Annotated in this window: 59 protein-coding genes and 1 pseudogene (1 of these 60 running past the window's edge); 29 read left to right on the forward strand and 31 right to left on the reverse strand. The window is 51.3% G+C overall.

The features are described 5' to 3' along the window. Positions 1–502: 502 nt before the first annotated feature. Together MV421_RS09665 and MV421_RS09670 are read right to left on the reverse strand one after the other, a co-directional pair. Entirely contained in the window at positions 503–1,588 is a 1,086-nt protein-coding gene (locus MV421_RS09665) for an ATP-binding protein (protein WP_297518295.1), read from the reverse strand. A 190-nt stretch (positions 1,589–1,778) separates the two neighbouring features. After that, on the reverse strand, positions 1,779–2,408 hold the full coding sequence (locus MV421_RS09670) for a hypothetical protein (RefSeq protein ID WP_297421174.1): 630 nt from the start codon (positions 2,406–2,408) through the stop codon (positions 1,779–1,781). 327 nt (positions 2,409–2,735) lie between these two features. Between MV421_RS09670 and MV421_RS09675 the strand changes: the two genes are divergently transcribed. From MV421_RS09675 to MV421_RS09690, 4 genes are read left to right on the forward strand one after another with little or no spacing between them, the layout of a single operon-like run. Next, positions 2,736–3,365 (forward strand): hypothetical protein, encoded by a 630-nt coding sequence (locus MV421_RS09675; protein WP_297421172.1) that lies wholly within the window; start codon positions 2,736–2,738, stop codon positions 3,363–3,365. Beyond that, positions 3,349–3,651 (forward strand): nucleotidyl transferase AbiEii/AbiGii toxin family protein, encoded by a 303-nt coding sequence (locus MV421_RS09680; RefSeq protein WP_297518299.1) that lies wholly within the window; start codon positions 3,349–3,351, stop codon positions 3,649–3,651. The genes MV421_RS09675 and MV421_RS09680 overlap by 17 nt, the downstream gene beginning before the upstream one ends. Further along, positions 3,639–3,845, forward strand: coding sequence for a hypothetical protein (locus MV421_RS09685; RefSeq protein ID WP_297518302.1), 207 nt, complete (start codon positions 3,639–3,641; stop codon positions 3,843–3,845). The genes MV421_RS09680 and MV421_RS09685 overlap by 13 nt, the downstream gene beginning before the upstream one ends. An 11-nt stretch (positions 3,846–3,856) precedes the next feature. Beyond that, the gene (locus MV421_RS09690) at positions 3,857–4,267 is read left to right on the forward strand and encodes a nucleotidyl transferase AbiEii/AbiGii toxin family protein (RefSeq protein ID WP_297503080.1); all 411 of its coding nucleotides are present in this window, start codon (positions 3,857–3,859) and stop codon (positions 4,265–4,267) included. A gap of 249 nt (positions 4,268–4,516) precedes the next feature. On the opposite strand, the gene MV421_RS09695 is transcribed toward MV421_RS09690, so the two are convergent. Together MV421_RS09695 and MV421_RS09700 are read right to left on the reverse strand one after the other, a co-directional pair. Then, entirely contained in the window at positions 4,517–5,296 is a 780-nt protein-coding gene (locus MV421_RS09695) for a nucleotidyl transferase AbiEii/AbiGii toxin family protein (protein ID WP_297421168.1), read from the reverse strand. Beyond that, entirely contained in the window at positions 5,289–6,074 is a 786-nt protein-coding gene (locus MV421_RS09700; RefSeq protein WP_297421166.1) for a hypothetical protein, read from the reverse strand. The genes MV421_RS09695 and MV421_RS09700 overlap by 8 nt, the downstream gene beginning before the upstream one ends. A 330-nt stretch (positions 6,075–6,404) precedes the next feature. Between MV421_RS09700 and MV421_RS09705 the strand changes: the two genes are divergently transcribed. From MV421_RS09705 to rfbD, 6 genes are read left to right on the forward strand one after another with little or no spacing between them, the layout of a single operon-like run. Beyond that, entirely contained in the window at positions 6,405–7,463 is a 1,059-nt protein-coding gene (locus tag MV421_RS09705; RefSeq protein ID WP_297421164.1) for a glucose-1-phosphate thymidylyltransferase, read from the forward strand. A gap of 9 nt (positions 7,464–7,472) precedes the next feature. Beyond that, positions 7,473–8,474 carry a dTDP-glucose 4,6-dehydratase gene (gene rfbB, locus MV421_RS09710; protein ID WP_297421162.1) on the forward strand — a complete coding sequence of 334 codons (1,002 nt, stop codon included), beginning with the start codon at positions 7,473–7,475 and terminating at the stop codon, positions 8,472–8,474. A 45-nt stretch (positions 8,475–8,519) separates the two neighbouring features. Continuing rightward, entirely contained in the window at positions 8,520–8,807 is a 288-nt protein-coding gene (locus MV421_RS09715; RefSeq protein WP_297421160.1) for a hypothetical protein, read from the forward strand. Then, entirely contained in the window at positions 8,765–9,103 is a 339-nt protein-coding gene (locus MV421_RS09720; RefSeq protein ID WP_297421158.1) for a PIN domain-containing protein, read from the forward strand. Before MV421_RS09715 ends, MV421_RS09720 begins: the two co-directional genes overlap by 43 nt. A 13-nt stretch (positions 9,104–9,116) precedes the next feature. After that, on the forward strand, positions 9,117–9,674 hold the full coding sequence (rfbC, locus tag MV421_RS09725; protein ID WP_297421156.1) for a dTDP-4-dehydrorhamnose 3,5-epimerase: 558 nt from the start codon (positions 9,117–9,119) through the stop codon (positions 9,672–9,674). Positions 9,675–9,684: 10 nt separating this feature from the next. After that, complete coding sequence (gene rfbD / locus MV421_RS09730) at positions 9,685–10,569, forward strand: dTDP-4-dehydrorhamnose reductase (RefSeq protein WP_297421153.1); 885 nt, start codon at positions 9,685–9,687, stop codon at positions 10,567–10,569. A 429-nt stretch (positions 10,570–10,998) separates the two neighbouring features. Here rfbD and MV421_RS09735 read toward each other — a convergent pair whose 3' ends face one another. The 11 genes from MV421_RS09735 to MV421_RS09785 all read right to left on the reverse strand — a co-directional run bounded on the left by MV421_RS09735 (position 10,999) and on the right by MV421_RS09785 (position 20,787). Then, positions 10,999–11,739 (reverse strand): sulfite exporter TauE/SafE family protein, encoded by a 741-nt coding sequence (locus tag MV421_RS09735; RefSeq protein WP_297421151.1) that lies wholly within the window; start codon positions 11,737–11,739, stop codon positions 10,999–11,001. Positions 11,740–11,748: 9 nt separating this feature from the next. After that, positions 11,749–12,294, reverse strand: a complete 546-nt coding sequence (cysC, locus tag MV421_RS09740; RefSeq protein WP_297421148.1) for an adenylyl-sulfate kinase — start codon at positions 12,292–12,294, stop codon at positions 11,749–11,751. Between the two features lie 47 nt (positions 12,295–12,341). Next, positions 12,342–13,769, reverse strand: a complete 1,428-nt coding sequence (locus MV421_RS09745) for an alkaline phosphatase family protein (RefSeq protein ID WP_297503046.1) — start codon at positions 13,767–13,769, stop codon at positions 12,342–12,344. Positions 13,770–13,772: 3 nt separating this feature from the next. Beyond that, the gene (locus tag MV421_RS09750) at positions 13,773–14,711 is read right to left on the reverse strand and encodes a DHH family phosphoesterase (RefSeq protein WP_297503048.1); all 939 of its coding nucleotides are present in this window, start codon (positions 14,709–14,711) and stop codon (positions 13,773–13,775) included. 13 nt (positions 14,712–14,724) lie between these two features. Beyond that, positions 14,725–15,174: a type II toxin-antitoxin system VapC family toxin gene (locus tag MV421_RS09755; RefSeq protein WP_297418766.1), complete on the reverse strand. Its 450-nt coding sequence runs from the start codon at positions 15,172–15,174 to the stop codon at positions 14,725–14,727. Beyond that, positions 15,171–15,350, reverse strand: a complete 180-nt coding sequence (locus tag MV421_RS09760; protein ID WP_297418782.1) for an antitoxin family protein — start codon at positions 15,348–15,350, stop codon at positions 15,171–15,173. Before MV421_RS09760 ends, MV421_RS09755 begins: the two co-directional genes overlap by 4 nt. Before the next feature lie 43 nt (positions 15,351–15,393). Next, positions 15,394–16,533 (reverse strand): sulfate adenylyltransferase, encoded by a 1,140-nt coding sequence (gene sat, locus MV421_RS09765; RefSeq protein ID WP_297418764.1) that lies wholly within the window; start codon positions 16,531–16,533, stop codon positions 15,394–15,396. Between the two features lie 36 nt (positions 16,534–16,569). Further along, on the reverse strand, positions 16,570–16,797 hold the full coding sequence (locus tag MV421_RS09770) for a ribbon-helix-helix domain-containing protein (protein WP_297418761.1): 228 nt from the start codon (positions 16,795–16,797) through the stop codon (positions 16,570–16,572). 122 nt (positions 16,798–16,919) lie between these two features. Further along, complete coding sequence (locus tag MV421_RS09775) at positions 16,920–19,310, reverse strand: STT3 domain-containing protein (protein WP_367271141.1); 2,391 nt, start codon at positions 19,308–19,310, stop codon at positions 16,920–16,922. A 29-nt stretch (positions 19,311–19,339) separates the two neighbouring features. After that, entirely contained in the window at positions 19,340–20,335 is a 996-nt protein-coding gene (locus MV421_RS09780; RefSeq protein WP_297418754.1) for an NDP-sugar synthase, read from the reverse strand. A 44-nt stretch (positions 20,336–20,379) separates the two neighbouring features. Continuing rightward, positions 20,380–20,787: a nucleotidyltransferase domain-containing protein gene (locus MV421_RS09785; protein WP_297418753.1), complete on the reverse strand. Its 408-nt coding sequence runs from the start codon at positions 20,785–20,787 to the stop codon at positions 20,380–20,382. A gap of 83 nt (positions 20,788–20,870) precedes the next feature. Here MV421_RS09785 and MV421_RS09790 point away from each other — a divergent pair, with 83 nt between their 5' ends. Beyond that, positions 20,871–21,830 (forward strand): NAD-dependent epimerase/dehydratase family protein, encoded by a 960-nt coding sequence (locus MV421_RS09790; protein WP_297418749.1) that lies wholly within the window; start codon positions 20,871–20,873, stop codon positions 21,828–21,830. Here MV421_RS09790 and MV421_RS09795 read toward each other — a convergent pair. The 4 genes from MV421_RS09795 to MV421_RS09810 form a co-directional block, all read right to left on the reverse strand. Continuing rightward, positions 21,799–22,173 carry a hypothetical protein gene (locus MV421_RS09795; protein ID WP_297503052.1) on the reverse strand — a complete coding sequence of 125 codons (375 nt, stop codon included), beginning with the start codon at positions 22,171–22,173 and terminating at the stop codon, positions 21,799–21,801. The two genes, MV421_RS09790 and MV421_RS09795, sit on opposite strands and share 32 nt — an antisense overlap. 95 nt (positions 22,174–22,268) lie before the next feature. Further along, positions 22,269–23,423: a tyrosine decarboxylase MfnA gene (gene mfnA / locus MV421_RS09800; RefSeq protein ID WP_297418780.1), complete on the reverse strand. Its 1,155-nt coding sequence runs from the start codon at positions 23,421–23,423 to the stop codon at positions 22,269–22,271. Between the two features lie 32 nt (positions 23,424–23,455). After that, a complete protein-coding gene (locus tag MV421_RS09805) occupies positions 23,456–24,643 on the reverse strand; it encodes a cation:proton antiporter (protein WP_297418747.1) in 1,188 nt (395 codons plus the stop codon). A gap of 1 nt (position 24,644) precedes the next feature. Further along, positions 24,645–24,893 (reverse strand): DUF131 domain-containing protein, encoded by a 249-nt coding sequence (locus MV421_RS09810; protein WP_297418744.1) that lies wholly within the window; start codon positions 24,891–24,893, stop codon positions 24,645–24,647. A 77-nt stretch (positions 24,894–24,970) separates the two neighbouring features. Between MV421_RS09810 and MV421_RS09815 the strand changes: the two genes are divergently transcribed. From MV421_RS09815 to MV421_RS09825, 3 genes are all read left to right on the forward strand, one after another. Then, positions 24,971–25,660 (forward strand): HAD family hydrolase, encoded by a 690-nt coding sequence (locus tag MV421_RS09815; RefSeq protein ID WP_297418742.1) that lies wholly within the window; start codon positions 24,971–24,973, stop codon positions 25,658–25,660. Continuing rightward, positions 25,638–26,264 (forward strand): diacylglycerol/polyprenol kinase family protein, encoded by a 627-nt coding sequence (locus MV421_RS09820; protein ID WP_297418740.1) that lies wholly within the window; start codon positions 25,638–25,640, stop codon positions 26,262–26,264. Before MV421_RS09815 ends, MV421_RS09820 begins: the two co-directional genes overlap by 23 nt. 165 nt (positions 26,265–26,429) lie before the next feature. Continuing rightward, positions 26,430–28,385 (forward strand): alpha-amylase/4-alpha-glucanotransferase domain-containing protein, encoded by a 1,956-nt coding sequence (locus MV421_RS09825; protein WP_297418738.1) that lies wholly within the window; start codon positions 26,430–26,432, stop codon positions 28,383–28,385. On the opposite strand, the gene MV421_RS09830 is transcribed toward MV421_RS09825, so the two are convergent. Together MV421_RS09830 and MV421_RS09835 are read right to left on the reverse strand one after the other, a co-directional pair. Beyond that, on the reverse strand, positions 28,372–30,648 hold the full coding sequence (locus tag MV421_RS09830) for a 6-pyruvoyl-tetrahydropterin synthase-related protein (protein ID WP_297418737.1): 2,277 nt from the start codon (positions 30,646–30,648) through the stop codon (positions 28,372–28,374). The genes MV421_RS09825 and MV421_RS09830 overlap by 14 nt on opposite strands. Further along, positions 30,645–31,082, reverse strand: coding sequence for a hypothetical protein (locus MV421_RS09835; RefSeq protein ID WP_297418735.1), 438 nt, complete (start codon positions 31,080–31,082; stop codon positions 30,645–30,647). The genes MV421_RS09830 and MV421_RS09835 overlap by 4 nt, the downstream gene beginning before the upstream one ends. Before the next feature lie 51 nt (positions 31,083–31,133). On the opposite strand from MV421_RS09835, the gene MV421_RS09840 reads away from it, so the two are divergent. Continuing rightward, the gene (locus MV421_RS09840) at positions 31,134–32,477 is read left to right on the forward strand and encodes a glycosyltransferase family 2 protein (protein ID WP_297418732.1); all 1,344 of its coding nucleotides are present in this window, start codon (positions 31,134–31,136) and stop codon (positions 32,475–32,477) included. Here MV421_RS09840 and MV421_RS09845 read toward each other — a convergent pair. The 6 genes from MV421_RS09845 to MV421_RS09870 form a co-directional block, all read right to left on the reverse strand. After that, entirely contained in the window at positions 32,470–32,964 is a 495-nt protein-coding gene (locus MV421_RS09845) for a hypothetical protein (RefSeq protein ID WP_297418729.1), read from the reverse strand. The genes MV421_RS09840 and MV421_RS09845 overlap by 8 nt on opposite strands. Positions 32,965–32,980: 16 nt before the next feature. Continuing rightward, positions 32,981–33,640, reverse strand: coding sequence for a DUF257 family protein (locus MV421_RS09850; RefSeq protein ID WP_297418726.1), 660 nt, complete (start codon positions 33,638–33,640; stop codon positions 32,981–32,983). Between the two features lie 130 nt (positions 33,641–33,770). After that, positions 33,771–34,685, reverse strand: coding sequence for a TIGR00269 family protein (locus tag MV421_RS09855; protein WP_366938833.1), 915 nt, complete (start codon positions 34,683–34,685; stop codon positions 33,771–33,773). A 65-nt stretch (positions 34,686–34,750) separates the two neighbouring features. Beyond that, positions 34,751–36,412, reverse strand: a complete 1,662-nt coding sequence (locus tag MV421_RS09860; protein ID WP_297503994.1) for a hypothetical protein — start codon at positions 36,410–36,412, stop codon at positions 34,751–34,753. Positions 36,413–36,561: 149 nt separating this feature from the next. Beyond that, the gene (locus tag MV421_RS09865; RefSeq protein ID WP_297503991.1) at positions 36,562–37,713 is read right to left on the reverse strand and encodes a DUF4855 domain-containing protein; all 1,152 of its coding nucleotides are present in this window, start codon (positions 37,711–37,713) and stop codon (positions 36,562–36,564) included. A 145-nt stretch (positions 37,714–37,858) separates the two neighbouring features. Continuing rightward, positions 37,859–39,325 (reverse strand): NAD(P)/FAD-dependent oxidoreductase, encoded by a 1,467-nt coding sequence (locus MV421_RS09870; protein ID WP_297418715.1) that lies wholly within the window; start codon positions 39,323–39,325, stop codon positions 37,859–37,861. Positions 39,326–39,600: 275 nt separating this feature from the next. Here MV421_RS09870 and MV421_RS09875 point away from each other — a divergent pair. From MV421_RS09875 to MV421_RS09900, 6 genes and pseudogenes are all read left to right on the forward strand, one after another. Then, positions 39,601–40,023, forward strand: a pseudogene (locus tag MV421_RS09875) (MarC family protein); the annotation flags it as partial. Positions 40,024–40,096: 73 nt separating this feature from the next. Then, positions 40,097–41,407, forward strand: coding sequence for a histidine--tRNA ligase (gene hisS, locus MV421_RS09880; RefSeq protein WP_297418779.1), 1,311 nt, complete (start codon positions 40,097–40,099; stop codon positions 41,405–41,407). A 186-nt stretch (positions 41,408–41,593) separates the two neighbouring features. Further along, positions 41,594–41,902: a hypothetical protein gene (locus MV421_RS09885; RefSeq protein ID WP_297418778.1), complete on the forward strand. Its 309-nt coding sequence runs from the start codon at positions 41,594–41,596 to the stop codon at positions 41,900–41,902. 44 nt (positions 41,903–41,946) lie between these two features. After that, positions 41,947–44,688, forward strand: a complete 2,742-nt coding sequence (gene alaS, locus MV421_RS09890) for an alanine--tRNA ligase (protein ID WP_297418713.1) — start codon at positions 41,947–41,949, stop codon at positions 44,686–44,688. Between the two features lie 28 nt (positions 44,689–44,716). Then, positions 44,717–45,073, forward strand: coding sequence for a hypothetical protein (locus MV421_RS09895; RefSeq protein ID WP_297418710.1), 357 nt, complete (start codon positions 44,717–44,719; stop codon positions 45,071–45,073). Between the two features lie 3 nt (positions 45,074–45,076). Continuing rightward, entirely contained in the window at positions 45,077–45,454 is a 378-nt protein-coding gene (locus MV421_RS09900) for a hypothetical protein (RefSeq protein ID WP_297418666.1), read from the forward strand. On the opposite strand, the gene MV421_RS09905 is transcribed toward MV421_RS09900, so the two are convergent. The 3 genes from MV421_RS09905 to MV421_RS09915 all read right to left on the reverse strand — a co-directional run bounded on the left by MV421_RS09905 (position 45,429) and on the right by MV421_RS09915 (position 48,123). Next, complete coding sequence (locus MV421_RS09905; RefSeq protein ID WP_297418663.1) at positions 45,429–45,890, reverse strand: hypothetical protein; 462 nt, start codon at positions 45,888–45,890, stop codon at positions 45,429–45,431. The two genes, MV421_RS09900 and MV421_RS09905, sit on opposite strands and share 26 nt — an antisense overlap. An 80-nt stretch (positions 45,891–45,970) precedes the next feature. Continuing rightward, on the reverse strand, positions 45,971–46,723 hold the full coding sequence (locus MV421_RS09910; protein WP_297418660.1) for a Nif3-like dinuclear metal center hexameric protein: 753 nt from the start codon (positions 46,721–46,723) through the stop codon (positions 45,971–45,973). Next, positions 46,720–48,123: an ATP-binding protein gene (locus tag MV421_RS09915; RefSeq protein WP_297418777.1), complete on the reverse strand. Its 1,404-nt coding sequence runs from the start codon at positions 48,121–48,123 to the stop codon at positions 46,720–46,722. The genes MV421_RS09910 and MV421_RS09915 overlap by 4 nt, the downstream gene beginning before the upstream one ends. A 99-nt stretch (positions 48,124–48,222) precedes the next feature. On the opposite strand from MV421_RS09915, the gene MV421_RS09920 reads away from it, so the two are divergent. The 3 genes from MV421_RS09920 to MV421_RS09930 are packed head-to-tail and all read left to right on the forward strand — an operon-like array spanning position 48,223 to position 51,031. Then, positions 48,223–49,998: a tRNA uridine(34) 5-carboxymethylaminomethyl modification radical SAM/GNAT enzyme Elp3 gene (locus MV421_RS09920; RefSeq protein ID WP_297418776.1), complete on the forward strand. Its 1,776-nt coding sequence runs from the start codon at positions 48,223–48,225 to the stop codon at positions 49,996–49,998. A 9-nt stretch (positions 49,999–50,007) separates the two neighbouring features. Then, a complete protein-coding gene (locus MV421_RS09925) occupies positions 50,008–50,535 on the forward strand; it encodes a YkgJ family cysteine cluster protein (protein WP_297418657.1) in 528 nt (175 codons plus the stop codon). Beyond that, entirely contained in the window at positions 50,528–51,031 is a 504-nt protein-coding gene (locus MV421_RS09930) for a hypothetical protein (protein WP_297418654.1), read from the forward strand. The genes MV421_RS09925 and MV421_RS09930 overlap by 8 nt, the downstream gene beginning before the upstream one ends. Positions 51,032–51,354: 323 nt before the next feature. On the opposite strand, the gene speD is transcribed toward MV421_RS09930, so the two are convergent. Continuing rightward, positions 51,355–51,771, reverse strand: a complete 417-nt coding sequence (speD, locus tag MV421_RS09935; RefSeq protein WP_297418775.1) for an adenosylmethionine decarboxylase — start codon at positions 51,769–51,771, stop codon at positions 51,355–51,357. A gap of 343 nt (positions 51,772–52,114) precedes the next feature. On the opposite strand from speD, the gene MV421_RS09940 reads away from it, so the two are divergent. The 5 genes from MV421_RS09940 to MV421_RS09960 all read left to right on the forward strand — a co-directional run. Continuing rightward, entirely contained in the window at positions 52,115–53,029 is a 915-nt protein-coding gene (locus MV421_RS09940; RefSeq protein ID WP_297418651.1) for a protein translocase subunit SecF, read from the forward strand. Further along, positions 53,026–54,546, forward strand: a complete 1,521-nt coding sequence (locus MV421_RS09945) for a preprotein translocase subunit SecD (RefSeq protein WP_297418647.1) — start codon at positions 53,026–53,028, stop codon at positions 54,544–54,546. The genes MV421_RS09940 and MV421_RS09945 overlap by 4 nt, the downstream gene beginning before the upstream one ends. Beyond that, positions 54,546–55,238, forward strand: coding sequence for a TrkA family potassium uptake protein (locus MV421_RS09950; RefSeq protein ID WP_297418646.1), 693 nt, complete (start codon positions 54,546–54,548; stop codon positions 55,236–55,238). The genes MV421_RS09945 and MV421_RS09950 overlap by 1 nt, the downstream gene beginning before the upstream one ends. A 147-nt stretch (positions 55,239–55,385) precedes the next feature. Then, the gene (locus tag MV421_RS09955) at positions 55,386–55,697 is read left to right on the forward strand and encodes a V-type ATP synthase subunit H (protein ID WP_297418643.1); all 312 of its coding nucleotides are present in this window, start codon (positions 55,386–55,388) and stop codon (positions 55,695–55,697) included. Position 55,698: 1 nt separating this feature from the next. Then, positions 55,699–56,155, forward strand: partial view of a V-type ATP synthase subunit I gene (locus MV421_RS09960; RefSeq protein WP_297418640.1) — the start only. 1,517 nt of this gene lie beyond the right edge of the window; the window shows 457 of its 1,974 coding nt (coding positions 1–457); it begins with the start codon at positions 55,699–55,701; the stop codon falls past the right edge of the window.

The following is a 56,155-nucleotide window of genomic DNA, read 5'->3' on the forward strand; positions in this document are numbered from 1 at the left end:
CTACAAGCCTTGTCTTCCCGACCCTCCTTCTGCCAATTATGACGATTCTTCTTCCCTTTTCCAATAGCCAGATTTCCTTTTCTCTGTCATAGAACCTCATAATTATACCCCACAAGTATTATACTCAACAAGTATAAAAAGATTTCGATAAATTCACACAGCATGTATGTGCTGAGCTGACCTCCTCTCCGCCGTGAACGGCGAGGCTTTCGGAAGAAAGGGTAATACAGCTTAAATCTTCCCTTGGGCGCTTGCTGGATCACGCCTCTGAGTCTCTGAGGGTTATAAAGCAGCTCTTCCACCAAATCTTTGGTATTCCCCTTATCTGGAGGCGATGTTCACAGTGGGAGGTGACTGTAACATCTGAGATGCTTTGCATCGAAACAACCGTCCCTGCAAAGACAATCCCCGTTCCCCTCGCAATCTTCTGCAGTGCTTGGTTTGTTTCACTCGTGGTTTCATCTCTTTGCATCCTTTGGATGACATATTCTGTATCTCCAGATCAATGAATGCCATATTTATGGGCTATATTCTGGACTGCCTTTGCAAGAGGATTCTCAGCAATGCGGTACTTTCCGCGCTTTTTGCTGTGCTCGATCATCCCCGAGAGAACGAGATTCTTCAATATGCGAGTGAGGCTCCTGTCGCTAACTTCCTCCCTGCGGAGCACCTCTCCAGCAATCTCCTTCCGCGTGAGACCAAATTTTGACTGAGCCAGCACCCAGAGTGTAGTTACATAGGCTTTTGTGCTGTAGATGTTAAGAAATGCCTCCAAATCCTGCTCCCAAACGCCGACGGCATAACTTGAAGCTTCTATGAGTGCCTCATCATGGCCCATGCCCCCAACCCTCTGCCTGCCGTAGTATGCCAGAAACCCGGGCACGTTTGAGAGCTCCTCCACAGCTTCTTCAAGTTCAGCCCTCGTGTAGGGCACTTTTGCCTCACGTAATCCTTTTTTGAGGTACCCTATGCTTTCCTCCGGTGTCCAGCGTGGTATGTAAATCCTGTCAACGTATCTGGCGAACATCGGTTGCGATGCTGAGGGACTGAGTATCTTCTCAAGCAGACCCGGCATCGAACCCGTCATTATCACGGTTGTGTTGTCCATTGTGTTGCTTATCAGCTGGAGAAGGCCGGGCAGGTTAATACCCCTGATGCGGGGCATTACTTGAGCTTCGTCTATTATCACAAGAAGGGTATCGTATTTGGCATTTAGTTCCCTGAAGAGGTTGATCAGGGCGTTTTGGAACTGCACCCCGTTTTCGGGTTTAACATCAAGCCTTACAAGACCTAAGTTGAGCTGGGCATGGTACGAGAGTTCTTTTACTTCAATGTTCATTATTGCCGGAGTCAGCTCGGTGTAGCTGATCCCCTGCTTGCCCATAAAAGGAGAAAGATCATAGTATATGTACCGGTACTTGTACTTATTCAAAAAAACTCTGATGATGCTCGTCTTGCCGACCCTCCTTGGGCCGAGAATTGCCGTAAAAGTTCTCTCCTCAACATTCTCCTTCAGCTGTTTGAGGGCTTCTTTGTGTCTTCTTCCATAAAGATTTTTCTCATCGGTTATTGGTCGAACTTCAAACATTTATGGACACCCCATTCTATATAGAAGCCCCTTCCATATTTAAGTCTTTCCTTTTTAGGTACAGTCGGAGGCCTCCAGGGGAGTTGGGGGATTCTCCAATTATCGGATTACCTTTTTCTTCCGAAAGCCTCGCCGTTCACGGCGGAGAGGAGGGCAGTGTTGTGGCTCCTCAAATCACAGACCTCAAGGGCTATATCCTCCGAGAGCTCAATCCCCCTTCATTCTTCTCACCTTCGATTGTGGAAACAACGGTTTCAAAGACATCGTCAAAGAGCCTTGTGTACGTCCCCTGGACAAGCATATCAGCGAGAATCACTCCCCACCCTGGGATGTAATAACCGTTGAGCTCCTTCCGGATTTTGAAGTAGAAGTCATCGTAGATGTAGACCTTGAAGGGGTAGCCTTCAGGATCCCTGAACTTCATGAGCTCTTTGAATGTTCTTTCACTTGCATAGAGGATCCCACCCGCGGGGCTGATTACCCTGCCGAGCAGCCAGAGGGCTGAGTTTCCGGAGAAGAGAACCAGATCCCTCAGGTCGTAATCCGGGATAAGCCTCATGGTTACCGGGCTCAGAGAGTTCAGTATTATCTCCTTATCCTTCGCCCACCTGAATATCAGCCCCTTCCTGTCAAGGATCATCAGCTTTCCGCCCGGCACCACCGTCAGATAATTTTCCTTTCTTAGAGTCCTGACAACCTGAAAGACGTACTTGTAGTTCATCCCGGTGATTCTTGAGATTTCGGGGACTGAAATTGGGGTGTGATCAAAAAGCAGGGCGTAAACCTTCTCCCTCGAAGTTGGGGGTTTCACCCTCTCCACCAAATCCACGATATCAACAAATATTTAAAAGTCTTTTGTTGATATTGATGATAAGAACATATGACTTGAACCACATGGGTACCCCCCGAACCGGTTCGGGGGGTTTGCCAATAAGCGTTTCAGCGGGCTCTGCTTAGAACCAGAAAGATGTTGAAATTACCGTTCCAGCAACGGTAAACTCCCCCGCAATCTTCTGCAGATCGTTCATGCGGTTCTCCCTCTAATCATGACAAGCTTCAACTTCTGACCCTCGCCGTGAGGGGGGAAGCTTGAAAAAGTGTAGAACAATCGTTAACTTTTTTAACTGTTGTTCCACAAATTGAAGACATGAACATCGCAGTAAGGTTCCTTCTATCTAGGTACGGCGGGAAGGTCATCAGGAAGGAAGAATTGAAAAAGGTATGCGAGAGGTTTGGGATCGATGTTGATTATTTGGTCCATCACCTCATATCGTATGGCTACGTAGTTAGGGTTCTTCGGGGACTCTATTACGTGAAGACCGTTGAGGAATTTAAGCTTAAAAAGGCTTTAAGACCGCTGGAAATCATCGGGCTCGGATTGGATAAGCTGGGAGTAAAATGGTACTATGGCCTGTTCACGGCCCTCAGATTAAACGCCCTCACTCACGAGTACTTCGCCAGGATATTTATCCTAAATGACAGGATTTACCGCTCAAAAACTTTGAAAATTTATGGGGAGAACGTTGAGTTCATCAAAATCAAACCCGGTCTAACTGAGTTCGGCGTTACCGACAGGGGGAGGATAAAATATTCTGACGTGGAAAAAACCCTGCTGGATTTTCTCTACCTTTCAAGGTACAACCCAAAACTCAGGCCCACCGCAGAAAATGTTGTGATGGAATACTGGGATGCGGCAAATAAAGAAAAGATCAGAGAATATCTCACGTATTATCCGGTGTCTCTAAGGAAGGTGCTTGAGAATGAAGGACTACTCTGAGTTCATTCGGCTAATAATTGAGAAGAGTAGAATTAAGAAGCCAGAGCTGATTGAGAAGGACGTAGTCCTGCACACAATTTTAAAGGGGATCTATTCTAATGAACACTTCGCAGAGAATTACCTCTTTAAGGGCGGAACCTGCCTAGTCAAATGCTATTTTGGCTACTACCGCTTCAGCGTTGACCTGGACTTCACCTTCAAGAATCAGGAGAAGTGGAAAAAGGGCTCTCAAAGAGAAGGGGGAGGAAAGCCCTCGTCGAAGAAGCACAAGTGGTGGGCAATCTAATTGAATCTATTGCCGGCTACGTCGGTCTTGAGTTCAATGCCGAACTGCAGAATAGACGCTACATCGAGTTTGGAAGCGGTTCAAGAATGGTAACGTACAAGTTGTATTATCCTGGCGGTTTAATAAAGGTTCAGGTTAATCTGGTCGAAAACGTTCTCTTCGAGCCGAAGAGGCTCAAGGCAAAACCCTTTTGAGCGGAGTTCCATTGTCTGAGAATGATAGGCTGTATTTTTATGATTTCCTTGGGGACTATTCTGAGGTTGAGGTTCTTGCTTATGACTTGAGAGAAATTTTAGTCGAGAAGGTTAGGGCCATTTTGACCCGAAAAGTTCAAAAACTGAGGGATTTCTACGACCTGTACCTTCTGTACAAGCATGGCTTAAGAGTTTCCGATTACGGAGATGCAATTATCAAGAAAGTCATTCCAGCTTTGTGGTATGAGAAGTATCTGGAGAATTTTAGAAGAAACAAGGCTACATTTGATATAAACGCCGATAGAGTTTTAGACGAGTATGAACTGCGCCTCCTAAATGTTATGCCAGACGAAGATTTCCTTGGCTTCTTTAATTCTCTGATGAAAGCTATAGCTGGGATTCTTGATGAAATTGAAGTATGAGCCTAAAATATCGGGGGGCAAAAAGAGTTAAAATAAAAACCAAGACGCACCCGCTCATCCGTCCCCTCCTATCATCGGACGGGCTTCACATGGGAGCGGATGAAAATTTTGATGTTTACCTCCCCTCTCCGTTGTGTATACTGCTCAATAAGTTTCTGGTTTGTTAATCCATATCCTCTTAGCACTCTTCTGCAGTGCCTGGCTCGCCTCGCTCATGAGCCTCGCTTCCCTCTTTTGCTTTAAAAGCTGTCATTTAAAAAGTTCTTCTATCTTGAAGCGCAGGCTTTCAATGAGCTCCTCCCAGTTCGGGCGGAGAGTCTTGGGGATAAAGTGGTTTGTTGAATTGCCGATATAACGGGCATTTTTCTTTGCCTGACCTAACCTACTGATTAACCCTCCCCGGAAATCTTCCTCAATGTGGTAAAACTTTGTGTTAAGGTTAAGGGCCTTCAGGAATTTCTCCATTTCAAACTCCATGTTGAGGGCATGAAAAACATCATAGATGTCCTTGCCCTCCATGCGGTTGTATAAAGCAACAATTTTCTTTGCAAGAAGGTCCTCTAAAGAATAAACCCTAAACATCGTAGGATAGCTGTCAATGAACGGCGACTTCACCAGCTCAATTCTTGCTTCAACGTACGGCGCTCTGCTGAGGTAAAACTCCACCTTCACTCTATCCCTATTTCCAAGTGTATTGGTGTAATAGCAGGCAAAGCGGAAAGTCCTGTGGAGAATCCTTGGCCCCTTCACATTGAAGTCCTTAATTTTCCTCATTCCGTCGATTATTTCCTTGGCTGAGGTCTCGACGTTGCCGTTGAAGTAATCGATATCTATATCCCCCGAAAATCTCGCCGCTCCAACCTTAGCTAAATACACCCTGTTGAGTGCGGTTCCTCCTTTTAGAATTGCCTTCTCACCAAAAATCCTCCACAGCTGACTTAAGAGTAATGAGATCTTCTCCTCCTTGTCAATGTAGTTCAGGCCCAATCCAGTCCTGGCAGCTGTGTATTTTAGAATCCTCTCATCCATAGGCCCACCCCAGAATCCTCTCCTTTCCGAGGTTGTCAATTAGCTTCCACTCTCTAACACCCCTTCCCCGTGAGGGAAGCATTGGAACAAGCTTTGTCCATGTTTTAACCATGCTCCTCATGTACTCAATGACCTCCTCCGGGACTTCAATGTCGAGGTTTCTCGCGAGCTCCAGGACGTAGCCCGTTCTCTGGCAGAGAGAATTGCTTGCAAAGCGTTTAAAGTATCTCAAGAACTCGCTCCAGTCTATTTTCTCAGCTTCATAAAGTGCCTTCGTTACCTCCGAATAACCCCCACAGTAGCTTGGTTTGTAAAAGCAGTCAAAGAAAGTCTTAGCTAATGTGGATGTATAGACCCCGTTCTTGATGGTCATCCCCACTGCCTTTTCACCCAGAGCGAGGACTTTTATGGTGTACCCTCCAATTTCTTTTTCACCCGATTTCCTTGGTGTTGCCACGAATATCGTAAACGGTTCATACTCAATAAGGTCATAGAGCCTCAGCGCCGAGGAGAACGCAATATAACCCGGGAACAATGTCAGTGCCATTTTGTAAGGATTTTTTATCAAAGGCTTCCCCGGTTCCTCATTCACAAGATAGAGCCCTCTTTTAAGCCTGTACAGGTAACCCTTTCTCACAAGGCTTGAGAGCACTTTTTTGACCATGTTCCCACTTAACCTCGGAAACAGTCCCCTTATTTCCTCAACTGCCACAATGTCTGCACTCTTAAGGATGCGGATTATCTCCTGCTCAGTCCTTGAAAGGTAGTAATTTTTCATCATATAGTGACTGTTTTGGTCACTAACTTAATAAATTTTCCGGTAAATATCTCCCAGCAGTTCTTCGATGACCTTCATGTATACTCCCTTTTTTCTTTTGAAAAGCCTCGTCCTTCACGGCGGGGAGGAGGTCAGATAGAGCACTGCCGTAATCCGCCTTTCACTTAAACCCGGCTCCCGGACAGTCTTCAGTATAAACGTCATTTCCCAAAAGAACCATGGAAATTATTATAAATCTACCTTCCCTCGGAAGCCTATCTTTTAAGGAAGGAATGAAGTCAGCAAAATTCTTTTATATCAACCCAAGGTTAAGAGAGTCAGGTGGCAGCGATGAAAGCGCTTATTTTATCCGGTGGTCACGGTACTAGACTCCGCCCGTTAACCTATTCCCAGCAGAAGCAGCTCATCCCGGTTGCCAACAAGCCGGTGCTCTTCTATGCAATCGAGGACGTGATAAACGCCGGAATCCACGAGGTTGGAATCATCGTCGGTCCAAATTCGGAACAGGTTAAGAAGACCGTCCTGAGCAGGGAATGGGACGCCGACATAGAGTTCATCTATCAGGGAGAGCCCAAAGGCTTAGCGCATGCAATTCTAGTGGCTGGGGAATTCCTCGGCGATGATAACTTTGTCATGTATCTCGGTGACAACATCCTCCGCGAGGGAATAGCCGAACACTTGGAGTATTTTAAGAAGGGGAACTTTGATGCCAGTATACTCCTTCAGGAGGTTCCCAATCCAAGGCAGTTTGGCGTTGCAGAGCTGAGCAAAGACGGGAAGACCATAAAACGCCTCGTTGAGAAGCCCGAAATCCCACCGAGCAATCTGGCCCTCGTTGGAATATACTTCTTCAAGCCGGTCATCCATGAGGCCGTTGCCGACATAAAACCCTCATGGAGGAACGAGCTTGAGATAACAGACGCGATACAGTGGCTGATTGATCACGGCTACAAGGTTGGCTGGACAAAGGTTACTGGCTGGTGGAAGGACACCGGAAAACCGGAGGACATACTCGACGCCAACAGGCTGATACTGGATGATATAAGAACCGACATAAAGATCATGACCAAGGCTAGAATTCACGGCAGAGCCGTCATTGGAGAGGACACCGAGATAGACGGGAACACCGTAATAAAAGGCCCGGTGGTCATAGGAAAGAACTGCAGGATCAAAAACTCCTACATCGGACCCTACACGAGCATCGGCGACAATGTCGTCATTGAAAACACCGAGATTGAGGACTCAATAATCCTCGAGGGGAGTGAAATAAGGAACGCTGGCAGGATCGTGGAGAGCCTTATCGGACGGGGCGTGAAGATAATTAACGGAACCAGCCACCCCTTCGGCAGAAAGCTGGTCATCGGAGACAACTCAAGGCTGATACTGTGAGGTGGAATGATGAGGCTTTTGGTAACCGGTGGGATGGGGTTCATAGGGAGCAACTTCATCCACTACATCCTGGAAAAACACCCCGGCTGGGAAGTGATAAACCTCGATAAGCTCGGCTACGGCTCAAACATTGCAAATCTTAGGGATATTAAAGATGATTCAAGGTACACCTTCGTCAGGGGCGACATAACGGAATTTAAGCTCGTTAAAGGGCTGGTTAAGAAGGCGGACGCAGTTGTGGATTTTGCAGCCGAAAGCCATGTGGACAGGAGCATCTCCAGCCCTGAACACTTCCTAGAGAGTAATGTCATCGGCACTTACACGATCCTCGAAGCGATAAGGAAGGAGAACCCCGAAGTGAGGCTAGTTCACGTGAGCACGGATGAGGTTTACGGAGATATTTTGGAGGGTTCTTTTACGGAGAAAGACGCTCTGATGCCTTCATCACCCTACTCCGCAACAAAGGCCGCGAGTGACGTTCTCGTTCTTGGCTGGGCGAGGACCTACAACCTTAACGCCTCCATAACGAGGTGCACCAACAACTACGGCCCCTACCAATTCCCGGAAAAGCTCATCCCCAAGACAATAATAAGGGCCAGCATGGGGCTGAAGATACCGATCTACGGCACCGGTCAGAACGTGAGGGACTGGCTCTACGTCGAAGACCACGTGAGGGCAATTGAGCGGGTTCTCCTAAAAGGAGAGCCAAGGGAAATCTACAACATCTCTGCCGGTGAGGAGAGGACCAACGTCGAGGTCGTCAGGACTATCCTCAGTCTCATGGGCAAGGATAAGACTCTGATAGAGTTCGTCGAGGACAGGCCGGGCCATGATTTAAGGTATTCGCTCGACCCGTGGAAGATAACGAGGGACTTGAAGTGGAGGCCGAGGTACAGCTTTGAGGAGGGCATGGAGAAGACGGTCAGATGGTACCTCGAAAACGAATGGTGGTGGAGGCCCCTTGTTAACGAGAAAGTCCTGCATCCAACACCCTGGAAGCTGGGATGGTGAGAAGCTTTAAATATGTGTATACACATAATTATGCGTGGTGATAACATGCCAACGATGACCCTCTCGATACCCCCAGATATTTACAGGCGTATGAAAAAGCACCCGGAAATCAAGTGGAGCGAAGTGGCAAGGAGGGCCATAGCGGAGTACATTATGGAACTCGAGAACTCACGAATTGAAATGTCTATGGGGGAATTCCGGGAAATTCTTGGCAAGGAAACGGTTGGAGACATAGAGTCAATCCCAAACGAGGCCTATGACGGGTATCACAAAAAAACGAGGGATTTAGAATGGGAGAGGACAAAAAGAAACTCTACGACACAAACATCCTAATCGACCTCGTTAAAAGGGGCAAGAGTCCAAGAGAGGGATACACGACGACCTTGAACCTCGTGGAGTACCCAAGGGCAATATCCTTGGACTTAAATGTTATCATACCCTCCCCAAAGGAATATGCCCTGGCCGTTAAGCTCTCAGAGAAGCTGGTAAAGGCCGGCACTCCAGTTCCAGCTGTGGATGTGGTGATAGCGGCCGTTGCAATATCAAGGAACATGACAGTCATTACAAGGGACGAACACTTCTCATGGATAGAGAATATTGCCCCGGAACTTCAGCTTGAACCTGGTTGAATGAGGTGATGTTATGCCGTTCGAGTTCAAACGCCTTGAAATCCCCGACGTCCTCCTGATCAGGCCAAAAGTCTTTGAGGACGAGAGGGGCTTCTTTATGGAGACCTACAAGAAGTCTGACTTTGAGAAAGCCGGAATAAAAGGTGACTTCATCCAGGATAATCATTCAAAGTCTAGATACGGCGTTCTAAGGGGACTGCACTTCCAGCGTGAGCCTTACGCCCAGGCCAAGATCGTTAGGGCCGTTAGGGGCATAATCTACGATGTGGCAGTTGACTTGAGGAAGAACTCGCCGACCTTCGGCAAGTGGGTCGGTGTTATCCTCTCGGAGCACAACAAATACCAGCTTTACATCCCGAGGGGCTTTGCCCACGGCTTCCTTGTGTTGAGCGACGTTGCGGAAGTGGTCTACAAGGTCGACAACGTCTACGCCCCAGACTATGAGGCGGGGATAATCTGGAACGATCCCGACATAGGGATAGAGTGGCCGGTTGATGAGCCAATAGTCTCCGAGAAGGACGGAAAGTGGCCAACACTGAAGGGGGCAGTTGAGAAGGGCTGGGCCTTCTGAGGTGTTTCAGATGAGAGTTGTGATAGTAGGGGCCAACGGCCAGCTTGGAACCGATCTGGTGAAGGTCTTTGGGGAAGACCCATACTTCGAGGTCGTCCCGCTGACTCACAGAGACCTTGACGTTGCCGTTCCCAAGACCCTGAATGTGCTGAAAGAGCTGAAGCCTGACGTCATCATCAACACGGCCGCCTATGTGAAGGTTGACGATGCCGAGCTCTACCCGGAGAAAGCTTCTGCTGTCAACGCCATCGGCGCGCTGAACGTTGCGAGGGTTGCCGAGGAAATCGGTGCAATCAACGTCTACATAAGCACTGACTACGTCTTTGACGGCGAGAAGGGGGAACCATACGCTGAGGACGACGTTCCGAACCCGATAAACGTCTACGGGACGAGCAAGTACATGGGAGAGATACTCACGAGAAATTATTCTAGGAAGCACTACATCATCAGGGTTGCAAGCCTTTACGGAAAGGCGGGAGCAAGCGGAAAGGGCGGGAACTTCGTTGAGTGGGTCATTGAGAAGGCGAAGCTCGGGAAGGAACTGAAAATCGTGAACGACCAGTTCATGAGCCCTACCTACACGATGGACGTTGCGAGGACTCTGAAGGAGTTCCTGAAGTCGAAGCCGGAGTTCGGGGTCTACCACATGGTAAACGAGGGCTACTGCTCATGGTATGAGTTCACCAGAGCGATATTTGAAATCCTGGGCTGGGACGTTGAAGTGAAGCCCATAAAATCGAGCGAGCTCAACAGGCTGGCAAGGAGACCGAGGTTCTCTGCACTGGAGAACGCGGGGCTTCATGGACTCAGCCTGAGGATGCCCGGCTGGAAGGAAGGGCTAAAAGAATACCTAATAGAACCACCACGCTCTCCAGCGACCGCAGAAGTCGTATAACAAGCGGTGTAGTTTTCTCCTGAAAACCAGCCCATGAGTAAAAGCGCTGCACAACCCCAGACGGGTTATCTCTCATAGTTAAACATGGATGATTACCAATCGAGAGTGAAATTATTCCGGAGCATTTCAAAATAATTTTGCTTTAGATAAAAGCAAAGGTTTATATAGTTAAAACACCTAGTGTTACATGAGGAGTGCCCTGTAGGGGAGACCGAAGTGAGGGCTTCACCCTGATGGATCTAACCTAAACTAGTGGCCCACGATTAGAGGGTCATGGGATCGCTAGCTATGGAAAGACCACTAAGGGTGGAAAATTTACTCAGCCTCATCTGCTGGGGTGCCCCTCACTATTCTATGTGCCCAAAAAGTTGGTGACAAAGGTTTACATTTCCAGGTTCGGGTTCGAAGCCCCACGGCCCACTATTAGTCTCAAAGCGCCGTTTTTATCAGGATTAGAATCCCTATGAGTAGTATCACCAGATTTATGACCGGTTTTAACATTTTCTTTTCCATCCCAGAACCCACGTGAGTCCCAAGGTAAACCCCCGGAATCGTTCCCGCTATCAATAGGCCGGCCAGATTGTAATCCACGCTCCTCATGCTCGCATAGCTTAGAAAGCTCATGATGGATAAAGCCAAACCGTAGAGTATCGTTATTCCAACGACCTCTCTCGGATTAACCCTCGCGACGTTCATCAGGGCGAAGCTAACTATAACCCCTGCTCCAACCGAAGTGAACTGGACGGTTAGGCCAACGATGAAGCCGAGGAGGTAAACGTAGGCCCACCTCGGCCTTAGGGGGATCCCCACTTCCCCCTTCAGTATGCCCAATGTTGCCGTAACAACCAGGATTGCGCCCAGAAGAGGCGTCAGGTAGCTGTTGAGGGCCTCCTTTGGAATTTGCCTAACTGCGTAGCCCCCCATGAGCACCGCTGGAACACTCCCTGCGAGGAGTCTAAGGACTATGCCCCTCCGCACGTGCCCCTTCTTGCCGTGGAAGAAAACTCCAAAAACCCTTGTGACCGTTGCGTAGAGCAAGTCGGTTCCCACCGCGGTTAAAGGATCCACGCCGAGAAAGATAAGAGAGGGCGTCATCAGGGAGCCCCCACCCATGCCGGTGAGCCCTATCAGGAAGCCCACAATGAAGCCGAGGACAACGAAGAGTATCACCGAATCACCTCAGTGGAGGTAGCCCAGCTCCCTTGCCTTGGCTATGACGGCCTCGACTTCTTCTTCCGGCGTCATCTTCGAGCTGTCCACTTTGACCTCTGGATTCTCCGGTTCCTCGTAGACCCCATCGTAGCCAGTTAAACCCTTTATTTCTCCCATGATTGCCTTTGCGTAGAGCCCCTTGGGGTCGCGCTTGATTCTGACTTCAAGGGGGGCATAGACGTAGACCTCAATGAAATCCCCTATCTCCTTTCTCGCGTATTCTCTAACTGCCCTATACGGCGAAATCAGGGAGACTATCGCCACAACCCCGTTCCTGCTAAGGAGCTTGGCCATGTGGATTACAATCCTGTTGTGCATTTCCCTGGCTTCCTTGGAAAAGCCGAGCTCTGGGTAGAGGGTCTTCCTTATCGTGTCCCCGTCGAGTATTTCAACGCGGTAACCCATCTCCCTCAGCCTTTTTGCTAGCTTTACAGCTAAAGTTGTCTTTCCAGCCCCGCTGGGCCCGGTGAGCCAGATTGTGAATCCTTTCTTGAGGTTCTTGAGTCCGGTCATTTCAGCTCCCCCCGATTCTAAGGGGTGGTTGGAATAGTGGGAAGGGGTCAGAGGATGCTCCTGCCCCTCAGCCCATTGGCTTCCTCCTTCAGGCCAAAGAGGGTAAGCACCGTCGGGGCCACATCGTATATTTCGAGTTGTGTCTGCTTCCCCTCATCAAACCCCGGCAGGTAGAGCGAGAAAACCCCAACCTCCGAGTGATTGGCGTCGTCCGGACCGGTGTCGTTCTCAGGCAGGTAATTGCTCGGATGGCCAACGGTTCCTGCCGCACGCCAGTTCAGGTTGTCGAAGTAGACCATGATGTCCGGCTTGCTACCCTTAGTGACCGGGTAAATATCCTCAGGGTAGTAAACCCGGGTGTCCCACTTCTCACCGTTCGGACCCCTAATCGAGCGTATCTGCTCCGCAACCTCATCCCTCACCTTTTCAAACTTCGAAAGCGGCACTCTCCCCTCTTTCTCCCTCCCAAGGACGTTTAGGAAGACACGCGAGTAGTAGCCGCCCCAACCCCAGGCCGTTGTCTCCTTCCAATCCACATCAAGGCGCTCGAAGCGCTTGACTTTCCCGTCGTGGAGAACCTCAGGATCCCTCACCTTCAGCAAACCCTCCTCAGCCAGCCACTGGTTGACCGCGAAATTCCCGTGCATGCCCTTTATACCGTGGTCGGAAACTACCATAACGGCCGTTTCACCGAAGTCAATCAGCTTGAGCGTCTTCCCAATTTCCCTGTCCAAGAGCTTCCAGTAGTCGGGAATAACCGTCTCGTATTTGTTCCCCCTTCCGGGGTAGAGGTGGTGCTCTGGATCGAAGTACCTCCAGAAGGCATGGTGAACCCTGTCGAGGCCTATCTCGACGAAGTGGAAGTAGTCCCACTCCTTCTCCTGGAGCAGGTACCGTATCACCTCAAACCTCTTCTCCGTCATCTCCCAGAGACCATCCCTAACCTCATCCTTCGCCTCCTTCCTGAAGGGGACGTCGAAGATGTACTCGCCAACGAGTCTCTCAATCTCACCCTTCAACTCCTTCGGGTAAGTGTAGTCCACGCTCGCATCTGGTGTTATGAAACAGCTGACAAGGTGACCGTTGATAGGCTTTGGCGGGTAGGTCGGCGGGACGCCAACTATAACCGACTTCCTCCCCTTCTTCCCAAGGTAATCCCAGAGCGTCAGCTCTTTAACCTTCTTGCTGTGGGCTATCCAGTAGTCCGTGTAACTGTATCCAGTCCTGTGCCTGAAGCCGTAAAGACCAAGCTCACCAGGCGTCTTCCCGGTAACCATCACCATCCACATGGGGATCGTTATAGCTGGAATCCCGGTCTTCATCGGCCCATGAATCGAGCGCTCGATGAGCTTCCTGAGGTTAGGTAGTTCGTTGTAGAACTTCCCGAATAGCAGTTCAGGCGGAGCGGAGTCAAGGCCTATGACGAAGAGCTTTTTAGTCTCTGCCATCCCTTCCTTAACCTTCTCCTCAAACATATCTCACCACCCCATCTGACTTTCTATAAGCTGCAATACCTCTTCAACCTTTCCTTTCTCGCAGATGCAACCCAAAACCTCCCTCTTTCCGCCCGCGTTCGCTCCAAGCTGTCTAACCCCCTCAATGAGGTTCACCATGTTGAACCCTTCCGCTACTTCCGGTGAAACCCTGAAGTAGAGCTGGGCTTTACCGTGGAAGTCCTCGTTGATGACAACCGCCCCCCGGTATTTCATTCCCCACACAAACCTTCTGGCAACCTTCGAGATTACATTGTATGGACTCCTGAAGCGGCTGAAAGCGAAGCCGTTCCTTTCTTCAACGACTGAAAGGGCATCCTCAATGGCTCTTCTTATCGCTTCTGCTTTTTTTACCCAGGGCTCATAGTCGGGGAGTTCTCTGATTTCGTTCTCAAGGAGAACCATCACCGCTTCCTCAACCGCCCCCCTGTCCATGGCTATATAATTGGAATCCATCAACTCGACGAGCTTTAGGGCCTCCTCCTTGGAAATTCCCTCCTCCTTCAGGAGCTTCCCAACGAACTCCAGCTCAAAGGCCTTCTCACCGATATCCCCAGCTACCCCGAGGGCGGTCCACGCGTTGAAGGTATCAAAGTGCTCCGAGACCACGAGGGAGCAGGAGGGGTAATAGCTGCCGTCCAGCGAGGGATTCACCTGCTTCACAAGGGGGTTCTTGATTTTCGGCTGGGTGTGGTGGTCTATGAAGAGGGTCGGAACCTTTACCTTCTCAACCTCCCCCGGCACGTTGAAGTCAAGGACGTAGAGCTTTTCCACCCCATCCATAACCCTCCATATCCTCCCGTCAAACCTGAACTCTCCTATTGGAGCAGTCATGTTGGTGAACCCTTCCATTCCCAGTGCCTTTATGAGAAGCGCCGCTGAGGTTATCCCGTCCGTGTCCCAGTGGTGAACTATGAGGTGCATAAGTCTCACCCACTTAGCCCTTGGTTGAATCTTTGAGGAATTCCTCCAGTTCCCGAAACTCCTCAAGAAGATAGAATGCATTAACCCCGTAGTTTTTGGCACTTTCGACCTGGAATTTGTCGTTTGAGACCAGGGCGCTCCTCCGGGAGTGAGCCACACTTATGTAGAAAGAGTCTATTGCCCGACAGCCAGTTTGAAAGGCAATTTCGAAGGAGATCTCCCTGAGTCCGCATGTATCAACTGTTTCTATCTTCCCGACGAGAAGCTCATACAGGCTCATGGCCTCATCCTTGGGCATCCTTCTGACTAGTTGGCCGATGAGTTCTACTTTGAAAATATCCGGTTCGGCTACTGGAATTTTCAGCTCTTGGATAAGTCGAAAGAGATTTTTGGCAAGTTCAGTTCTTTTTTTGTCGTATTCAAACAGGGCGTCGATGAACACTGAAGTATCAACCACTATCATCGCCGCTCCTCCAAGAACTCTTTGAGAGCATCTTTCTCAACTTTTCTGCTGAAGTTCTCGATGATATCTGCTATTCCCATCTCAATGATGACTTTCCCATGGATCCCCTCCTTGAATCGGACCTTCTTCACAGGCTTAAAGACCCCGTTCTTGTAAACGACCTCAATCTCCTCCATATTGTCCACCGAAATAGGATGGTGAAGGAAAGATATAACCCTTTCACTCCACGAACGGGTTCTCGAAGCTCCTGACGACCTCGTAAACCTCCGGCCGCATCATGTACTCCGGCGGCTGTTCGCCAGCCATTATCATCTTCCTGAGCTTGGTCCCACTTATGTGAACGTGGAATTCCTCACCATGCGGGCATATCTTGGCGTTCACCATTCCACCGCACTTCTTGCAGTAGAAGGCCTCCCTTATGAACATCGGCGTTATCCCAAGATCCGGGAAGTTGTCGAAGGTGTCCCAGGCCTCGTAGGGCCCGTAGTAGTCGCCGACGCCGGCATGGTCACGACCAACGATGAAGTGCGTCGCCCCAAAATTCTTCCTCATTATAGCGTGGTGAATAGCCTCCCGTGGGCCGGCATAGCGCATCTCGTAGCGAACCGTGGCCAAGGTCGCACTATCCCTGGGGTAGTAATACCTGAAGAGCGCCTCGTAGGCCTTTATTATGACCTCGTCCTTGTAGTCGCCTTTCTTCTTCCTTCCAAGGACTGGATTTACAAAGAGGCCGTCAACAAAGGTCAAAGCCGCTTTTTGGACGTATTCATGACCGAGATGGGGGACGTTCCTAGTCTGGAAGGCCACTATCTTCTTCCAGCCGAGCTCCCTGAAGAGAACCCTCGTTTCAACAGGCCTCAGTGTATACTTCGCGAAAGGATTCGGAACCTCGTTGAGAAGCTCAATCTCACCACCAACGAGATAATCCCCCATACCCATTACCCTAGCAACCCCTGGATGGGCGGGATCATCGGTTTTAAAGACCTTGACTGCGAACTCCCTCTTATCGTAAGTGTATATCTCTTCAACATGCATCCTCGCTACCGGAAGGTCATTGTAGTAGAGCAGTATCGCGTCCCCCTCATCGAAGTTTGGTTCCTTCACGTCGAGCACTATCGGGATAGTCCAAGGAGTGTCGTCGCTCAGGCGCATGTCGTCAAGAACACCTTGGAAGTCGTCGCTCGTGAGGAAGCCCTTGAGGGGAGAATAAACTCCATGGGCAATGTTCTCGAGGTCTATCGCCCTTCCATGCTCAACCTGAACGTGAGGATACTCCCCCTGCTCACTGAGGATTCTCCCACGGGTTCTCTCGGCGACTATCCTCCTTACAAGCTTGCCTCCATGGGGCTTTGAGACCATTCTACCACCTTCAACTCCAATTGAAAAATGAGGTCATCAATCAAGGTAACCGAGAGCGCGAAGCCTCTCCTTGACCTTCTCTTCCTCTTCCTCACTAAAAACTTCCTCCTTCTCCTCCTCTTCCAGGTTAGCTAGAACCTCGCGGAGGACGTAGGTGACGTAGTCGGAAACCGAGGTGAAACCAGTGCCCTCAATCCTAGCCTTTATCTTGTCATAGAGGGGCTTCGGAATGGAAACGGTAGTGTACTTCTTCTCGTCTGCCATAGCAAACACCTCCCACCTTAATGATATTTAATTAACTCAATGAATACCTCCCAAAAAATGTTAAAAAGATTTTGGCCCCTACATGGGCCCCCTTCTAGATGCCTCACCTGTTCAAACATTTCTCATCGGCGGGAATGGTCAAGTACGTCCCCTATCCTGAACACCCCCCTATCAAGCACCGTCTTTCCCTCGCTGTAGATGTACCTAACAACAACACTGCCGTTGAGGTTCTCTGGAAGAATGAACTCGTCCTTGCCCTTAACGTTAAACCACTTCCTGTACACCAGCGTCCCGTTGTCAAGGAAGCCATAGATTCCAACCCCCGTCCCCGTGGCGTTCGTAAACTTTAGAACGACCGAGCCGTTTTCCGCGGTGACGGCCACGTTCGGATGCTCAAAGCGGAAGATCTTGATAAGGCCGCCGTCCGAGTAAATCAGGTGATAATACGGGGGATACTCGTTTGTGAACATCAATTTGGCAAGGGCCGTGTCGAAGGCGTTTCTGTTCATGATCACGGCATAGCCGTAGTTCAGGTTGATGTAGGCGTAAACCGGCGCGGTTGGCGGGCTGGAAAGCACTACCCGAGTAAGGGTCTTTCCAGATTCAACGAAAACCACAGCGGGGATAACCACCTGACCCCTGAGGCTGACCTTCACGTCCCACGTCTTCCCGGGGGCGGCCATGAGAGAGTAAGGTCCGCTGGAGAACACGAAGATATCACCATAAGCGGAGCGGAGGGGAAGGATAACCAGAGCGTAGTCCCTCCCGTTCATCCCCGCGGTCTTCAGTACAGCTTCAAACTCGGTGAGGGTGTCGTAGGAGACGATGACGTAGTCAACACCCAAGTTCATCAGATTCTTGCTGGGAATGAGGCCGAGGTAGTACCTAGCGACCCACCTGTTTGGACCCCCCTGTGCAACCGGCGCCCTGTTTGAGAAGTAGGTCACCCAGTGGCCGTGGTCCCACCACGTTAGGACGACGTCGTTGATATTGGAATGCTCGCCAAGGTAGGTAAGGGCATCGGCCCAGTGGTCGTCAACAAAGGGGTGAACGGCGAGGGTCGAGGAGAAACCCTGGTAGGCAGATACCGATGGGAGGAGAAGGAGTAAAAGCACTGCAATGGCCGCGCGTTTCCATGCCACGTTCACCTTCCCAGCGGAGAAGTCAAAGGTATCGACAAGCCCTATTCCCGCTAAAAGGGCCACCGCCAGGGAGCCTATAAAGAGAAACCTCGTCCAGACGAGGGCCATGGGGATCAAAACTAAGGCGGTTCCTAGGATGAGGAAATCGGAGGTGCTGGGGCGCCTGAAGCGGAGGGCAAAGAGGAGGAACAGAACGCCGGAAACCCCGTAAGCCTCCCACCAGTTGGTCCAGTTGGTTCTCTGGGTCTCCCCTATCGGCGCAACGGGGAAGAGCGTGTTGAGGGCGTCATTCACAATGCCGTAGTACCTAAAAGTGAGAACCAGGGCAACGATTACCCCAACGGACGCAACAACCCACCGGATACGACGGTCTTTAACGAAGCGTGCGATTAGAATGAGGGCTAAGATGGCAAGAATGGACAGAGTCAGGGCGTACTTGAGGAAAACGATGAGGAAAACGTCCTTAAGGACCCCAAAGTGAACTCCGAGCTCTTTGGCCAAGTTCCTCCCGAGCCCCCTAGTCTCCCCCGTCATGCCGTAGCCGAGCCTTCCGCCTATCCAATTAGCGAGGAAAACGCCGGGAACCAGTGATAATGAAATTGCCAGTCCATCGAGAATCTTCTCATCTTTTTCGAGGAGGAAGGCCCCCAGGGTTAGGAGGAGGGAGTTGGCCAAGAAAAACGCGAATATTGGATAGTAAGCCTGCCAGAACGCGGAGGCGAACCCAGCCGAAAGACCAGGGATAATGTAAATAGCAAGGCGGAGGTAGCGGTTGCAACGGCAGGTGAGGGCGAAGGCGATGGCCGCGAGTCCAACCGTGTACCAGAAGAGCATATAGTTGTCTCCCCTGTAATAGCCGGCCATCGAGCGGAAGACATGGCCGAAACTCACTGCCAGGAGGAACGCCGCTAGAAAAGCCTCTCTTCTGCCGTAAGTGCGGAGGACAGTGAGATACACGAGGATTACCGTTAGAACACCGAAGATGACGGGGGTAAGCCGGAAAGCGTTGAAGAGTGAAACTCCCAGGAGGTGGAGCAGCTTATAAACGTAGGCTGGGGTCATCCAGAGACCAAGGGGGTGAAAGAGCTTTATCTGAAACCCCCATGGACCCAAGGCATAGGGAAAGAAGTTTATCCAGCCATGAGTCAGAGCGTAGCGGGTGTAGGCCAGGTGAAAGTACGGATCGTAGCCGAGGAGGTACTTAAAACGCATCGGAAGGAGGCGGATTGAAGCTGCTAAGATAGTGAGTATTATAACAGCATACCTCGGGCGCAGGATTCGGTCGCTCAATGATAGAAGCGTTTTAGATAATCTGCCGTCCCCCATGGTCTCACCAGCCGATATTTCATTCCCAGGATAGTAGTACTCCAAGGAGTAATATAAGGATTGCGCATAACCGTTCAATCCCCCCGCTGTATCTTCGCGTGCCCTCCTACGAGGCTCTTCTTAAGCTCGAGGTTCCTTATCTCGCACTTCTCGTCGATGATGGAGCGCCATATGGTGGAGTTTCTTATGACGGTATCCCTGAAGATTATCGAGTCGCTCACGTCGGAGTTCTCGATGGTGCAGTTTTCGCCGATGTAAGCGAATGGCCCAATGAGGGAGCGGCCGAGGACTCTCGCTCCCCTCTTGATGATCACCGGTGGGATTATCTTGGAGTAGGGACTTATCTGGATCTCCTCAATATGACTCTCCTTAAGGATGGTTCTCAGGGCTTCAAGATAGCTGTCCGCCGAGCCTATGTCATACCAGTACTCGGAGAAGCGGTAGGCCCTCACCTCCTCCCCCCTTCCCAGTAGCCACTGGAGGAAATAGCCCGGCGAATCTCTGTTACCGTCGGAGAGGTACTCGTCGATGAACTCCATTGCCCCCCTTGGAAACGCATAAACGCCGGTGCTTATGAGCGTGGACTGAGGTTGAGGGGGCTTCTCCCGGAAGGAAACGACCCTGTCACCCTCAAGCACTACAACACCGTAGCGCTTCGCCAGTTCAGGGTCACCGATGTCGTAGACCGCTATCAAAGTCTTCCCGTCGTAGGCGCGGAGGAAGTCAAACAGGGAGAAAGAGAAGAGGTTATCGCCTGCTATAACCAGATAATCATCCAGCCCAAGCTCATCAAGCGCTTTTTTCATCGCCCCTATCGTGCCGAGCTTCTCCTCCTCGTGGAGGGTGTCCTCGACTATCAGCCCGACGCCGTATTTCTCGGCATAGGGTCTGAAGTGGGCCTCGAAGAAGCGGTTGGTTGAAATGTAAGTCTCAAGGCCAAGCTCGCCCACCTTTTCCATTATGTAGTCGAGTATTGTCTCTTCGCCGACTGGGAGCAGAGCCTTGGGGTTGTCCTTGGTTATGGGCCAGAGCCTCGTCGCGTAGCCGCCGGCCATTATGAGGACCTTCATTTGTTCATCCCTCCGAGATTTTTACGAAATCCGCAAGGGCCCCATCAGATTCCAAGGGTCTCCCTCCTGTAAAGATCAATGTAGTAAGAGTAGTCATGATACTCTGCCATCGTTCTCTCCTCAAACTCGCACCTTAATTTTTCATCCTTCGAGAAGAGTAGTTCCCCCCGATGACCCTGAATCTGAACTTTACAGGGGCATTGTTCAGGATTCTGACGTCCACGGGAAACCCCCACAATTCTGCTAAGCTCTTCTTCTAGTGTCTCTTCGTAGAACTTCTCGGTGGGCCCCCTTACGTAAACCGCCACGTCGATGTCCCTGAACGGGCCCTCTTCAAGGAAGGAACCGTGAAGGTAGGCAAATAGAACTTCGCTCCTTCCCATCAGGGCCTTCCGGAGCTTTACCTTTATCTTCTCCTTTTCCCTCTCTGGAAGCTCGTGGATTTCCATCATGATTCAGAATCCACAAAAGAAAGTAAAAAGCTTTTCCCCAAAGTTTAAGAGTATCCCTTCAATAGAATGCCCGGTGATATAAAATGGAGGTTCTCGTTACTGGTGGTGCCGGCTTCATAGGCTCCCACCTTGTTGACGCCCTGATGGAATCCGGAAACGAAGTTAGGGTTCTCGACGATCTGAGTGCTGGAAGCCTTGAGAACATCAAGCACTGGCTCGAAAACGAGCACTTTGAGTTTATCAAGGGCAATATGAGGAACCACGAGATCGTCAGAAAGGCCGTTGAAGGCGCTGACGTCGTCTTCCACCTCGCCGCAAACCCAGAGGTTAGGATAGGCTCTCAGAGTCCTGATCTGCTCTACGAGAGCAACGTCACGATAACGCACAACCTGCTCAGCACGGTGAAGGACTCAGACGTTAAATTCCTCATCTTCACAAGCTCCTCGACGGTTTACGGCGATGCGGATGTGATCCCCACTCCCGAGGACTACGCACCCCTTGAACCGATAAGCGTCTACGGCGGGGCGAAGCTCGCGGCTGAGGCCCTGATAAGCGGCTACGCCCACACCTTCGGCTTCAGGGCGTTGATATTCCGCCTAGCCAACATAATAGGCGAACGCTCCAACCACGGCGTCATCTACGACTTCATCAACAAGCTGAGGAAAAACCCAGACGAGCTTGAGATACTCGGTGACGGAACGCAAAGGAAGAGCTACCTCCACGTGAGCGACACAGTTAAGGGCATGCTTCACATCTTTGAACACTTCAAGAAAGAAAGCAAGATCGTCGACTTCTACAACCTCGGCAGCGACGACTGGATAACGGTGAGGGAGATAGCTGAAATCGTCAGCGGTGAGATGGGTTTAAAGCCGGAGTTCCGCTTCACGGGCGGTGTCGACGGTGGCCGCGGCTGGAAAGGGGATGTAAAGCTCATGCGCTTGAGCATAGAGAAGGCCAGAAAGACCGGCTGGGAGCCTAAGCTGAACAGCTATGAAGCCGTTAGGAAAACGGTCAAGGAACTCCTGAAAACCGAAAGGCATTAAAGCGGGTTGATGAAGAAAAGGGCGCGATGATGAGTGATGGGCGAACCGACGGGTGAGGAAGGAAAGGTGATCTCTGAGCAATCCTTTTAAGGCCCATCCTCCACCTTTTCTGGGATGATGAGTTCAGCCTTGTCCGAGCTGTGACGATGGAGTGACGGACTGACCGCACCTTTGTTTTTGTTTTCTGTTGACATCTGGCATTAAAGTCCCCCTTAAAGTCCTCAAAGCCTATCGCTCCTATCTCTATGTCGTCGCGGTAGGGATAGACAAAGCGCAGCCAGAAGCGGTAGTAGAAATCCCCAACCCTATAAACACCAAATCTTTTTCTTTCCCTCACCGCCACAGGGAACTCCCTCTGACCCTCCTCCCCGCCTTAGTGAAGGGTTAATTCGTTGGAACCCTCGCCGTTCACGGCGGGAAGGAGGTCAGGTTATCAATTCAAGCTTTTCGCACGATTTCCCGAAGGTCCTTCAAAAACGCCTCCAGATGTTCCCTCCTCACGTGGGGCATCATAACTATCCTGATGTAGCCGCGGTGGGCGCTTATGCCCCAGCCGCGCTCCTTCAGCTCTTCTTCCACTGTCTCAAGGTTTCTAGTCCCAAAGGAGACTATGTTGAGCACCGGTTCACGGATGAGGTAAACACCGGAAATTCTCTTTAGCTCCGCCGCGAACCACCTGCTCAGTTCCATGGCCCTTCTCACGACCTCTCTGTAGCCCTCAAAACCGAGGTGCTTGATCATGGCCCAGACCGCTAAAGCGTTAGCCCCGGGTCTCGTTCCGGTTATCGTAGCCTGCCATATCTTACCTCCTGCCAAGTAAGGGGCTAGAACGCTTATCGCGTCAATATACTTCCTCTCACGGAATATTACCCCCCCTGCCGGGATTGGAACCATACCCATCTTGTGGGGATCTATGGTTACGCTCTTAACGCCTTTAAGACGGAAGTCAAAGTCCGGGATCTCGTATCCCAAATCTTTGGCGAAGGGGATCACAAAGCCCCCAAAGGCCGCGTCAACGTGGAGTGGAATGCCATAGTCGAGGGCTAAATCGCTCAGAGATGGAATGTCATCGACAACGCCCAGTCCGGTCGTTCCTGCTATCCCAACTATACCGATGGTGTTGTCAGTGATCTTCTCCTCAACGTCCCGAACGTTGACGGAGTAATCATCGTTCAGCTCGGCCCAGACGAGCTTCACCCCAAGCATCTCCCCCGCTTTAATGAAAGAAAAGTGCGCACTCTCCGGGAGGATGAGTTCCGGTTTCTCGACTCTGGCAAGGTTCCTGAAGGCCCTTACCGCCAGGATGTTGGCCTCGGTGCCGCCGGAGACAATGTGCCCGTAGCCCTTTTCCAGGCTAAGGAGGCTCGCCAGCATGTTAACGGCTTCCCTCTCGACCCTCTGGCTCCCGACGTGAAGCCCCGGGTCGCCGAGGTTCCTGTCGAGGAACTCCTCAATGATTTTAACCGCAAAGGGGTGCGGATAGGTGCACATACTGCCCAGAATCCTTCCAGAGTCAAAGGTGAGGTCGTCCGCAGTTTTTGACCTCAGCTCTTCAAGAACCTCCTCCTCGTCCTCTCCGTTCTTCGGGAACATCCTCTCACCGGCGTGAGTTGACGGCATAGGATTTAAGCCTTTGCCCGCGATTTTAGCATTTTGATGTAGGTCTTAAAGAAGATAGGGGTCGTCAGGGCTGTGAGCATCGAGACTGCTATAACGCTCGCGAAGAGCGCCTGGTCAATTATCCCCGCGCTCAGACCGAAGGTGAGTATGGCGAGCTCCAGACTACCCCTTCCCCCCATTCCAATGCCTATTAAAGCTGAGTCCCACCAGTCGAGACCGAAGAGCCTGGCCCCAAGACCGCAGCCGAGGAATTTCCCTAGGATGGCCGCCAAGTAGAGGCCGAGGATGAGGACAAGGCTTATCCCAGCAAGTGGCGGGTTAAACATAAGGCCGACGTAGATGAAGAACAGCGGAATGAAGAACTCCGTGAGGACCACCTGGAGGTTTTCTATGAGTTCATTGAGCTTTATGCGCGTCACTATCATCGGGTCCTTCCTCTCGCGGAGCCGACTTATCGTTAAACCCGCCAAGTATGCCCCAATTATCTGATTGAGGCCGGCCCACTGAGCCAGTATCGCGAGGGTGAAGGTAAGTATGAGCGTGAACGTGAAGAAGACGTTGAGATCCCTGACAATGGAGTAGAACCACTTCGCCCTCTTGAAAACGTACTCAGATACCAGGAGCGTCGCGGCGATGAATGCGAGTATCTTGACGGTAAGGATTCCAAAGGATGGGAGGTTCATGCTTCCCCCCGCCATCGCGGTAATGATTCCAATGAGATAGACTGCCATTATGTCGTCGGCAAAGGCCGCCCCCATGAGTATCGACGATATCACCCGCTTAACACGCTCCCTGACGAGGACACCGCTCGTGACTTCTATGGCCGTGTTTCCAAGGGTGACGCCGATGAAAACGGCCGCCACCCAGCCATTTCCGAAGGCCATTACCGTGGTGAACCCCAGGAAGAAGGAGAACGCAACGCCAAGGGCCGCAACGACAATCGCTTTCTTTGTGTTCTGAGCTATGGCCGAGAAGTTGCTCGTTAATCCCATGTAGAGCATCATCATGATGAGTCCGAACTCCGCGAGAACCTTAAGGTCCCCTGTTGGTTTTATCCACCCCAGAACAAACGGCCCGAGGAGGATGCCGGTTAAAACGTGGGCTATTATCGGGTGTATTTCAAACCTCTCAAACAGCCACTCTATACTCTTCGCAGTAACGAGAAGGAGGGCAAGGGCAGCTAAGAATTCCACCTCATCCACCCCGCAACAGGAGGGCCGCGGCCAGCCAGAGGGCCATCAGGACTATCGCTAGAATTACAGCCAGCGTTGCCACACCCTTGTTCGTCCCAAAGACTATTGGAATCGGGCCTATCATAATAACTCCCCCGCCCTCCACGCTTCCCTCTTCCCCGGGGGTTGCTAACACCGTGCCGAGGAAGACGAGCAGGAAACCGGTCAGGATGAGAACCATGCCAGCGGTGATAAGCGCCCTCCCGTCCATACGGTATTCCATTCTCTAAGAACTTTTAAAGCTTAACGCACCCAAAGGATTAAAATGCATCGGGAGAAAAAGAGAACATGCTTGTGCTCGTTGACCTCGATGATACCCTCTGCAACACGTGGGAGGCCGGGAAGTACAGCATCGTCCGCCTCCTGCCATACCTCCTCAGACGGAGGAAGCTCAAAGCCTTTCTCTACATCGTGACCGCCCGCTACCGCGAGCTTGAACAGTCCCACGAGGTCTACACCCTCGACTTCGACAGACTCGTCGAGAGGGTCATGGGGAAGATATACTCAAAAGTCCACCCGGAGGAGCTTGAGGAAATAACCGAGCTGATAGACAGGGTCTTCTTCTCAAACATCAAGCTCTATCCCGATGCAATAACCTTTCTCCGTGGTGTGAAGAGAATGGGCGCCAGGCTCGTTCTCGTGACTGACTCTTCGAGCAAGTGGCAGAGGAAAAAGCTTGAACACCTCGGGATAAAGGATTATTTTGATGCACTCATAATAAGTGGCGAAACCGGGCACAGCAAGCTCGAACCACACAACTTCCGCCTTGCAAAACACCTCTTTCCAGACGACGAGGTCTACGTGGTCGGAGACCGGGACGACACAGACATGCAGGGGGGGAAGATGGTAGGTGCGACCACGATACTCGTGAGTAGAGGCTACTTCAGCGGCAGGCTATCAAAGCACGCGGACTACGTCGTGGGCAGCCTCTCTGAGGCCTTGGAGGTGATCAAGCGTGAGCATGAAAAGCGAGCTTAAGCGGAAGTCCCTCCATCTTGCAGGCCTGCTCGTTCCCCTCTCTTACTACCTCTTTGGAAAGGAGTTGACGCTCACCTTCATAGCCGTGACCTTCTTCGTCTTCGTCGTGCTGGAGCCCTTCAGGATCATCGAGGAGTTACGGGACAGGATAAAGAAGAGACTAAGGATATACGTCGATGAGGATGTTTTTGAGAGGATGGAGGAGATTGAGAGGCGCATCGATGAGATAACGAGGGAACACGAGCGCTACCGCGTTGCAGCCCATATATACTTTGCCGCGGCCTCGTTCACTGTCGTCTACTTTTTCCCACGAGATATTGCGGTTGGAGCAATAAGCGTTGCAACGGTCGGGGACGCACTAGCCGCTGTAGTTGGCAGATCCCTAGGGAGGCACCGTTTCTCCAACGGGAAGAGCCTTGAGGGGAGTTTGGCATTCTTCATCTCAGCGCTGTTGATTCTCTGGCCGCTCATCGGGCCTCCACTAGCGCTTGCTGGTGCACTCACTGGGGCCCTCGTGGAGTTCTACAACCTACCTCCCGATGACAACTTCTCGAACCAGATAAGCATTGCACTGGTGCTTTATCTGCTCAGTTTTATGCATTAAATTCAAAAATGGAAAACGAGCCTCAGTCTGAGGCCATGGTTATGGTGGAGAACCTAATCTTCAAAACATACACCACCCACTCATATGGTTATTATTAGGAAAAAGGTTTATATGCCTTTTCTTCGATATCACCAGCAGTGATAACAGCTCTACGGGTGGTCTTCAATGATAAACCTCATTTTTGGAATACACAACCATCAGCCCCTAGGAAACTTTGGATGGGTCTTTGAGAGCGCCTACGAGAGGTCATACCGCCCCTTCATGGAAACCTTAGAGGATTACCCCAACATGAAGGTCGCCACCCACTATTCCGGCCCTCTCTTAGAGTGGCTGAGTGAAAACAGACCGGAGCACCTCGACCTCATCCGCTCACTCGTGAAGAAGGGTCAGCTTGAATTGGTCGTTGCCGGCTTCTACGAGCCTGTTTTAGCGGCCATCCCTAAGGAAGACAGGATAGAGCAGATAAACCTTCTGAAGGGATTCGCGAAGAGGCTCGGCTACGACGCGAGGGGCGTCTGGCTCACCGAGCGCGTCTGGCAGCCCGAATTGGTTAAGAGCCTCCGCGCGGCTGGGATAGATTACGTCATCGTCGACGACTACCACTTCATGAGCGCTGGCCTCGCCAAGGAGGAGCTATACTGGCCCTACTACACCGAGGACGGCGGGGAGGTTATAACAGTCTTCCCGATAGACGAGAAGCTCCGCTATCTGATTCCATTCCGGCCGGTTGAGAAAACCCTCGACTATCTACACGGCCTTGACAATGGTGACGGGAGCCGGCTCGCGGTCTTCCACGATGACGGGGAGAAGTTTGGTGTCTGGCCCGGGACCCACGAGTGGGTCTATGGGAAAGGCTGGCTGAGGGACTTCTTTGACAGAGTCTCAAGCGACGAGAGGATAAACATCACCCTCTATTCGGAGTACCTATCAAGATTTAAACCTAGGGGCCTTGTTTACCTCCCGATAGCCTCCTACTTCGAGATGAGTGAGTGGTCCCTTCCAGCAAGGCAGGCAAAGCTCTTCGTCGAGTTCGTGGAGAGGTTGAAGGAGCAGAACCAGTTTGAGAGGTACCGGGTCTTCGTACGCGGTGGCATCTGGAAGAACTTCTTCTTCAAGTACCCGGAGATCAACTACATGCACAAGCGCATGCTCATGGTGAGCAAGCTGGTCAGAGGAAACCCCGAGGCGAGGCGCTTCGTCTTCAGGGCCCAGTGCAACGACGCCTACTGGCACGGTGTTTTCGGTGGGGTTTATCTCCCGCACCTCCGCAGGGCAGTCTGGGAGAATCTCATAAGGGCGAACAGCTTCGTTTCCACGGGCAGTTTCGTCCGCGACATAGACTTCGACGGAAAGGACGAGGTCTTTCTGGAAAATGCTAACTTCTACGCGGTCTTTAAACCCTCCTATGGCGGTGCCCTTTTTGAGTTTTCCTCCAAGAGAAGGGCCGTCAACTACAACGACGTTCTGGCCAGGAGACGGGAGCACTACCATGAGGTCCCGGAGGTTGCTACTCCGGAGGACGGGTCTAAAGACGGGGTTGCGAGCATACACGAGCTTGGAAAGAAAATCCCGGATGAGATAAAACGTGAGCTGGTCTATGACTGGCAGATGAAGGCCATTCTCCAGGATCACTTTATAACGCCAGAGACATCGCTTGACGACTACCGTCTTGTGAGGTATGGGGAGCTCGGGGATTTTATCAATCAACCGTATGGCTTTGAACTCGGGGAAAGCCTGAGAATGTGGCGTGACGGTCTGGTCGACTCAAAGCCTGGCAGGGTTGAGAAGAGCTTTGGGCTCCGTGATGATGGATTCAATGTTGAGTACGGAGTTAAAAGCCCTATTAAGGCTCTCTTCGGCGTCGAGATAAATCTAGCCGTCCACAGCGTCATGGAGGAACCCGCGGAATTCGAGGCTGAAATCTTCGAGGTGGACGACCCCTACGGCATCGGAAAGGTGAGGATAGAACTCGACAGGAAAGCCAGAGTCTGGAAGTACCCCATAAAGACCCTTAGCCAGAGCGAGAGTGGATGGGACTTCATCCAGCAGGGCGTCAGCTACACGCTTCTGTTCCCGGTTGATGGTGAGCTCCACTTCAGGCTGAGGTTCAGGGAGTTTTGACCTTTTTTATCTTAACCCTTTTTCCAGGGAAAAACTCAAAGAGAACGTACAGACTGATTATCAACCAGGCTATCGTCGAGTACATCCTCATCGGCAGGAAGGGATCCCTGAACTCACCCTCAATCTCTCCACTCCCGTTAACCGGAACGAGTGTAAGGCCAGTTCTATCATCCCTCAGCACCCTGGCTTCCCTTCCGTTTACTTCAATGTGCCAGTATGGGTAGTAGGCCTCTGATACACGAAGGAGAGTCGGCCCGTTGGCCTCAAACCGGGCGCGGTACATACCATCAGAGACGTTCCCCCCAATGTACTTAAATTTCCCTGTGTTTCCAGCGAGACTGACCAGGAGTCCAAGCTCGTAGCTCGAGTTCCAGTAGAGAGCATGGAAGAGGAGGTTTCCCCCGATGAGATAAAGTCTTCCCCTGCCAATGCGGACTTCCCCGATTAAGATCTCGTTCCCAGCCTTAACAATGGGTTTCCCCATCTTAAACACCGGGCCGTACCACGGCCCTCCTTCGTAGCTGAAGGGGGCAAAGTGGGACACATTATAAACTCTCGAACTGAGCGCGAAGCCGTTTATGGGTGCCATCTCCGCCCTTATTCCAAAAAGGTCTCCGCTCGTCTCGGGTATCCAGAGAACTGTCCCTCCCCTTTCAGTAAACTCTCTTAGAATTTTCTCAAATTTCCCTGAGGGCTGGCCCACATAAATAACCCCAGCGGCGCCGGGAGGCAGTAACTCAAGTTCTGAGGGGTTTTCAATGTATGCATAGTCCAAAGGCATTTCATAGAACTTCCCTACCAGGATAAAGTTCACCCGCTGGATGAAGGACACATTGGACTCATACACCGTGTAGTTTCCAATCCTTTCGACCGGATGATACCCCCACAGCGAGGTATTTAATGATGTTACAAAGAACCTAACAGCGTAGGCTTTGAGGTAGGGGGTGGCGTTACCGCCAGTATCCAACAGGTACCACATTGTCCACTCACCTTTACCTACGGGATTACCCTCATGGTACCAGCCGTTCATAGTAGCCTTGCCGCAAAGGGCCGGCATGTAGCTATAAAATGCCTCTCCAATAAGAGGATACATAACAAACCTCCAGTCACTTCCACTCTGCTCTTTGAGGAAGTCTGAAACTTCGATCAAATCCCTCGGGTAGTGGATGGTCTCCACGGGAGTCAGCACAATCCCGATGATGAGAATGAGAATGAGAAAGGATGCGGTCACGTACTTCCACCTAAGCGCCATACCGGTTAAGAGGTCGGAGACCATCAACGGAACGAGGAGGTTTGCCATGTCCATCCATCTGTAGGGGGGTATCATCGAAAGGGGAGGGATGGAGTGAATCCATGGAGTTGGGGAATACACACCAAGGGAGAGGTAAATAAAGACCAAAAGGAGCGCGGGCTTTCTCCACCCAATATTCCTCCTCAAGACGCCATCTAGAATCACCAGGCTGAGAATGAGAAGGGATGCTAATCCCGCAGGCTGAAGGAAGTACTCAGGCCTTATGCTGTAGCCTCTGAAAAGCCATACATCCGTGTAGATATTCCAGAAGTTCGTCCACCTTATATCCATAAAGAAGGGAACGTACCAGAAGGAGGTGAGAACAGTTACAAGCCCTGCGGCTTTTACGGAGTTGGACAGCGCATCAACCTCCTTGAGTTCATCCCACAGGAGAACGAGCGTCGTTAGTGTGAGGGGGATTATTATCGAGTGGTGCGTGAGCACGACGATGGAGATGCCAAGTGACGCTGCAAAGAGGTACCTCCTCCGGTGATCCGTGAGCCACAGTGCGGACAGTAAAAAGAGCGGGGAGAGGGCTATGGCGTTCGCCCTTGGGAAGTTACCCTCAAGGTACGCCACCCCAATGTGCCAGGGAAATAGGAGAAATAGAACAGGAGCCGCGTATCTCTCCTTTCCAGTTTTTCCAAGGTAAACCCACAGCGCGAGGGCGCCAACGATGGATGTGAGCATTAGGGTTGCGGCGTATCCCCGGATATCCGCTCCAAAGAGCTTCCCAAGTGAGGCCGCTAAAAGATAGGAAGCTGGAGGGTAAAAGCGCAGGAATGGAAATCCCGCGTACCAGTCCTCTATCCATGGCTTCCATCCAGCTGTCATAAGCTTGTGGATTTTAAAGAGGTGCCCGTTTCCATCAACTGACAGAGCCGGCGGCTGATTTAAGCTGAAGAGTGGGAGGAAGAGAATCACGGAGATTGCGGAAAGCAGGATAATGTAAGCGATATCCCTTTTCCTCACTCTCCACCCTCCAAGAGGTCAAGTAGCTCTGCAAGCCCCTCAATTGTGGCGCTGAAGACGGTACTCCGCCCGTCGGTCCCCATCCAAAGCCCGTGTGCGGCTCTGGATATGTTGTAAGTTGTTCCCGGAAGTTCAAGAAAGCCCTCCCCCTCAACCTCCACCTCCAGTGGGATGCTTCCCACAATGAAGGCCTTTGAAAGGTACTCATCCAGTCTCAGGAGCTCAGCAAGCACAACTTTAAGTGCTCCTAACCCAAACCACAGTATAACCTCGTTCTTCGAGTAGTCACACAGGAGCCTGATACCTCCACTAGGGACCGTGAAGTCTGCCGAATAGCGTTCCACACCCTCCCATTCGACCGTTCTACTTTTGACCATGAAGCGCTTCACAAACGCACGGATGTAGTTGATCCCGGTGATTTTTATCGTCGCCATATCTGCCTCTACCTAAGGATATTTATACTACTCTCTAAAAAATGTTTATCAATGAGTGTCTCAATAAAATTCCAGTCAAGCCTTTACCTCTACCTTCTAATCATCATCGGCATAGCCCTCATCCTGCCTCCAGTCTACGCTCTTGAGGCCGTCCTCCTGTTCCTTTTCCTCATGGTCTTTTCTGGAACCATCTTCTACTCCCTCCTGCTCCTTGCACTTGGGAGAAAATATCCATTCACTCACACGGAGATTCCCGACAACCCATTCTTTGAACCCCTCGTCTACGTCCTGATTCCCGCGCACAATGAGGAGAGCGTGATAGAGAGAACTGCAAAAACCGTTCTGTCCCAGAAATACTCCAACTACCGGCTCTTTTTGATAAACGACAGCTCAACAGACAGAACGATGGAGAGTATAGAACGCATCCGGGGAGAGCATCAAAGAAGGGTAGTTGTAATAAACGTGCCGCCCGATAGGGGCAGGAGCAAACCAAGGGCATTAAACTATACCCTGGAGATTATAAGAGAACACTTCAAGCGCCCGGATTATGTATTCATACTTGACGCCGACTATCTCCTCGAACCCAACGCCCTGAGGAAGCTCGTGGAAATACTAGAAAACGCCCCCAACTACGTCATAGGGATACAGGGCAACGTCCGCCCTAGGAACTGGAACAGAAACTTTATAACCCGCTTTATCACCCTTGAGCGCCTCGTTGGGTTCAACGTGGCCATTGAAGGTGATATGAAACTCAACGAGAACGGGAAATACGGGGGTACAGTGGCCCTCTTAAGGTTTTCCCATATCTCCCACCTGGGGATGTTTAGGGAAGATTCAGTAACCGAGGACACGGATCTATGGGCGCGGGCGCTTATCGCCGGCTACCGCTTCTGGTACTACCACGGGGTCATTGGCTGGGAGGAAGCCGTTGAGACCATGCAGGACTACGTGAGACAGAGGTCACGCTGGGCACAGGGCCACCTTCAGGCAATGGTTGAGTATTACTGGGATGTTCTAAGAAGCTGTTCCAGCGTTACTGAGGCGTTCGTAGAGCACTTCTACATAATAAGCTATCTCGTGCCGGTTTTCTGGCTCCTCTCAGTTGTCTTCAACCTCTATCTTATGGCAGTCGGCACCGTTCCCGTACAGTTAATAAGGCCAAGGATCTTCCTTGGCGTTTCTATTCTATCATTCCTGATTTTCTGGCTCTCCGTTGCATACTCAAACTGGATTGAACAAAAAAGGCACTCCTTCGGTGTCCAGTGGTGGTTCGTCTTCCTGTACCCTATCTACTTTGGTGTGTTTGTCATGGCAGGCGTTATCTACACGACGCGCGGCCTTTTGAGACTGGTTCTGGGAAAAATCCAGTGGGAAAAAACGCGAAGGTTTACCTGAACGGGTCCCTAATCTCCGCGGACTCAAGATCGCCTTCTTCAAGGGTGTAGTATAGAAACGAAGCCGCGGTTATGTTTATTCTTGACCTGTCGAGGAGATACTCAAAAACCCCCCTGAAGAGAAGAAGAAGCGCCAACATAAGGTATCCTCCTCTAAGGAGGTTCGCAGTAAAGAAGAGGACCGATGCAATTACATAAAGAGACGCATACCCCCCGTAGGGGGTGTTGTTAGCCCTTAGCTTCATCCAGTATACTACAAACCTAACCCTACGGATTAAGCTGTAAAACTCCCTGTTCATGAGAATGGACGTCAAGAACAGAGCAGAAGCCGTCAGGTATGTCAGCGCCCCTACCATGTTGCCAGACATAAGTTCAATACCTGTCATGAGAAGAGAAGCTAAGGCAGATACCTCAAGGAGGGTAATATAAAGCGACATCACCAGAAGGAAGCGCCTTCTCTCCCTGGGAAATCTTGCTTTAATCCGCATGGTGCTTTACCTGAGACTACACCCTTATTAGAACCCCCTCAAGCTCGCTGTTCAGAGACTTAACGATATGGAACTCGGTCAGCCTGCCCTTCTTTTGGGTTCTCACTACAGTGGTCGCTATGTCCTCCAGGAGCTTTATGACAAACCTCTTATCTACTGGGAGGATGTCCTTTTTGAGCAAGTAGATGCCCAGCCTGCTTGTATTTCCTATGTACCCGGCCAGCTGGTCTATTATCACCTGAATGCCCCTGTGGGAGAACTCCGAGACGACAAAGAGCTTCTCCAGTCCGATTACGACCGCCAGAACCTTCCTGTCAGAGTTACCTATTACTGGCTCATAAGCCTCTCTGAACTTTCTTAGCATAATCGTGGGTTCAGAAATTCCCTCTATGTGGGCAATGACGTGCCCCTGCTTTTTGACCCCGCCTATTTTAATGACGTCGGCGTTGTTGAGCAGCGAAACGTCCAGACCCATGAGCTTTGCCTTTGAAACCAGCGTCGAGTACGAGTCGAGGATGTCAATTACAATGATTTTGAACTCTTCTGACTGGGCCCACAGGAGCGTGTGGTATACCCCCATACCCATGTCACCCTCGCCGGTTCTCTCAAAGAGAACTGTCTCCCCTGGCTTGATGGACTCCCACATTTTCACGATTATCATGTCCCGAAGTCCCATTTTCACCCCACCTTAAGTGGATATTTTGACCTAGGACTTTAAATCAGTTGCGTTGGCGGATTTCTAAGAATTTAAGGGGAGGGGAGTGCCTTGAGTCATGCGGGAAATTTCACGGTCCCGGCCGGTTTCCTCACTCCTTAACTCTAAAATCCAGGGGTTTCTCCAGCCCCCAGAACCTGCAGAACGAGCAGACCTCACCGCTCGATGGCATCCCGCAGATCTTGCACTCCCTAAGCTCCGCCTCCTCCAGCTCGGCCTCAAAAAGGCCCTTCTTCCTTAGGTAGCCCTTGACGAAGTTGATTTTGGTCCCGGGCCTCTTCTCCTCCATCTCGTTCAGGATGGCCTTCCACTCGAGCGTCGTTGCACCCCTAGCGTGCGGGCACTCATCCATCTCGTATTGTATGCCGTCCGCCAAGGCGTAGGCAACGACCTCCCGCTCCGTGACCTCGTAGAGGGGCTTGATTCTCCTGACCAGCTTCCCGTTGAAGGCCGCCGGGGTAACCGGGCCCTGCTTCGCTAAATACTGCGTGTTCCAGTTCATCAGGTTGTTGAAGATGAAGCTCGCCTCGTCGTCGAGGTTATGACCTGTCGCCACCACATTGAAGCCGTTGTCGTAGGCGAACTTGTTGAAGATGTAGCGCTTGGTCAGGCCGCAATAGGAGCAGGTTGGCCTTCTAGTTCTGACCTCGCCAATTCCAGCCCCTAAAAGCTCCCTCACACGGACGATATGGAGGGGGACGCCTATCTTCTCACATTGTCTCTTTGCATAGCGCTCGCCTTTCTCACTGTACTCGCCTATGCCAAGGTTTATGTGGAGGCACTCTATGTTGTAACCGAACTTCTTGAGGATGTAGGCTGTCACGGCCGAGTCCTTACCGCCACTGACAACAACTAAGACTCTCTCCTCCTGTTTGAGCATCTTGTAGCGCTCTATCGTCCTCTTCACCTTTCTCTCGAAGTACTCCGTAAAGTGTTCCTCGCAGAGGTACATCTTCGGATAATGGAGTTTGATGAAGGCCGGTCTCTCACAGAACTTGCATTTCACGGGCATTCTTTCCACCGGGAATAGAGGGGAGAGGGGGAGCTTTTAACGTTAACCTCTCAACCGGCCTAAGCTCGTCTCTTCCTAACAAAAAGTACTGTGCCCACCACAATAATCACCATCAGTCCGGGCCCGCAGATTTTGTGAGTCCCTTTCGTGCTCGTTGAAGCTGGAGTAATGGTTTCTCCAACTATCTTTGTTAAAGAGTTCGTATTCTTCACTTGCGTCTGCGTCTTAGCACTACAAACCCCAAAACTCACGCTCGAATTGAAATACGGGTTAGGCAAATTCCTAGCTAGGTCCCCCCGCGGACTCATGAGTCTAAGCAAATCGAAAGCAGGCTTTAAAGTTCCATTCACATAATAAAGGGCAAAAACACCCAAGGAATTATCCACAGGGAGGAGGTAATCCCCCCAACTTAGGATTGCCCCGCCAAAACTGAAATCTTCCGCATAGTCAAACCACCCTGGGGGGATTATTAAGTAGCCCTTTCCGTCTTTTGCCGCGGCGAGATGCCACCCCCACACCTCCGGAGGATAATACTCAGCCAGCTCACTCAAAGGAATCCTAATGGTCGCGTCATCAAACCGGAAAACCATGTAACCCCCATCGACCGTCCCATTGACAACAAAACCACCGGAATTGTGGAAGTTGTTAACCAACCGCCAGCAGGTTCCATTGAGAACGTAAGCTTCTGAGGAATTCAGAACCTGGGGAGACTCCACCCAGAGGAGTTCGTAACGTTTCCTCCACACGCCAAGCCTGAACTCGTAAAGCCACCACCAGGGTTCTTTAGTGTTCCCCCACGTTGGTGAGAGGTTGAAAAACCTCGGAACGCCGTTCACGACGAGGTAGGGGTAACGGAAGGGAATCCACCCCCACCCCGGTTCCTCTATCGTGACGATGAGGATTGTGGAACTGCCGTTTGAAACCATGGAGTATGAGAGCGAGACATAGCGCGAGTACCTGCCCCCGAAAAACTTGGAGAAGAATTTACTGGCTGGGAGCGGAGTTATCCACGTTTGCGGCGTTTCTGTGATGACGGGATTTTCCAGGTCTCTGAGGGGGTCGCCTTGAGGCGTGATTAGTCTTAGAACATCCACGAGGGGTTTTAACCTTCCCTTCGAGTACAGGAGGATTGGAATCGACTGGTTGGCTTTCAACTCAACGCCTTTTGAAAAGTTAACGCCTGTGTAAACTTTTCCGGCAGTTTTCCAGTAGCTTAAATGTAGGGAGTAGATGAGGAGGCACTTCCTGTGGATGGTTTTGTATGAGGCGGTTGTGGAGTTCCAGATGTAAACCACGTCAGAGTAGATTACTCCCCCAAGGTCGTTCAGGAGCTGTCTGGGGTAGTGTTTTAAGAGCTCTTTCACCGGGACTTTGTAGGTCGTGTTTGGGCCGTTGAAGATTACGTATTCGCCCTCCACGCGCCCGATCAGCTGAGAGTTCATGGCATAGTGTTTGACAACCACGAGTACTGTATTATTACAGAGCCAGAAGTAGTTGAAAGTTGTGCTGTTTTTGGCTTGCCAGTGGATAATGGGAAAGTCGTGGTACGCGAATACATCGAAGCTGTTTGTTGGCCAGGGGAGGGTTACGTTTCCGAGTTCGTGATTAACTCCCGGGAGGTTTGTCAGGTTCACGTATTTGAAAGTCCAGTTCGTAATGTTGTAATACGAGGGGAATGCCCGGTAAAGAAGACGGTAATCTCCGGGGGACGAGCCGTTCACCCGCCAGTAAGGTTTTACAGTTAGTAAAAACATGTACGGTAGAACTCCCTCGATGGTGATTTGATAAGCCCGAAACCCTCGTATATTCGAGGCACTTACTCTGTGAAAATGAACGGCAGGAGTCAAAAGTAAAAAGGCAAGGAAGATTGCTACCATTCGGGACATCTTCCCCTCACCGCGTCCACAACCTTAAAGTCTGTGCCGAAGTAGTAAGCCCTATCTGGGAAGAGCGTGTCAGTAGCACGTTCTGGTGGGATTGGTTCCCGATTGAATATTTCATAATCTACCTCAAGGATTGCCCCAACATACTGACAGGCACGTTCAAGGCATCCTTCATTATCACACACGTAATGATTGTTCTCATATTTGCACAAAGCACAATGCCCACTCTGACTGTGAAGGACAGCACTGTCGGCTTCCATCTCTATTGAAAGTGAGCTCTCATAAATCCATTTAACCTTCTTGACGAGTTCATCAGAAGTGTATGTGGAATTGTACTGGTAATAGTTCGGTTGAACAAAAACGTAATCAAAATGCTTACTAATGACTGGGATTCCACTGCTGTCCCTTAAGTATTCAGCACTTCTCGCCCCAGTTGCTGGAATCCAGACGAGTTCATGTCCACGATTGTGAATGTAACGGGACATGTCTCTGATGAAGGCTTTGTAATCATCTACGTATTCTTTCGTGTTGGCGTTATACATTGGGCTGAAGTAATCTACAAAGTTGGGGTCATGCTTTGTGGCCTGAAGGCAACTCTCGTAACTCCAGTAGAAGCCCACCCTGTAATCATCAACCACACTCAGAACGCCATCAATCCATCCGTGCCAGTATGATTCATCAAAACCATTCATTGGACAATCTCTCGGTGGTGCAGAGTATTTCTTCTTCTCGTTCAACGGATTTCGAATCGGGTTATCCAAACCGTAAGAGAAGGGTATCGGCACGTAGTACTTTATGGTTCCAACCCGTGAGGAAATCCACAGCGAAAGAAACTGTCCATCCAAATAACCGACGTCATATCTGGACTTGCCCTTGTTGGGATTGTCACTATCTACGTTCCAATCGTAGTATCCATTGCAGAGGGCACGGACGTACTCTTGAAGTTTATTGTACCTATACTGGTTAGTACCGTTTTCTGGGAGGTGGGGCCCACCGTAACTTAAGGATCCCAAGAACACAATCCTGTCAAAACCCCTCTCCCTGAAGTCCTCAATGGTGGCTTTTCTACTCCCCACAGTCATCCTCGACTCGTAGTCGGAACCATTCCATGTAACCCACCACAAACCAAACTTCGACATAAGAAATCACCAATTCTCAATAGTTAATTAGTCTATAAAAATCTATTGGTTAAACTAATGGTGATTAAAATAGACAAAAAGTTCCAAAACAAGACGAATTCAGAGAGAAGTAAAGAATTACAACGCCCTTTCTATGAATACAAACTCATGCTTCCATCTCCTCAATTTTCTCCTTCCAGTTCCCCGGCTTCCTGAACTCCTTCTCCGTGTAAAGGCCCTCCTTCTTCAGTATCCCCCTTGCCGCTAAGAGGCCAGTAGCGGCGGCGTTAACTATGTCCCTGCTCAGCCCGGCACCGTCCCCTGCCGCGAAGATGTTCTCGATGCTAGTCTCAAGGTTTCCGTCGACCTCAACCTTCATCGCGTAGTATTTGATCTCCGGGGCGTAGAGCAGTGTGTGGTCGCTCGCAATCCCGGGGAGAACGCGGTCTAGCTTCTCAAGGCCCTCTATTATGTTGGTCACGACGCGATGCGGAAGGGCCATCGCTACATCCCCCGGCGTGACGTTCCTCAGCGTCGGCTCGACATCACTTCTCCGTATTCTATTCCACGTACTCCTCCTTCCCCTCCTGAGGTCTCCGAGGCGCTGGATGAGGGGCTTTCCCCCGCCTATGGTCGTGGCGAGCTGCGCTATGCTTCCCCCATAGGCTGTGGTGTCCTCCACCGGCTCAGTCAGCTCTATCCTGCTCAGAAAGGCAAAGTTCGTGTTGTTGCTCTTCTTCCCATGCATGGAGTGGCCGTTAACGCCAACGAAGCCGTCGTAGCGCTCCTCAACGACGAAGCCGTTAGGGTTGGTGCAAAAAGTCCTCACAAAGTCGTCGTAGGTGTTGGTGTAGATGTGGAACTTCGGGTCGTGGTTTATGCTCGTTATCGGGTCCATCACTATGGCGGGAACCTCGACGCGGACGCCTACGTCAATCGGGCCGTGTCTGGCCTTCAGCCCTATCTTCTGGGCCACGTCGTGGAACCACTCCGCTCCCCCTCTGCCCGGCGCAACTATGATGTATCTCGCCTTAATCTCAAAGATGTCACTCCCCTTCTGGACTTTAACCCATCCCCGACCGAATTCTAAAGCTTTCGTCCAGAGGAGGAACTCTACGCCTTTACCTTCGAGGTGCCCTTTGATGTCCCCTATGACCTCCGGCGTCCTGTCGGAACCTATGTGCCTCTGGATTATCGGGATGAACTTTACTCCCGCCTGGGCCGCTCTCTGCTCCCAGTAGCGAACCTGCTCCGGATCCCCCTTGAAAAGGTTCCTCGGCGTTTTGTGCCTCAGAAAAATCTGATCAACCTCACAGACGAGTTGCCAGGCGTAGTTCTCGTCGTTCGTCAGCTCGGCTAGGTCACCCCCGATATCGGGCCTGAGGTTGATGGTTCCATCACTCAAGCCCCCGGCACCGCCAACGCCGCTCATTATGTGACAGGGCTGGCAGCCGATGCAGTAGCCGAGCTCGTACATCGGGCAGGTGCGCTGGTCTATGTCCCCTCCCTCATCCACCACAAGAACTCTAAAATTGCTCCTTTCCGCGAGTTCGTAGGCCGCAAAAAGCCCTGCGGGACCAGCACCTATAATCACAGCATCGTAGACTTTTCCGCTTCCGTTTTCAGAAACCATATTTCCCTTGCTAACTTTCAGGGCTTGTACCTTAAAAATCTTTTGGCATGTTTTTGATGAATATTTGGAGAACATACCCATAAAATTGACGTATAAATGTCGAAACATTTAATCTTCGCTAGGGGTTGTCGGAAAGGACGGGAGACACCCCGTAACATTCGGAGAAAGAAAGAACGACCGAATCCTGTATATGGGTATCGACATGAGCCGAAGATGAGCCAAGCCCCGGGTAGTGCCTGTTCTATCCTCGCATACACGTGGGCATAGGTTTATAAGAAATATTTCACATCGATATAAACGCGCTGAAGGTGGCGGGAGGCTTCGTTCTCTTTAAGATAGGCTTCGACGCACTTGAGAGCGGGGGGATGTTCACCCTAAAGAGGGAGAGGGATATCTTAGCTTTAGCGGCCGTCCCAGTCGCGATGCCGCTCATAGCCGGACCAGCTGCAATAACCGCCGTGATAACTCTCACCGCCGAGCAGGGTTACATCGTCTCCCTCACCGCGACGGCCATAGCAATAGTGCTCGTTGCCCTCTCAATGTTCATAGCACTCTACATGATGAAATCCGTGAACAAGACCGCGCTGAGCATTACGATAAGGGTAATCGGTCTCTTTATAATGGCAATTGGAGCGCAGATGATGGTTGAGGGTGTGGTTGGGATATACCTCCATATGATTTCCTCTGGAGGGACTTAACTATCGAATCGACAAACCGTTCTGGGCTAACCTTTTAACCCCCTTCCACTTTTCTTAGCGAGGAGGGTTGAGGATGAAGAGGCTCGAGAAGGTTAAGGGAACGCGAGACTTGCTCCCGGAGGAGATGGCAAAGAGGAGATGGATCTTCGAGAGAATAAGGAATGTATTCGAGAGGTATAACTTTCATGAGGTTCTCACGCCCACCTTTGAGTACACAGAGCTTTTCAAGCTGAGGAGCGGTGAGGAGGTCGTTGAGCAGCTCTACGCCTTCGACGACAAGGGCGGGAGAAACCTCTCCCTCAGGCCGGACATGACCTCGAGCGTCGCCCGTCTCTACGTCAACTCTTTCCAGAACGCTCCAAAGCCCGTGAAGTGGTATTACATGGCCAACATGTTCCGCTACGAAGAACCACAGAGCGGCCGCTACCGTGAGTTCTGGCAGGCGGGCGTTGAACTCCTCGGGAGCGATAAGGTTGAGGCCGATGCCGAAGTCATAGCGCTCTTCGTCGAGAGCTACCTCGCGACCAGTTTGAAGGAGTTCACGGTTAACATCGGCGACCGCGTTCTGCTCGACGAGTTCGCGAAGATGATCAGCGTTAAAGATGACATCGGACTCATGAGGCTCATCGACAAGAAGGACAAGATGAGCAGGGAGGATTTCATTGGAGCGCTTAAGGAATTCGGTTTAAACGACGACGGCGTTAAGAAGGTTCTCGCGCTGGTTGACATTAAAGGCCTTCCGGATGAGGTTCTCCCGAAGGCGGAGGAGCTTTTCACGAGCGAGGAAGCGAAAGCCGAGATCAAGCGCCTCTACGAGCTTGTTGATCTGCTCGATGCCTACGGCATTTCCAGGTGGATAAGGATAGACCTTGGAATCGCCAGGGGCTTTGACTACTACACGAGCGTCGTCTTTGAGGCGATAGCGCCGAACGACCTCGGAATCGGATCAGTTGGTGGCGGCGGCAGGTACGACAACCTAATAGAGGTCTTCGGTGGAAAGCCTACCCCGGCAACGGGCTTTGCCATAGGAATCGAGAGGCTCATCCCGATACTCGAGTGGAAAGACCTCATTCCGGAGCCAAAGCTCAGACCTGATGTTTATGTGGTTCCGATAGGGAAGGACGCAGAGGTCAAAAGGGCCGCCACTGAGGTCGTCTCCACCTTGAGAAGGGCAGGCATTAAAGCGGACGTTGAGCTGACGGGCAGGAAGGTAAGAAAGGCCCTTGACTACGCCGACAGGCTCGGCGTTCCCTACGTCGTCCTCATTGGGAAGAGGGACCTAGAGGAGGGGAAGGTAACGATAAGGGATATGGAGAGTGGTGAACAGAGGATTCTGGAAAAGGAGAACGCCATAAAGGAAATAGTGAAACTTTTGGGGCTTTAGTCCTCATACAAGCTATAGATTCCCCACATTTTCCTAATTATTCGTACTTCAAAGCGCCTCATGGAGGTACCTGAAGGTTATTAAGGATTAACACTCATGAAGTTTGAAGCATCCTGTGGGATGCTTATCTGGGATGATGAGTCTGGAGCCCCCTGAGAGGTGATGATTTCCAAGGGGCTGACCGATATGATACGGGAGCACCTCTACCAGGAGTACATTGAGGAAATCGACAGGCTTGAGCGCTCGATAGTGGAACTGGAGGAGCGGATAAACAAGCTAAAGATGCAGCTCCGCCTGAAGGTAGACGAGGCCAACAGCCTGGCGATAGAGAACGCGAACCTTCGCCACAGGCTCGAGCTGATGGAAAGGCGCGAGAAGACCCTTACCGAACTCCTGAGGTCGTTGAAGCTTCCCCACGTCATTATCAACGAGGAGGACTTTGAGGACGTTGACGTTGACCTCGGCCCGGGCCTCAAGGACGACCAGAAACCTTAATTAATGCGAGACTCTTCTTAGTTTAGCTTAAAGAGGTGAAGGTTATGAGTATGGACATGAGCACGAGGATGTTTAAGGAAGAGGGATGGATTAGAAAGCAGTGCCCGAAGTGCGGAAAGTTCTTCTGGACGCTCGACCCGGACAGAGAGACCTGCGGAGACCCGCCGTGTGACGAGTACTCCTTCATCGGAAAACCCGGAATTCCAAGGAAATACACCCTAGACGAGATGCGCGAGGCCTTTTTGAGGTTCTTCGAGAAGCATGGGCACGGAAGGGTTAAGCGCTTTCCAGTTCTGCCGCGCTGGCGCGATGACGTTCTCCTCGTTGGGGCTTCAATCATGGACTTCCAGCCGTGGGTCATAAGCGGAGAGGCCGACCCACCCGCGAACCCGCTCACGATAAGCCAGCCGTCGATTCGCTTTACTGACATAGACAACGTCGGAATAACTGGCAGGCACTTCACGATGTTCGAGATGATGGCCCACCACGCCTTTAACTACCCGGGCAAGCCGATTTACTGGATGGACGAGACCGTTGAGCTTGCCTTCGAGTTCTTCACCAAGGAGCTGGGTATGAAGGCCGAGGACATAACCTTCAAGGAGAACCCGTGGGCCGGTGGGGGAAATGCCGGGCCTGCCTTCGAGGTGCTCTACCGCGGTCTTGAGGTCGCGACGCTCGTCTTCATGCAGTACAAGAAAGCTCCAGAAAACGCCGACCCGAGTCAAGTCGTCGAGATAAAGGGCGACTACTACGTTCCGATGGAGACGCGTGTTGTCGACACGGGCTACGGCCTTGAGCGTTTGGTATGGATGAGCCACGGAACTCCAACGGCCTACGACGCGGTTCTCGGCTACATCGTCGAGCCGTTGAAGAAAATGGCAGGCATAGGGAAGATAGATGAGCGCATCCTCATGGAGAACTCCCGCCTCGCTGGAATGTTCGACATTGAGGACATGGGCGATTTGCGCTATCTAAGGGAGCAGGTGGCCAAAAAGGTCGGCATAAGCGTCGGGGAGCTTGAGAAGGCTGTAAGACCCTACGAGCTTGTCTACGCAATAGCTGACCACACGAAGACCCTCACCATCATGCTGGCCGACGGGGTAATCCCGTCCAACGTGAAAGCGGGATATCTCGCCAGATTGCTCATCAGGAAGAGCATAAGACACCTCCGCGAACTTGGCCTCGAGCTCCCGCTGAGCGAAATCGTTGCCATGCACATAAAGGAGCTTTCGCCGACCTACCCGGAGTTTAAGGAGATGGAGGAGGTAATCCTCGACATAATCAACGTTGAGGAGAGACGCTATCAGGAGACGCTCAAGAGGGGAAGCGACCTCGTGAAGCGCGAGATAGCAAAACTCAAAAAGAGGGGCATAAACGAGCTTCCGCTCGACAAGCTCATGCTCTTCTACGAGAGCCACGGTTTAACCCCGGAGATAGTGGCCGAGGTCGCGGAGAAAGAAGGTATAAAGGTCGAGATACCGGACAACTTCTACACCCTCATAGCGGAGAAGGCAGAAAAGGCCGAGAAGAAGACTGCGGCAGAGTATGTCGTCGACTTCGAGCTGGTGGAGGAGTTACCTGACACGAGAACACTCTACTACGAGGACCCGTTCATGAGGGAGTTCGATGCGGAGGTGCTAAAGGTCATAGACGGCTGGGTAGTACTTGATAGAACCGCCTTCTATCCTGAAGGAGGAGGCCAGCCCTATGATACGGGCCTTTTATCCGTAAACGGTGAGGAAGTCAAGGTGACCAACGTCCAGAAGGTCGGAAAGGTCATCCTCCATAAGGTCGAGAGGCCAGGGCTTTTCAAGGAAGGAGCCAAAGTCCACGGGAGGCTGGACTGGGACAGAAGGATACAGCACATGCGCCACCACACGGGAACCCACGTCCTCATGGGCGCGCTCGTTCGCGTTTTAGGAAAGCACGTCTGGCAGGCCGGTTCACAGCTCCACACCGATTGGGCACGCCTTGACGTGTCCCACTACAAGCGCATCACAGAGGAGGAGCTGAGGGAAATCGAGCGCTTGGCGAACCGCATTGTAATGGAGAACAGAAAGGTAACCTGGGAATGGCTCCCGAGGACCGAGGCCGAGATGAAGTACGGGTTCAGGCTTTATCAGGGTGGAGTCGTCCCCGGAAGGGTAATCCGCGTGCTTAAGATAGAGGACTGGGACGTTCAGGCCTGTGGCGGGACGCACCTGCCGAATACCGGCTTAATCGGCCCGATAAAGATTCTCAGGACAGAGAGAATACAGGACGGCGTTGAGAGGATAATCTTCGCGGCAGGGGAAGCCGCTATCAACTGGATGCAGGAGACCGAGAAACTCCTCAAGAAGACGGCTGAGACCTTCCGCGTTCCACCGGAGAAGGTGCCGGAAACCGCAGAAAGGTTCTTCGGCGAATGGAAGGCCGCGAAGAAGGAGGCCGAGAAGCTCAGGAAGGAACTGGCGAAGCTCCTCGTCTACGAGCTTGAGAGCGAGGTCGAGAAGATCGGAGAAGTCGAGTTCATCGGCAGGGTCGTTGAAGGGACGATAGACGACCTCCGTGAGGCGGCGAACAAACTCAGAAAGGAGAAGCGCGTTGTGGTTTTGATAACGAGGGAGGGACACTTCGTCGTTGCCGTGGGAGACGGCCTCGACCTCAAAGCTGGAGAGCTGGCGAAGGTAATAACGAGCGTCGCCGGCGGTGGCGGTGGCGGAAGGAAGGAATTGGCACAGGGCAGGATAAAGAACCCGTTGAAGGCTGAAGAGGCGATAGAAGAGGTGAAGAAGAGGCTCGGCTAATTTCAGTTAATTTGGGAGATGATATTCATTGAAATATCTCTTCTTAGTTTTTAAAATCCTTAAATCAGACCTCGAAAAATGTGGTGATTTAGAGAAGGTTCTTCTCAAGAACTCCACTCTTAGGTTCAACTTTAGGAATGAAACAATGATAATATCATTGGGGGAAATTAGTCCAAATCACATGGAGCTAAGAATTTATATTCATCATATCAAGGGTTTGGAAAATTCGAAATTTCTGGTATTTTTATATGACTTCTTGACTCCTGTCATGGCAAAAGTGGAAAGTAAATTGAATCAGAGGCAACCCGCAGAGATCATAATTTTTAAGGAGAAAAAACCTGATTTGTGCAAATTGCCTCCTGTGATTGTGGCACTACTGTTATAGAGGGTGTCCAAAATCAAGGTCAAAACCCTAACCAAACAAATCATCTTACTGGCCGAGGAACTCGGCTTAAGGGCGGTTTCCGAGTACAGAACGCCCGACGGCACGCGGATAGACGTGGCAGTTCTTAACGGGGATAAAAAGCTCGTTGCGATTGAACTTGAGGCCTCTTTCAAGTGGTTTCCCCAGAGGCTGCTCTACGATGTTGTCAAAGCCCACAGGGCAGGTTTTCCGGAGCTTTGGATTGTAACTCCCTTCAGAAACGCCAAACCCGGCTGGGTTCTCAACTACGCTGAGGAAATCGGAATGCACCTCCGGTTCATGTCCCCCGGAGATGTGGAAAAAGAAATGACCGGGATCACTTCTTCTCCTTGCGGTACTTGATGTAGACCGTGTCCTCAGCGTGCCATATCGGCGCCTTGTCGCCCCTTACGATGATCTTAGCCTCTCCGTTTTCGTAGACAAGCTTTCTTATCAGTTCAGGTGGAAGCTGGAATTGGACGTAGACCTCAGTCGGAACGGTATCTTTGTTAACGGTAACCTGAAACTCGTTCGTTCCGTGGTACTCTTTGTTACCGTAGCGTATCAGGTAAGTGGTGCCCTTGGGAAACTCCATCCTCAGATTAAAGGAGTTAACGCGTGGTTCTATGTGCATGGCGAAGAGCCCAAACCCATCCTTGGTTACAAACGTCACGCTCTGGTTGTTTATGTAGAAGACTTCTTTGTAGCTGATGCTCGCTGGAGGAAGCTGCGCCGTTGCCAAGGCGTAGGCCGAGAGGGCTATGGTGATTATTGCCATTATCGCGAGGGCCTTGTTCATATAGAATCACCGGGTTATATACGCTCCAACGGTTATTAACGCTTTTGTGTAGGTATTTACAATCAAAAAATGGAAGGTAGTTACAGCCCGGTTGGCTCGTCTATGAAGAAGACGTCAAGGCCAAAGCGCTCCTTCAAGAGTCCCATAAGGGCCTTAACCCCAAGCGTCTCCGTCTTGTAGTGCCCGGCAACGAGGACACTCTGAGGAAGGTCTATCGCCGTCAGGTAGTCAGCGTGCCCGAACTCCCCTGTTATCAGGAGGTCGATGCCCTTCTTCCAGGCCTCTTCTAGGGCGAACGCCCCCTCCCCGCTGACGGCCCCTACGGTCTTTATCTCGCGTTTTCCGAACTCGTAGGTTTTTACCGTTGCGTCGAGCTTCTCGGCTATTATCTGAGCGACTTTCTCAATCGGTTCTGGCCTTTCAAACTCACCCCAGTAGCCTATCGACAGCCCCCTGTACTCTCCAAATGGTCCCTTCGGCTCTAAACCGAGGAGTTTCAGAAGTTCAACGTTGTTCCCGACCTCCGGATGGACATCGAGAGGCAAATGAGCTGCGTAGAGGTTCAGACCGCTCTCCAGGAGGGCTTTAAGGCGCTTGTAGTGCACCCCCGTGATGTAGTTCAAACCGCCCCATATCATGCCGTGGTGGACGATCATCATGTCGGCGCCGGCTTTTGCGGCGCGTTCGATGGTTTTCAGCGTCGTATCTACTGCAAAGGCAACACGCTCGACTTCGGGCTTCCCTTCCACCTGGAGGCCGTTGCTCGATTTGTCAGGGTAGGCCGGCACATTTAAGTATTCATCGAGGAAAGAGACAAGTTCATCGCGGTTCATTTTTCACCCTCCATTATGCTTTTGATTTTATTCCCATCGAGGGCTATAACGTTTTCCGGGATGTTCTTGAGCTTTCTCGCGATGATGAGGTAATACGCCTCGCCCGTCCAGCCCGTTAGTTCTGCCTTCTTCTTCAGCTCTTTAAGAAGTTTCTCCCCGTCCTGTGCCCTCTTCCTCCACTTGCACTCCCCGAAGAGTGCCCGTTTTCTTTCGGTGTCGAGGGCCACAATGTCGACTTCGTAGACCCTCCTGTTCCCATCCTCTCGGTAGTGGCCCCAGTGTCTTCCCACAACCATCGGCTTAAAGGGGAGGTAATCCCCAGCAAGCCTCAGGATTCCCCTACAGGTGAAGTCGAACCTCTTTCCAACGTAGTCTGGGAGGTTGCCCTTAACGTCCTTCCAGAGCCTTTCTCTCTCGGCCTCGTACTCGCTCATCTTCGGGTGCACGAAGCGGAACCAGAAGTTCAGGAACGGATGTCGAATGTAGAGGACGTCTCTTTTTCCCAAAACCGCCCTGTCGTAGTCAACCAGCTTGAAGTAGTTCACGAGTTCGTGGAGCTGTCTCGTTATCGAGGTTTCCTTTCTGTTCAGGTACCCAGCTATCTCGCCCGGTGAAGTTGCCCCATTGGCTATGGCTTCGAGGATGTCGTAATAGACACCGGAGCGCTTTCCAAACTCGAGGGATAGTATTCTGGGCACTTCCTCCTCCAACGGGGCTGAATAGGAGAAGACCAGCTCCTCGATGATTTTCTCGGCGCTTTCACCTTCCAGCCCCTCGTCCTCAATCGCCACCCAGTACCGGGGAAAACCTCCAAGAACGGAATGGAGAACGATAAAATCATCAATGCCTCCAATTCCAAGCTCTTTTGCCATCCCGTAGCTTCCCCTAACGTCGAGAGGCTGAAGGTTTAGCTCCCTCTTTATTCTCCCGTAAAGCGGCTCCTTTGAATCCCTGAACAGCTTCTCCATCATTCCAATCGTTGATCCCGTAAACACCATCAGAAGATTTTTTCTGTCCTCCCCATCATCTATAAACCGCTGGAGGGTCGGATAAACGGCCGGCTCAACGAATCTGAAGTCCTGGAACTCGTCGAAGGTAACTACCCCTTCAAAGCGCTCAAACAGGACTTCAAAGAAATCATCCCATCTCTTTAGCTCTTCCATTTTTCCAAGCACCCCCCTCTCCTTTAGTATCCCGGAATACTCCCTCAAAAGGGCGGTGGAGCTTTTCCCGCGGTTGACGAAGAAGTAGAGGCCATTCCCACTCAAAAACTCCCTTATAAGCCTCGTCTTACCCACCCGCCTCAATCCGTATATTGCCATGGTGTAGAGCTTTCTCTTCGAGCGTTCGCGTGCCTTTTCAAGTACTTTCAGTTCCCACTCCCGGTTTATGAAACGCATTTTATTCACCAACTGAATTATTCACTAAGTGAATATAAACTTTGCCCTTCGGCAAACCCTTTTAAAACCGCCCCCCAATCTGGGGCGGGAGTGGGGAACATGAACGGAGAGAGCTTTGAGAAGGCGGTAGAGGAGATAGCAGGGGCGGTTCTTTCCGGCGAGATAAAGAGTAGAGAAGAGCTTAACCGCTACAAGATAGTTGTGTCGCGTAAGTATCACCTCTCAAAGATTCCGGGCAACTCGGATATCCTGAAGGCGATTCCAGAGGGGGAGCGCGAGCGCTTTAGAGATCTGCTCAGGAGAAAGCCCACCAGAACCATAAGCGGCGTTGCCGTCGTTGCTATGATGACAAAGCCATTTCCATGCCCCCATGGAAGGTGCATCTACTGCCCCGGCGGGCCGGCCGTAGGCTCCCCCCAGAGCTACACGGGGAAGGAACCTTCTGCTTTAAGGGCAGTCCAGAGCGCTTACCATCCCTACATCATCATGATGCGCCGCCTAAAGCAGCTCACGGACATAGGCCACGACGTTGACAAGGTAGAGGTGATAATCCAGGGTGGAACTTTCCCCGCGGTTGACCTCGATTACCAGGAGTGGTTCGTCAAAGAGGCTTTCAAGGCGATGAATGACTTCCCGCACTTTAAAGACGTTGAAAACCTTGAGGAGAAGCTTGTCAGGTTAATAGTGAAGAAAGACGAGTCGGTTCTTGAGGAAGACCTCGCATTCAGGGGAGCTTGGCTTAAAACGCACAGGAAGCCCTACTACTACCTCGAGGACGAGCAGAGGAAGAACGAGAGGGCTAAGGTGAGGATGGTAGGTTTAACGATAGAGACGCGCCCGGACTGGGCCTTTGAGAGGCAGATAGACAGAATGCTCCACTTTGGAACCACCCGCGTCGAACTCGGAGTCCAGACGGTGTTCAACTTCATCCACGAGAGGACGAAGAGGGGACACGGTGTCGAGGAGATAGTTAAGGCCACCCAGCTTTTGAGGGACGCGGGTCTCAAGATCAACTACCACATAATGCCCGGTCTCCCTGGAAGCAACCTTGAGCGCGACCTTTACACATTTAAGACAATCTTCGAGGATACCCGCTTCAGGCCTGACATGCTCAAGATATACCCGACGCTTGTGACGGCCGACGCTCCGCTCTACGCTTGGTACAAGGCCGGAAAATACCGCCCGTATACGACGGAGGAAGCCGTTAAACTGCTCGTTGAGGCGTACAGGTACTTCCCCAAGTGGGTCCGCGTCATGAGGATTCAGCGCGACATACCGGCAAAGCTCATCGTTGCCGGCGTCAAGCACTCCAACCTCGGCCAACTCGTCTTCAACGAACTTATAAAGCGCGGTATAAGGCCAAGGGAGATTCGCTTTAGGGAAGTCGGCCATCAAATGGAAAAGTTCGGAATCGAACCTGAAATCGAGCACATTGAGTTGCTTCGTGAGGACTACGAGGCCGCTGGAGGAAGGGAGATATTCCTGAGCTTTGAGGACACCAAAAACGACATCCTCATTGGCTTCATCCGCTTGAGAATCCCGAGCGAAAAAACCCACAGAAAGGAGATAAACTGCTGCCCGTCGGCGATAGTAAGGGAGCTCCACGTCTACGGCCCGCTCGTGCCAATAGGTGGAAAGCCGAAGTATGAGTGGCAGCACCGCGGCTACGGCAGGGAGCTTTTGATGGGGGCGGAGAGGATAGCGAGGGAGGAGTTCGACGTCAGGAAGATGCTCGTCATAAGCGGCGTCGGCGTGAGGAACTACTACCGGAAGTTCGGTTACAGAAAGAACGGTCCCTACGTGGCGAAGAGACTCGACAAAGGCTACGCAGACTACAAAAAGAGTAAAGAGTTCGACGCCCATTTGAACACATGAGGTGGCTCCATGCGCTTCAAACCCAAACCATTCACCGAGCCCGTGCCGTTCAAATGCCTGTACTGCCTCGACTGCTGCCGCGGGAGGCACATCTACTTAACACGAAAGGACATAGAGAGAATCGCACGGAAAGGCTATGATCCCCAGGACTTCGTTACGTTTTCCGTTGAGGGCAACCAGATCCGCTTCGTGCTCTCGGTGAGGGAGTGGGACCTCGGTTGCGTCTTCCACGACCCTGAAACTGGCAAATGCAAAATCCACGATGTCAATCCAATTATCTGCAGGATTTATCCTTTCATGGTCTCGAGGAAGCCCCTCGGCGTTGAAGGCGAGAAGCCTTTCCACTACAGGGGGCAGACACTGTGGCTCTACTACGACGAGAACTGTCCCGGGATAAACGCGGAGGAGCCGGAAACCACGATAAGCCCTAAGGAGATAGTGGAGCTTGGCCTAGAATTTGAAAGGGAGTTTGAGAGAACCGACATGGACGGCTTTGCAGAGCTGATAGAGGAGTTTGAAGGGGATAGCGATGGCTGAGTTCCTCAGGTACAGGCGCGCTTCATCGTGGGAGTACGACCTCATACTGCGTGAGGCTGAGAAGTACGGCGAGCTAAAGCACCACACCTTCGCGGTAGTTGAGGGCAAATTCAGGGACGTCTACGCTGTGAACGAAAAAGTATGGACTGAGATAGAGAACCTTAGGATGAAGCCCTACTCCTACGGAACCTTCGTAGGCACGATAAAGGTGGACAACCTAGTTGAGAGGTTCTACCCCAACGTTGAGTTCTTCTACTTCGTCGAGGTCGAGAAGAACTATGCCGTATTACCCCCAAAGGCAGGCTTTTTGTTCACGACGGGCAAAGATGTGCCAAGGAGCGGCGTGCGCTCTTATAACTGGCAGGGAACGAAGAAGCTCGTGATCTACGATGAGAACGGGATAATCCTTGGCATAGGCAGGATAAACCCCGAGAGCGGGAGAAAGTTCATCCTCAACGTGACCGACATCGGGGAGTCTATCAGGAGGAAGCGCTGACTTTTCTTACACAACGTGACCTTTTTGAGGGGTTGAAGGTTAGGTCATAATAGTAATGAAAAGTAACTAAAGGGGGTGATTCCGTGGTGGCGGGGGTCAAGAAGAGAACCCAGGATGGACAAGGTACTCCACGAAAGAATTCCAGAGAGGAACGTCGTCCTCCTCAGCGGCGGTAGTTTAGGTAGGGGAATTTGGTAGGATTCGGCTGGGACGTCAAGAGGTGCGAGGAGGAGAACCGCGAGCTCAATGCAAAGCTCAAGAACGTTAGAGAGATACTCACCGACATGCTGAAGAGGAGGAAATAGAGAAGTCGCTGTGACTTCCTAGTTCTTTCCATTTCTTCTGAGTGCCTCTTCCCATGTCATTATCATGTGGGTATAGGTGTCGTCGTCCTCGTATATACCACGCTTTATCTCTGAAACGTGGGAGTATTTAGCCCCTATCTGTTCTAAGAGGTAGTCAAGCGCACCCTCAGGGTCTGCTTTCGTACCGCAGGTGTAGACGTCTATCGCCGCGTAGCCGTTCTCCGGCCAGGTGTGTATTGAAAGGTGGCTCTCGGCGACGACCACCATACCACTAACGCCAGTTGGTGAGAACTTGAAGAAATGGGTCATCTTAACTTCCATCTTTCCGATCTTTGCCGCCTCGAGGAATATCTCCCTGAGCGTTTTAGCATCAGCGAGGATATTGGGGTCGCAGCCCGCAGCCTCAACAACGTAGTGGAATCCTATCGTCTCTATCTCACTCATGGCTCTCACCTCCTGCTGTTCCTATTACGAACCCTTTTTAAAGTTAAGCCCTGAAGCGGAGAGCCGTGAACGGGCCGTTTTTGTGTTGAACTGTTTTGAATCAGCCTGTAATGAATTGAACAGAAATTTAGCGGCTGTTACTGGAATTTTTCAAAAGCACATGACTAAAACCATTTTTCGACCAATGCCCGAGCTATGTTCTATCTTAGAAGGGTCGTACATGCTCCACTCAATAACACTCATCGATGGCCACCTCTGGCGGTGAACCGCTAATCTTAAAACCGCTCCCCCCAACTAACGACAAGTCGGCTAAAACTAACGACGGGGTGAACCTATGTCAAAGCCCAAGAAGAAATCAAAGCTCCCTGTTGCCAAATCTGTCAAGGCAAAGGAGCGAGAGAAACTCCGTTTTCTTTCAAGGATGGACTACAAAAAGATGATAACCTATCCCCTGATAGTGTTTGTAGTGGCGCTGCTTCTCCTCGCGGTTCACTTTCCAACGCTGGGAATAGATCTGCGTGGTGGGGTTGTCGTCACCGCCTACGGTGTCCACGCCAATCCAGACCAGCTTACAAAGGAGCTTAGCAGGGACCTCGGCATTGAGATTAATGTTGAGAGCTTCAAAAGCATTGAAACGAGTGGCGTGAGGATATACGCTCCAATCGGAACCAGCCCGGGGAAGATAATTAACCTAATGAAAGAGAAGTATCCCAACGCAAAGTACACACACAGCGAGGTTCAGCCGACCTTTGGAAAAATAGCCCAGAAACAGGGAATAAAGGCAATAGTCCTTGCATTTCTCGGAATGGCCGCGGTAGTATTCCTGTTTTTCAGGGATCCGATTCCATCGATGACCATCATCTTCTCGGCCCTCTCCGACATGACCGTTGCCGTGGCCCTCATGGGGGTATTCAGGATAGAACTTACAACCGCAACGATAGCGGCGCTGCTGATGCTCATAGGTTACACGGTCGACAGCAACATCCTCCTGACAACAAAGCTCCTCAGGAGGAAAGAAGACACGATTGAGGACGCCTACCTCTCGGCGGTCTCGACGGGATTCACCATGAGCACCACAACCCTTGGAGCGCTCTTCGTCCTCTGGCTCATCTCCACCAGTCAGACCATCGACAACATAGCGATAGTCCTCATCTTCGGTCTCCTGACTGACTTCATGAACACGTGGGTTCTCAACGCCGGTGTTCTAAAGTGGTACCTCTCAAGAAAGCCCCGGGGGGGTAGGGCATGAACAGAAGAACGAAAAAGCTCCTCACAAACTGGAGGATTATACTCCTCATACTGTTCCTCACAGGCTCGATAGCCACCCTTGCGCTCAAACCACTCACATACGGTATAGACATAGCCGGTGGTGTGGCCCTCGTCGCCCAGACCGAACACCCGGTCAACAGTGATACAATGCAGATAGTCGTCACCTCGCTCCAGAAGAGGCTTAACACCCTCGGGCTGAGGGACATAACCGTCGAGGCTCAAGGAAACCAGATAGTCCTCATCAAGGTCGCCAACGTAACAGAAGAAGAGGCCAATCAGATAAAGGAGGTCATAGAGAAACAGGGTGTCTTCTACATGGAGTTCAATGGAGTCATCTTTGGAACTGGTAAAGACGTTGAGTACGTTGGAATCTACCAGATAAAGCCCGACAATACCTGGGCGGTTCCATTCAGGATTTCAAAAGCCGCCGCCGAAAAGTTCGCTGAGCTTGTCAGAGGAAAGCCAGGATGGCCCGTTGACATGTTCCTTGACCCGCCGGTTAACTCCCTCCTCGTGGTCTCAAGCAAGGTTTATCACCTCATGAACAGCACGGAGTTCAACGCCCAGGCACCAAACGCACCCACGCTCCTCGATAGGATTGAGAAAGCATTCAACATAAGCGCCGTTATCTACTCAAATCAGAGTGCTGGGGAGATAGCCAAGCTCGCCCAAGGCAAGCAGAAAGTTGTTCTGATAGACGTTCCTCAAAGTCTTCAGAAGGAGCTTGAATCCCTCAACATCACCGCCACCTACATCCAGAGGGGACCCGGTGAGAGCGACTACTCCCTCATAGTCAAGGCACTCGGCCTCTACGGACCCTACGCCGTTGGCAAGGGACTTACAGTTGGAAACCCCCAGCAGGACGTTCAGATAAGCGGAAGCGCCTCCAACAGGGTGGCCGCGGAGCAGGATGCAAACACAATCTACACCGTTCTCAAGAGCGGTTCGCTTCCGGTGAAGCTCAACGTCGTTGGAATGCAGTATATCTCCCCAAGCCTTGGAGAAAACTTTAAGAACCAAGCGTTCTACGCCGGAATCGGTGCACTCCTGACGGTTTTAGCGATAATATACCTCCACTACAGGAGGTGGAAGATAGCCATACCCGTCGCCAGCACGAGCCTCTTCGAGGTCACTATCATCCTTGGGTTCGCGGCCCTCATAAAGTGGAACCTCGATCTACCAAGCATCGCCGGTATCATAGCGGCAATAGGCACTGGAGTTGACCAGCAGGTTGTCATAACTGACGAACTACTCAGCGGCGACAGGAGCACTAGGATAGCTAGGCGCTCAAGCATCTTGAAGAGGATGGGAAGGGCATTCTTTGTCATATTCGCGTCGGCAGCGACCACTATAACCGCTATGAGCTTCCTACTGGTGTACTTCGTCGGAACGCTCAAGGGATTCGCATTCACGACGATACTGGGAGTCCTCATTGGAATACTCGTCACCAGGCCGGCCTACGCCGAGATAGCCAAGTACCTGATCGGTGAGGATTGATGTTCGTCGTGATAATGGGCGCGGGAAGGGTCGGCTTCCTCGTTGCCAAGATGCTTGAGGCAGACGGCCACGACGTCACCATAATTGAGATGAACAAGGAGAGGGCCAAGGCCCTTTCCCTTCTCATCAACGGGCTGGTTATCGAGGGCGATGCAACAGACCCGAAAACGCTGGAGGAAGCGAACATAAAACAGGCCGATGCATTCGCCGCTTTAACTGGAAAAGACGACGCGAACCTACTCGCTTGCATCCTGGCCAAACACCTGAACCCCAAGGTCAGAACCTCACTCAGGATAGGCAATCCCAAGAACAGGATGATATTCGAAGAGGTAACAGACCTCAAGAGGTACTTCGACTTCGTTATCTCACCTGAGGAGATAGCGGCTGAGTACATAAGCAGGAACATAACAACGCCGGGCTTCAACAGGGTGCTCTTCCCGAAGGAAGGAGCGGAAATAGTCAAGTTCAACATCGATGAAGCGAGCGAGATAGCAGGAAAGCTTGTGAAAGACCTGAAGCTCCCGAGGGACTCACTCATGGTGGCAGTTTACGATGAGAAGGGCAACCTCATAATCCCCTCTGGCGATACAAAGTTACCCGAGAAGGGTCAAGTCATAATATTCGCTAAGAACAGTGCCCTGAACGGCATCAAGGATTTACTTGAGAGGAGAAAGGAAAAGGAAGGGGGTTGAATACCCAAATATTTTTCACTATTGAATTTTTTAACCTCATGTTTCTTTCTGGATGTGGTTTAGAAAGCAAAAACTATTTAAAGAGATTAGGATAGCCAAAATCGACGTGGAAGGGTAACCTGTTTTAGGATCATTGGGGGGCTAATCATGGAAGACGTCATCAAGCAGATTGTTGACGCGGAACGGGAGGCAGAGGAACGCATTGAGAAGGCCGAGGTCGAAGCCAAGGAGATAGTCCTCAAAGCAAGGGAGGAGGCCAAGCTAATTGAGAAAGAAGTCATCGAAAACGCCGAGAAGGAAGCCGCAGCCCTAGTTGAGAAGGCCCGTCTTGAGGGTAAGGAGGAGGCCAAGAAGGTCCTTGAAGAGGGCGAGAGGGAGATTCAAAACCTCAAGGTTAAGGCCACCAACAACCTTGAGAACGCCATCTCCGCAGGTATAGCACTCGTGAGAGGGAGCTGAGATGTTCCGTCCCGAGGAAATGGTAAAGATCGAGGTAATAACACTCAACCGCTACAAGGATACTCTCCTCACCTACCTCCACGAGAACGGAGCAGTGGAGGTAAGGGACCTGAGGGTCAGGGTAGCCCAGAAGGACTCGCCCAGCGAGTACCACAGGAAGGCCGCATCATACAGCATAACGATTTCAAGGCTCGTTGACTTCCTTAGGGAATACAGGAAGAAAGGCAAAGGAGGTATAAAGGAGTTCATATCCCCACCAGAGAGGCCCAAGAAGAAATACCGTTATGAGGGCATCGAGAATCTCATAAAAGAAGTTGAAGGTTTCCTCTTCCGGGTAGAACCTGAGGTCAAGGCCGCCGAGGGCAAAATCAACTCCACCCAGGCGGAGATAGACAAAATCAAAGAAGGCATGGAAATTCTGGATCTACTGTCTTTTCTCAAAGTTGACGTTTCATACC

Source organism: Thermococcus sp., assembly GCF_027023865.1.
Classification (GTDB): Archaea; Methanobacteriota_B; Thermococci; order Thermococcales; family Thermococcaceae; genus Thermococcus.

Excerpts from the sequence above, each read along its gene's own strand:
- MV421_RS09665 (WP_297518295.1), bottom strand. The coding sequence starts at position 1,588 with ATGTTTGAAGTTCGACCAATAACCGATGAGAAAAATCTTTATGGAAGA.
- MV421_RS09675 (WP_297421172.1), top strand. The coding sequence starts at position 2,736 with ATGAACATCGCAGTAAGGTTCCTTCTATCTAGGTACGGCGGGAAGGTC.
- MV421_RS09680 (WP_297518299.1), top strand. The coding sequence starts at position 3,349 with ATGAAGGACTACTCTGAGTTCATTCGGCTAATAATTGAGAAGAGTAGA.
- MV421_RS09695 (WP_297421168.1), bottom strand. The coding sequence starts at position 5,296 with ATGGATGAGAGGATTCTAAAATACACAGCTGCCAGGACTGGATTGGGC.
- MV421_RS09700 (WP_297421166.1), bottom strand. The coding sequence starts at position 6,074 with ATGAAAAATTACTACCTTTCAAGGACTGAGCAGGAGATAATCCGCATC.
- MV421_RS09705 (WP_297421164.1), top strand. The coding sequence starts at position 6,405 with ATGAAAGCGCTTATTTTATCCGGTGGTCACGGTACTAGACTCCGCCCG.
- rfbB (WP_297421162.1), top strand. The coding sequence starts at position 7,473 with ATGAGGCTTTTGGTAACCGGTGGGATGGGGTTCATAGGGAGCAACTTC.
- MV421_RS09715 (WP_297421160.1), top strand. The coding sequence starts at position 8,520 with ATGCCAACGATGACCCTCTCGATACCCCCAGATATTTACAGGCGTATG.
- MV421_RS09720 (WP_297421158.1), top strand. The coding sequence starts at position 8,765 with ATGGGAGAGGACAAAAAGAAACTCTACGACACAAACATCCTAATCGAC.
- rfbC (WP_297421156.1), top strand. The coding sequence starts at position 9,117 with ATGCCGTTCGAGTTCAAACGCCTTGAAATCCCCGACGTCCTCCTGATC.
- rfbD (WP_297421153.1), top strand. The coding sequence starts at position 9,685 with ATGAGAGTTGTGATAGTAGGGGCCAACGGCCAGCTTGGAACCGATCTG.
- cysC (WP_297421148.1), bottom strand. The coding sequence starts at position 12,294 with ATGACCGGACTCAAGAACCTCAAGAAAGGATTCACAATCTGGCTCACC.
- MV421_RS09745 (WP_297503046.1), bottom strand. The coding sequence starts at position 13,769 with ATGTTTGAGGAGAAGGTTAAGGAAGGGATGGCAGAGACTAAAAAGCTC.
- MV421_RS09750 (WP_297503048.1), bottom strand. The coding sequence starts at position 14,711 with ATGCACCTCATAGTTCACCACTGGGACACGGACGGGATAACCTCAGCG.
- MV421_RS09755 (WP_297418766.1), bottom strand. The coding sequence starts at position 15,174 with ATGATAGTGGTTGATACTTCAGTGTTCATCGACGCCCTGTTTGAATAC.
- MV421_RS09760 (WP_297418782.1), bottom strand. The coding sequence starts at position 15,350 with ATGGAGGAGATTGAGGTCGTTTACAAGAACGGGGTCTTTAAGCCTGTG.
- sat (WP_297418764.1), bottom strand. The coding sequence starts at position 16,533 with ATGGTCTCAAAGCCCCATGGAGGCAAGCTTGTAAGGAGGATAGTCGCC.
- MV421_RS09770 (WP_297418761.1), bottom strand. The coding sequence starts at position 16,797 with ATGGCAGACGAGAAGAAGTACACTACCGTTTCCATTCCGAAGCCCCTC.
- MV421_RS09780 (WP_297418754.1), bottom strand. The coding sequence starts at position 20,335 with ATGAAGGTCCTCATAATGGCCGGCGGCTACGCGACGAGGCTCTGGCCC.
- MV421_RS09785 (WP_297418753.1), bottom strand. The coding sequence starts at position 20,787 with ATGATGGAAATCCACGAGCTTCCAGAGAGGGAAAAGGAGAAGATAAAG.
- MV421_RS09790 (WP_297418749.1), top strand. The coding sequence starts at position 20,871 with ATGGAGGTTCTCGTTACTGGTGGTGCCGGCTTCATAGGCTCCCACCTT.
- mfnA (WP_297418780.1), bottom strand. The coding sequence starts at position 23,423 with ATGTTCCCGAAGAACGGAGAGGACGAGGAGGAGGTTCTTGAAGAGCTG.
- MV421_RS09810 (WP_297418744.1), bottom strand. The coding sequence starts at position 24,893 with ATGGACGGGAGGGCGCTTATCACCGCTGGCATGGTTCTCATCCTGACC.
- MV421_RS09815 (WP_297418742.1), top strand. The coding sequence starts at position 24,971 with ATGCTTGTGCTCGTTGACCTCGATGATACCCTCTGCAACACGTGGGAG.
- MV421_RS09825 (WP_297418738.1), top strand. The coding sequence starts at position 26,430 with ATGATAAACCTCATTTTTGGAATACACAACCATCAGCCCCTAGGAAAC.
- MV421_RS09835 (WP_297418735.1), bottom strand. The coding sequence starts at position 31,082 with ATGGCGACGATAAAAATCACCGGGATCAACTACATCCGTGCGTTTGTG.
- MV421_RS09840 (WP_297418732.1), top strand. The coding sequence starts at position 31,134 with ATGAGTGTCTCAATAAAATTCCAGTCAAGCCTTTACCTCTACCTTCTA.
- MV421_RS09845 (WP_297418729.1), bottom strand. The coding sequence starts at position 32,964 with ATGCGGATTAAAGCAAGATTTCCCAGGGAGAGAAGGCGCTTCCTTCTG.
- MV421_RS09850 (WP_297418726.1), bottom strand. The coding sequence starts at position 33,640 with ATGGGACTTCGGGACATGATAATCGTGAAAATGTGGGAGTCCATCAAG.
- MV421_RS09865 (WP_297503991.1), bottom strand. The coding sequence starts at position 37,713 with ATGTCGAAGTTTGGTTTGTGGTGGGTTACATGGAATGGTTCCGACTAC.
- MV421_RS09870 (WP_297418715.1), bottom strand. The coding sequence starts at position 39,325 with ATGGTTTCTGAAAACGGAAGCGGAAAAGTCTACGATGCTGTGATTATA.
- hisS (WP_297418779.1), top strand. The coding sequence starts at position 40,097 with ATGAAGAGGCTCGAGAAGGTTAAGGGAACGCGAGACTTGCTCCCGGAG.
- MV421_RS09885 (WP_297418778.1), top strand. The coding sequence starts at position 41,594 with ATGATACGGGAGCACCTCTACCAGGAGTACATTGAGGAAATCGACAGG.
- alaS (WP_297418713.1), top strand. The coding sequence starts at position 41,947 with ATGAGTATGGACATGAGCACGAGGATGTTTAAGGAAGAGGGATGGATT.
- MV421_RS09905 (WP_297418663.1), bottom strand. The coding sequence starts at position 45,890 with ATGAACAAGGCCCTCGCGATAATGGCAATAATCACCATAGCCCTCTCG.
- MV421_RS09910 (WP_297418660.1), bottom strand. The coding sequence starts at position 46,723 with ATGAACCGCGATGAACTTGTCTCTTTCCTCGATGAATACTTAAATGTG.
- MV421_RS09915 (WP_297418777.1), bottom strand. The coding sequence starts at position 48,123 with ATGCGTTTCATAAACCGGGAGTGGGAACTGAAAGTACTTGAAAAGGCA.
- MV421_RS09920 (WP_297418776.1), top strand. The coding sequence starts at position 48,223 with ATGAACGGAGAGAGCTTTGAGAAGGCGGTAGAGGAGATAGCAGGGGCG.
- MV421_RS09925 (WP_297418657.1), top strand. The coding sequence starts at position 50,008 with ATGCGCTTCAAACCCAAACCATTCACCGAGCCCGTGCCGTTCAAATGC.
- MV421_RS09930 (WP_297418654.1), top strand. The coding sequence starts at position 50,528 with ATGGCTGAGTTCCTCAGGTACAGGCGCGCTTCATCGTGGGAGTACGAC.
- MV421_RS09940 (WP_297418651.1), top strand. The coding sequence starts at position 52,115 with ATGTCAAAGCCCAAGAAGAAATCAAAGCTCCCTGTTGCCAAATCTGTC.
- MV421_RS09945 (WP_297418647.1), top strand. The coding sequence starts at position 53,026 with ATGAACAGAAGAACGAAAAAGCTCCTCACAAACTGGAGGATTATACTC.
- MV421_RS09950 (WP_297418646.1), top strand. The coding sequence starts at position 54,546 with ATGTTCGTCGTGATAATGGGCGCGGGAAGGGTCGGCTTCCTCGTTGCC.
- MV421_RS09955 (WP_297418643.1), top strand. The coding sequence starts at position 55,386 with ATGGAAGACGTCATCAAGCAGATTGTTGACGCGGAACGGGAGGCAGAG.